This is a genomic window from Desulfobacterales bacterium, from assembly GCA_034003325.1.
In the GTDB taxonomy this organism is placed as follows: domain Bacteria; phylum Desulfobacterota; class Desulfobacteria; order Desulfobacterales; family JAFDDL01; genus JAVEYW01.
The window spans coordinates 1-57,671 of sequence record JAVEYW010000010.1 but is presented as its reverse complement, the minus strand read 5'-3'; the positions used below and the strand labels follow the sequence as shown (position 1 = coordinate 57,671).

General features: G+C 51.2%; 45 protein-coding genes and 1 pseudogene. 23 read left to right on the top strand and 23 right to left on the bottom strand.

Annotated elements, in window-relative coordinates; translation table 11 throughout:
- The first annotated feature begins 95 nt into the window (after positions 1–95).
- The 3 genes from RBT11_11955 (at position 96) to RBT11_11945 (ending at position 2,920) form a co-directional block, all read left to right on the top strand.
- Positions 96–434: a P-II family nitrogen regulator gene (locus RBT11_11955; protein ID MDX9787487.1), complete on the top strand. Its 339-nt coding sequence runs from the start codon at positions 96–98 to the stop codon at positions 432–434.
- A gap of 66 nt (positions 435–500) precedes the next feature.
- Entirely contained in the window at positions 501–1,898 is a 1,398-nt protein-coding gene (locus RBT11_11950) for an ammonium transporter (protein MDX9787486.1), read from the top strand.
- Between the two features lie 257 nt (positions 1,899–2,155).
- Positions 2,156–2,920: a hypothetical protein gene (locus RBT11_11945; protein ID MDX9787485.1), complete on the top strand. Its 765-nt coding sequence runs from the start codon at positions 2,156–2,158 to the stop codon at positions 2,918–2,920.
- Between the two features lie 185 nt (positions 2,921–3,105).
- On the opposite strand, the gene RBT11_11940 is transcribed toward RBT11_11945, so the two are convergent.
- Positions 3,106–3,885 (bottom strand): ankyrin repeat domain-containing protein, encoded by a 780-nt coding sequence (locus tag RBT11_11940; protein ID MDX9787484.1) that lies wholly within the window; start codon positions 3,883–3,885, stop codon positions 3,106–3,108.
- Positions 3,886–4,183: 298 nt separating this feature from the next.
- Between RBT11_11940 and RBT11_11935 the strand changes: the two genes are divergently transcribed.
- Positions 4,184–5,665 carry a hypothetical protein gene (locus RBT11_11935; GenBank protein ID MDX9787483.1) on the top strand — a complete coding sequence of 494 codons (1,482 nt, stop codon included), beginning with the start codon at positions 4,184–4,186 and terminating at the stop codon, positions 5,663–5,665.
- A 328-nt stretch (positions 5,666–5,993) separates the two neighbouring features.
- Here the strand turns inward: RBT11_11935 and RBT11_11930 are convergent, their stop codons facing one another.
- The gene (locus RBT11_11930; protein ID MDX9787482.1) at positions 5,994–6,458 is read right to left on the bottom strand and encodes a macro domain-containing protein; all 465 of its coding nucleotides are present in this window, start codon (positions 6,456–6,458) and stop codon (positions 5,994–5,996) included.
- Between the two features lie 687 nt (positions 6,459–7,145).
- Here RBT11_11930 and RBT11_11925 point away from each other — a divergent pair.
- Positions 7,146–7,375: pseudogene (locus tag RBT11_11925) on the top strand (hypothetical protein).
- Positions 7,376–7,756: 381 nt separating this feature from the next.
- Here the strand turns inward: RBT11_11925 and RBT11_11920 are convergent.
- The 7 genes from RBT11_11920 to RBT11_11890 are packed head-to-tail and all read right to left on the bottom strand — an operon-like array spanning position 7,757 to position 13,757.
- Complete coding sequence (locus RBT11_11920; GenBank protein ID MDX9787481.1) at positions 7,757–8,371, bottom strand: DUF2878 domain-containing protein; 615 nt, start codon at positions 8,369–8,371, stop codon at positions 7,757–7,759.
- Between the two features lie 10 nt (positions 8,372–8,381).
- Positions 8,382–9,680: a cyclopropane-fatty-acyl-phospholipid synthase family protein gene (locus RBT11_11915; protein MDX9787480.1), complete on the bottom strand. Its 1,299-nt coding sequence runs from the start codon at positions 9,678–9,680 to the stop codon at positions 8,382–8,384.
- Between the two features lie 57 nt (positions 9,681–9,737).
- Positions 9,738–10,484 carry a DUF1365 domain-containing protein gene (locus tag RBT11_11910; protein MDX9787479.1) on the bottom strand — a complete coding sequence of 249 codons (747 nt, stop codon included), beginning with the start codon at positions 10,482–10,484 and terminating at the stop codon, positions 9,738–9,740.
- A gap of 1 nt (position 10,485) precedes the next feature.
- Positions 10,486–11,730 (bottom strand): FAD-dependent oxidoreductase, encoded by a 1,245-nt coding sequence (locus RBT11_11905; GenBank protein MDX9787478.1) that lies wholly within the window; start codon positions 11,728–11,730, stop codon positions 10,486–10,488.
- A 13-nt stretch (positions 11,731–11,743) separates the two neighbouring features.
- Positions 11,744–12,157 (bottom strand): DUF2177 family protein, encoded by a 414-nt coding sequence (locus tag RBT11_11900; protein MDX9787477.1) that lies wholly within the window; start codon positions 12,155–12,157, stop codon positions 11,744–11,746.
- 3 nt (positions 12,158–12,160) lie between these two features.
- The gene (locus RBT11_11895) at positions 12,161–12,940 is read right to left on the bottom strand and encodes a DUF1295 domain-containing protein (protein MDX9787476.1); all 780 of its coding nucleotides are present in this window, start codon (positions 12,938–12,940) and stop codon (positions 12,161–12,163) included.
- A gap of 22 nt (positions 12,941–12,962) precedes the next feature.
- Positions 12,963–13,757 carry a chalcone isomerase family protein gene (locus tag RBT11_11890; protein ID MDX9787475.1) on the bottom strand — a complete coding sequence of 265 codons (795 nt, stop codon included), beginning with the start codon at positions 13,755–13,757 and terminating at the stop codon, positions 12,963–12,965.
- 92 nt (positions 13,758–13,849) lie between these two features.
- Here RBT11_11890 and RBT11_11885 point away from each other — a divergent pair, with 92 nt between their 5' ends.
- Complete coding sequence (locus RBT11_11885; protein ID MDX9787474.1) at positions 13,850–14,011, top strand: hypothetical protein; 162 nt, start codon at positions 13,850–13,852, stop codon at positions 14,009–14,011.
- Positions 14,012–14,334: 323 nt separating this feature from the next.
- Positions 14,335–14,562, top strand: a complete 228-nt coding sequence (locus tag RBT11_11880; GenBank protein MDX9787473.1) for a hypothetical protein — start codon at positions 14,335–14,337, stop codon at positions 14,560–14,562.
- Positions 14,563–14,800: 238 nt separating this feature from the next.
- On the opposite strand, the gene RBT11_11875 is transcribed toward RBT11_11880, so the two are convergent.
- From RBT11_11875 to RBT11_11865, 3 genes are all read right to left on the bottom strand, one after another.
- Complete coding sequence (locus RBT11_11875; protein MDX9787472.1) at positions 14,801–16,762, bottom strand: FAD-dependent oxidoreductase; 1,962 nt, start codon at positions 16,760–16,762, stop codon at positions 14,801–14,803.
- A 104-nt stretch (positions 16,763–16,866) separates the two neighbouring features.
- On the bottom strand, positions 16,867–17,121 hold the full coding sequence (locus RBT11_11870) for a hypothetical protein (protein ID MDX9787471.1): 255 nt from the start codon (positions 17,119–17,121) through the stop codon (positions 16,867–16,869).
- A gap of 738 nt (positions 17,122–17,859) precedes the next feature.
- Positions 17,860–18,207 carry a hypothetical protein gene (locus RBT11_11865; protein MDX9787470.1) on the bottom strand — a complete coding sequence of 116 codons (348 nt, stop codon included), beginning with the start codon at positions 18,205–18,207 and terminating at the stop codon, positions 17,860–17,862.
- 437 nt (positions 18,208–18,644) lie between these two features.
- On the opposite strand from RBT11_11865, the gene RBT11_11860 reads away from it, so the two are divergent.
- The 12 genes from RBT11_11860 (at position 18,645) to RBT11_11805 (ending at position 33,354) form a co-directional block, all read left to right on the top strand.
- Positions 18,645–19,067 (top strand): NADH-quinone oxidoreductase subunit A, encoded by a 423-nt coding sequence (locus tag RBT11_11860; protein MDX9787469.1) that lies wholly within the window; start codon positions 18,645–18,647, stop codon positions 19,065–19,067.
- Positions 19,052–21,430 carry an NADH-quinone oxidoreductase subunit B/C/D gene (locus tag RBT11_11855; protein MDX9787468.1) on the top strand — a complete coding sequence of 793 codons (2,379 nt, stop codon included), beginning with the start codon at positions 19,052–19,054 and terminating at the stop codon, positions 21,428–21,430. The genes RBT11_11860 and RBT11_11855 overlap by 16 nt, the downstream gene beginning before the upstream one ends.
- Positions 21,431–21,438: 8 nt before the next feature.
- A complete protein-coding gene (nuoE, locus tag RBT11_11850) occupies positions 21,439–21,945 on the top strand; it encodes an NADH-quinone oxidoreductase subunit NuoE (protein MDX9787467.1) in 507 nt (168 codons plus the stop codon).
- On the top strand, positions 21,945–23,222 hold the full coding sequence (locus tag RBT11_11845; GenBank protein ID MDX9787466.1) for an NADH-ubiquinone oxidoreductase-F iron-sulfur binding region domain-containing protein: 1,278 nt from the start codon (positions 21,945–21,947) through the stop codon (positions 23,220–23,222). The genes nuoE and RBT11_11845 overlap by 1 nt, the downstream gene beginning before the upstream one ends.
- A gap of 58 nt (positions 23,223–23,280) precedes the next feature.
- The gene (nuoG, locus tag RBT11_11840; GenBank protein ID MDX9787465.1) at positions 23,281–25,764 is read left to right on the top strand and encodes an NADH-quinone oxidoreductase subunit NuoG; all 2,484 of its coding nucleotides are present in this window, start codon (positions 23,281–23,283) and stop codon (positions 25,762–25,764) included.
- Between the two features lie 144 nt (positions 25,765–25,908).
- Positions 25,909–26,904: an NADH-quinone oxidoreductase subunit NuoH gene (gene nuoH / locus RBT11_11835; protein MDX9787464.1), complete on the top strand. Its 996-nt coding sequence runs from the start codon at positions 25,909–25,911 to the stop codon at positions 26,902–26,904.
- A gap of 12 nt (positions 26,905–26,916) precedes the next feature.
- Positions 26,917–27,453, top strand: coding sequence for an NADH-quinone oxidoreductase subunit NuoI (nuoI, locus tag RBT11_11830; GenBank protein MDX9787463.1), 537 nt, complete (start codon positions 26,917–26,919; stop codon positions 27,451–27,453).
- A gap of 159 nt (positions 27,454–27,612) precedes the next feature.
- Positions 27,613–28,143 carry an NADH-quinone oxidoreductase subunit J gene (locus tag RBT11_11825; GenBank protein MDX9787462.1) on the top strand — a complete coding sequence of 177 codons (531 nt, stop codon included), beginning with the start codon at positions 27,613–27,615 and terminating at the stop codon, positions 28,141–28,143.
- A complete protein-coding gene (gene nuoK, locus RBT11_11820; protein ID MDX9787461.1) occupies positions 28,140–28,442 on the top strand; it encodes an NADH-quinone oxidoreductase subunit NuoK in 303 nt (100 codons plus the stop codon). The genes RBT11_11825 and nuoK overlap by 4 nt, the downstream gene beginning before the upstream one ends.
- A gap of 117 nt (positions 28,443–28,559) precedes the next feature.
- Positions 28,560–30,443, top strand: coding sequence for an NADH-quinone oxidoreductase subunit L (locus tag RBT11_11815; GenBank protein MDX9787460.1), 1,884 nt, complete (start codon positions 28,560–28,562; stop codon positions 30,441–30,443).
- 14 nt (positions 30,444–30,457) lie between these two features.
- Entirely contained in the window at positions 30,458–31,930 is a 1,473-nt protein-coding gene (locus RBT11_11810) for an NADH-quinone oxidoreductase subunit M (protein MDX9787459.1), read from the top strand.
- Positions 31,927–33,354, top strand: coding sequence for an NADH-quinone oxidoreductase subunit N (locus tag RBT11_11805; GenBank protein MDX9787458.1), 1,428 nt, complete (start codon positions 31,927–31,929; stop codon positions 33,352–33,354). The genes RBT11_11810 and RBT11_11805 overlap by 4 nt, the downstream gene beginning before the upstream one ends.
- A gap of 19 nt (positions 33,355–33,373) precedes the next feature.
- Here RBT11_11805 and RBT11_11800 read toward each other — a convergent pair whose 3' ends face one another.
- From RBT11_11800 to RBT11_11750, 11 genes are all read right to left on the bottom strand, one after another.
- On the bottom strand, positions 33,374–34,234 hold the full coding sequence (locus RBT11_11800) for a YitT family protein (GenBank protein MDX9787457.1): 861 nt from the start codon (positions 34,232–34,234) through the stop codon (positions 33,374–33,376).
- A gap of 20 nt (positions 34,235–34,254) precedes the next feature.
- Positions 34,255–35,439, bottom strand: a complete 1,185-nt coding sequence (locus RBT11_11795) for a response regulator (protein MDX9787456.1) — start codon at positions 35,437–35,439, stop codon at positions 34,255–34,257.
- Between the two features lie 3 nt (positions 35,440–35,442).
- Positions 35,443–36,291, bottom strand: a complete 849-nt coding sequence (locus tag RBT11_11790; GenBank protein MDX9787455.1) for an ATP-binding protein — start codon at positions 36,289–36,291, stop codon at positions 35,443–35,445.
- A 2-nt stretch (positions 36,292–36,293) separates the two neighbouring features.
- A complete protein-coding gene (locus tag RBT11_11785) occupies positions 36,294–37,448 on the bottom strand; it encodes a MinD/ParA family protein (GenBank protein MDX9787454.1) in 1,155 nt (384 codons plus the stop codon).
- Positions 37,449–37,464: 16 nt separating this feature from the next.
- Positions 37,465–38,736: a hypothetical protein gene (locus RBT11_11780; GenBank protein ID MDX9787453.1), complete on the bottom strand. Its 1,272-nt coding sequence runs from the start codon at positions 38,734–38,736 to the stop codon at positions 37,465–37,467.
- 161 nt (positions 38,737–38,897) lie between these two features.
- Positions 38,898–39,992, bottom strand: a complete 1,095-nt coding sequence (locus RBT11_11775) for a response regulator (protein MDX9787452.1) — start codon at positions 39,990–39,992, stop codon at positions 38,898–38,900.
- Between the two features lie 102 nt (positions 39,993–40,094).
- Positions 40,095–46,571: an SDR family oxidoreductase gene (locus tag RBT11_11770; protein ID MDX9787451.1), complete on the bottom strand. Its 6,477-nt coding sequence runs from the start codon at positions 46,569–46,571 to the stop codon at positions 40,095–40,097.
- Between the two features lie 10 nt (positions 46,572–46,581).
- Positions 46,582–48,246, bottom strand: a complete 1,665-nt coding sequence (locus RBT11_11765) for a PfaD family polyunsaturated fatty acid/polyketide biosynthesis protein (protein ID MDX9787450.1) — start codon at positions 48,244–48,246, stop codon at positions 46,582–46,584.
- A gap of 561 nt (positions 48,247–48,807) precedes the next feature.
- A complete protein-coding gene (gene xerD, locus RBT11_11760) occupies positions 48,808–49,704 on the bottom strand; it encodes a site-specific tyrosine recombinase XerD (GenBank protein ID MDX9787449.1) in 897 nt (298 codons plus the stop codon).
- Between the two features lie 55 nt (positions 49,705–49,759).
- Positions 49,760–50,875: an aminopeptidase P family protein gene (locus RBT11_11755; GenBank protein ID MDX9787448.1), complete on the bottom strand. Its 1,116-nt coding sequence runs from the start codon at positions 50,873–50,875 to the stop codon at positions 49,760–49,762.
- 305 nt (positions 50,876–51,180) lie between these two features.
- On the bottom strand, positions 51,181–51,546 hold the full coding sequence (locus RBT11_11750) for a hypothetical protein (GenBank protein ID MDX9787447.1): 366 nt from the start codon (positions 51,544–51,546) through the stop codon (positions 51,181–51,183).
- Here RBT11_11750 and RBT11_11745 point away from each other — a divergent pair.
- From RBT11_11745 to RBT11_11730, 4 genes are all read left to right on the top strand, one after another.
- Positions 51,533–52,747, top strand: a complete 1,215-nt coding sequence (locus RBT11_11745; GenBank protein MDX9787446.1) for a TolC family protein — start codon at positions 51,533–51,535, stop codon at positions 52,745–52,747. The genes RBT11_11750 and RBT11_11745 overlap by 14 nt on opposite strands.
- Complete coding sequence (locus RBT11_11740) at positions 52,747–54,858, top strand: type I secretion system permease/ATPase (protein ID MDX9787445.1); 2,112 nt, start codon at positions 52,747–52,749, stop codon at positions 54,856–54,858. Before RBT11_11745 ends, RBT11_11740 begins: the two co-directional genes overlap by 1 nt.
- A 262-nt stretch (positions 54,859–55,120) precedes the next feature.
- Positions 55,121–56,437, top strand: coding sequence for an HlyD family type I secretion periplasmic adaptor subunit (locus RBT11_11735; GenBank protein ID MDX9787444.1), 1,317 nt, complete (start codon positions 55,121–55,123; stop codon positions 56,435–56,437).
- 476 nt (positions 56,438–56,913) lie between these two features.
- Complete coding sequence (locus tag RBT11_11730; GenBank protein ID MDX9787443.1) at positions 56,914–57,504, top strand: hypothetical protein; 591 nt, start codon at positions 56,914–56,916, stop codon at positions 57,502–57,504.
- The last annotated feature ends 167 nt before the right edge of the window (positions 57,505–57,671 follow it).

Genomic DNA, 57,671 nt, shown 5'->3' with positions numbered 1-57,671 from the left:
TAAATATTATTAGATCTCCTGGCACACTGCTTGCTTATATTCAGTGTAACTTTGTCAAGAGGAGCGAACGATATCAACCCAAGGAGATTGTTTCAATGAAAAAAATCGAGGCCATCATCAAACCCTTTCAACTGGATAATGTCAAAGATGCCTTGAATGGGCTGGGCATCAAGGGAATGACAGTTACCGAAGTCAGAGGCTATGGGCGACAGCGCGGTCATACCGAAATTTATCGAGGCGCTGAATATCAAACGGAATTTATACCGAAAATCAAAATCGAAATCGTGGTGGAAGCCATTATGTCCGATAAAGTGGTGGAAGAAATCAGGGCCAGCGCCAATACCGGAAAGGTCGGAGACGGTAAAATTTTTGTGCTTCCGGTTGAATCGGCGACGCGAATAAGAACCGGTGAAAAGGGCAAAGATGCCATTTAATAATATGATCAAAAATTACATTTTTGTTTCATGGATTCCAAATTAAATATATGGGAGACACGCATTATGAAAAAAGCACTTCTTTTATCAGGGATTCTTGTGGCGGGTGTTTCGACGGCCCTGGCGGCGGATGCTGATCCGACGGTATTCAGCAACAAGGACGCCATCGATTTGATTCAGACCCATGCCAATTATCTGTGGACGCTGGTGGCCGCTGCCTTGGTGTTTTTCATGCAGGCGGGCTTTGCGCTTGTGGAGGCCGGATTTACCCGCGCCAAAAGCGCTATTAACATCATGATGAAAAACCTCATGGATTTTTCCATGGGCTCCATTGTCTACTGGGCGGTTGGTTTTGGCCTCATGTTCGGCGCCTCGCAGACGGGCTGGTTCGGCACCTCGGGATTTTTCTTAAGTGATTTTACGCCGGGCGGCGATCCGTGGGTATTGGCCTTCTGGATGTTTCAGGTTGTATTTGCTGCGACAGCCGCCACCATTGTGTCGGGCGCCATGGCCGAGCGAACCAAATTTTCGGGCTACCTTATCTATAGCGTGGTTATCAGTGGCTTGATTTACCCGATATTCGGCAGTTGGGCCTGGGGAGGCCTGTTCCACGGCAAAGGGTGGCTGGAAGGTTTTGGATTTATCGATTTTGCGGGCTCAACCGTTGTGCACTCGATCGGCGGATGGTCAGCTCTTGCCGGTGCCATCGTGCTGGGACCGCGACTTGGCAAATACGGAAAAGACGGCAAGGCAAGACCCATTCTGGGGCATAATATTCCTCTGGCGGCTCTGGGCGTCTTCATTCTTTGGCTGGGCTGGTTCGGTTTCAATCCCGGCTCCACCACAACGGCGGATAAAAGCATTGCCATGATCTTTGTCAACACGAACCTGGCCGCTGCGGCGGGCTGTTGTATCGCCATGTTTACGTCCTGGATTCGATTCGGCAAACCCGAAGTGGGCATGAGTCTAAACGGCGCGCTGGCCGGACTGGTCGGAATTACAGCCGGATGCGCCAACGTCACGCCGGGTAGCTCGATCATCATCGGTTGTGTGGCGGGTGTACTGGTAGTCTTCTCCGTGCTCTTCTTTGAAAAGATGCGGGTGGATGATCCGGTCGGCGCGGTGTCGGTTCATGGGGTGTGCGGCGCATGGGGAACGCTGGCGGCCGGGCTTTTCAACATCGAAGGCGCCACCCTGTCAATCGTCGGTGTGCAGTTACTGGGAATAGCGACTTGTTTTTTGTGGACCTTTCCGACAGCCTTCGCCTTGTTTAAAATCATCGACAAGACCATCGGTCTGCGTGTTTCCCCGGAAGAAGAACTCGAAGGCCTCGATCATGCGGAACACGGTGGGATTGCTTATCCGGACTTCGGTGTCTCGACACACGGCACGTCAGCCCCGCCGGTATCCGGATCTGCTGCCGGCAAGATGAGCATGGCCGCGAAACTGGCCGAACAGGCATAGACGGTGGTTTGATCCTTTGTCGGAAACATGCGCGAAATAGCATGCATCATTGGATAAGGTCGTTTGGCAGCCCAGCCGCCGAGCAGCCCATCTTTCGGCTTTGCCGGGATAGGCGACTGAAAGATGGCATAACAAACAATTGGTTAATGAGAAAGGAGAAGAGAACGTTTGTGTTACGATCATAAAAGTAAATAACCCAAATTAAAAAATGTATTTGTAACAAAGGAAGCAAATCAATTCAAAAGGAGAACTTGATAATGAAATTCGGAAAGGTTTATCTGGGACTGATCGTTATGATGGTTGGCATGGTGTCATGTTTTTCGGCTGCGGTTGCATCGGATGAAAAACCAACCTGTGATATGTCGCTTACCGTTTATTCTCAGTATATATGGCGCGGGTATGCCCTCAGCAAGGACAGCATCGTTCTTTTTCCTCAAACAACGGTTTCCTATAAAGGCTTTGGTTTTGATATGTGGGCCGATCTGGATACCGATTATTACGGGAATACGATCGACAACGGCAGCGAATTAAATGAAACCGACTTGACCCTGTTCTACGGCAACAGTATCGGCATACTCAGTTATTCGCTGGGGTGGATTTATTATGATTTTGACGGCGGCGAAGATCAGGAAGTGTATGCCACGTTCGGGGTTGATGTGCCCCTTTCGCCGGCCATCAGCATTTATCGGGGCATTGAACACTCGGCGGACACATGGTATTTCAAATTCGCCTTGTCTCACAGCTTCGAGCTCAAAAACAGCTGGTCCATCGATGTCGGCGGATGGGTTGGATATTATGATATTCAGGACGGCGCGTTGGACGGCGGAGATTACAGTGAATTTCATGATGCCACCCTTTGGGCGGGACTGAATATCCCCATAACCGACTGGTGCACCGTGACGCCGTCGATCAATTATTCTTTCCCATTGTCCGGTGAATCCGAGGATCTTATTGAAGCGGTCAGCTTTGGCAACGACTCCAATTTTTTCTATGGGGGGGTTAAGCTGGCCATATCGTTTTAACGATAGACGGCAGACGGTTGCGGCGGTCGCCATTGCCTGCCGATGAAGATATTTTTCAACATTCAACCCTGTTTCGACTCATTTTCCGCATAATGAACAAAGGCTCTTCACGGCCTGATCGTGAAGAGCCTTTCATCATTGCGGCCTTGAAGCGTCTTTCCAGCTGATAACAATGCCGTTGTTTTTTATGGAAGACTATACCCTTTTTGAGCACCAATTGATTTGAGATATTCCAGCAAGTTAAAATGGCTGAATTTTTCAGCGACATCATAGGCGGTTTGTCCGTCTGAATTTTTGACATTCACAGATGCGCCCAGTGAAACCAAATATTGGATTCCCTCTGTATAGCCGCTGTAGGCATACCAAATGATTGGCGTATTGCCCCGCTTGCTTTTGAAGTTGATATCAGCGCCTGCTTCAACCAATATTTTTGACAGCTCGATTTCCTTATTGAAAATGGGAGTCATATTTTCCGGGTCAACGGCATTTACATCAGCGCTTTTTTTAATCAACATCTCCGCCATGGCCTTGTTCTGGGTAATATGCAGCGGCGTTTGACCAGTATCGTCTCTTGCATTGACATTCACCCCTTTTTCGAGTTGCTGCAGGACCGTATCCACATCATTTTCATATACGGCTGAAAACATTTTATCGACTTCGCGGTCTGAAGCGGCAATTTTTTGAGGACGTTCGAATTTATCCTGTTTTGGTTTAGTCATCTCGGGGCTTTTAAAATCTGCTGTAAACGCTTTAGACCCGCATATGGAAAGGCTGACGGCGATCATTAGCGCCAGTTTCAAAATGCCCCATTTAGTAGGCCCTTTATCAGAAACACGCACGAAAAAGCGTGCATAACTGGAGCAGGTCGTTGGCAGCCCAGCAGCCGAGCTGTCCAGCCGCCCAGCGTCCGGCTTTGCCTGTTTAGGCCAATATCCACGTTGGATTAACATTTTTTTCCTCAGCATACTCAATGTCTTCCTCCGGTTGAAATAAAACCCGCCAACACCCTTGATCAATTTTGTCAATTTGCATTTCAGACGCATAAGGATATTCTTGTTTTTATTTTTTACGGCTTTTTGATTGGGTGCGAAGAAAATACTCTACATTATTCATATAAAAAAATATAATAACAATTTTGTCGTGGTTGTGCAAATTCGGAAATATGATTCGGAAATATGATTTTAACGTTTATAATTTTTTAATTTTACTTTAAGAATTCCTTTGTAGTGAACGGAGGAAATTGGATAAGAATCAGGGGGGCGAATGATCAAATGTTTGTGCCGGCACATTGTGGTTATCATCATTTTTTTGTTTTCCATGTCATTCTTCGCTTTTGACGCCAATGCGGTTGATTATCAGATTCTTTTCAGGCCGGATGCCAGCGGCGTTGTCGGTTGTTATGAATTTGCCGTAGCGGAAGTCGGCGGCCCATTGCTCACAAGCGTAAATGTCCTTTCCAGCGAAGGCATGCGGCAGAACTGGGGGATTGATATCGTTGGCGGAAGGGGTCCATGGGAAAATGGGGTCTGGAAAAACAGGCAATTTGCATTGGCCAGGGTCAATCAGCTTTCTCCTCTGGGCGATGACTGGTACGGCTGCAAGACCGGTACGCCGCTGATCCAACAACCGCCATTCAGCATCGGATGGCCTAGTACGCCGATACAATATCCCGTGCAGGACTTGTGGCAGATTTTGTTCAAACCCAACGGCATGGGACCCAACTGCTTTGAATTCAACCTGGCAGTGGTCGGTGGCGACAGGGTGGCGTCACCCGGAATATTAACCCCATTGGCAAGGCGGGAAAACTGGGGAATCGATGACAGCGGGGGACGTGGGGTAGGCCCAGAGGGAACCTGGTTTATTTTCAGCGCCGCCTCCTCACGGATGAACGATCTGAGCAGCTATGGTCGCGATGCTTATGGCTGCAGGGGCGTTGCCCAAATGCAGCCGCCCGCATTCAGCGTCGGATGGCCCCCTCCCCCCGACCAGGAAAACCCAAAGGCATTATGGCAGATTCTCCGGAAACCCAACGGCATGGGCCCCAACTGTTTTGAATTTTACTTAACGAATGTTGGCGGAAACCGGGTTTCCTCACCGGGCGTTCTGACGCCGTTGGCGATTCGGGAAGGATGGCAAATTGACAACGCCGGCGGCGCCGGATCAGGCCCGGCTGGAACCTGGATTAATCGCTCCGCGGCATCATCGCAGATGAATAAACTCAGTACCTATGGCGGGGACCTGTATGGCTGCCGACGTCAGACGACGCCACCGCCACCACCACCGCCACCGCCGCCTCCGTTACAGCCGACGGATCTGACAGGCGGGCTGGATCCTCATGCCAGGCAAGCCCTGATCTCTGTCAACAGGTCTTTTCAGGTGACCTTCGAGAGTTCAAACGCCGAAGTGAGGATTGATACGGATGGTTTGGCGGTTTTGCGCTCTCCGATTCGGTGCACCATCACCGCTACCGACAACCGTCCTTCGGGGGATCAGGCCTGGTTCCGGTACACCTACACGGTGATATTAACACCCAACGGACGATCACGAGGCATCGTTAAGGCATTTCGGCAGGTGGACTATGTCTTTGAATCCTTGAACCGGAAGGGACAGAAAACCAGACGCAACCATGTGGGCAAACCTATTCCCGTGCAAGGCCCCCTGCGGCTGGAGGGTAGAATCTGGCGACTGAGCATTCCCAACGGGAACGGTTCATCGATCGGCTCGGTTCCATATCTGCTGGAATAAAAGGGGAAGACGTCCATATAGGCCTCAAAACCTTCAATGAGGCTCGTTTCCCGGGCTTCCGGCCGGCGGAACCGGTTAGCCGTTTGCCCACATGATGACCAGGATGACTATCACGCAACTAATTGATATAAAAAGGATGGGTTTAAGCCAATACAGAAAGGCCACTTTTTTTAGGCATCGATCACACCAGGCGCCCGTGTATGGAACGGCTCCGGGGAAATGCTGCGTATGGCCGGGTTTCCCGCATCGCTCACAGATACCACAGTAACCATATGGTATCTTATGCTTTTCGAGAAATTCAGCGGAAAGGGATCCGCAATAGCAAGCTCTATTTTTTGAATTCGACAAGTGACACCTGTATGCTGGAAGTTAACCTTTCAAATGCACGCAGCATCGTGGTTCTCGAGATATCTTTTCCCCTGTTACCGGAACCGGCGCCGATCAAAGGGAATGCAATGGACTGGAATCGGTGTTCTTCAGCCAATTTCATCGCGGAGACAACCGAATGGGTGATGGATCTTTCTGTGGCAATCCAAAGCAGATTAATGCCGGCCACATGAATAATCGCTTTAAATTTAAGGTTTCCGGAACTCGTCAGGCGGGCTTCTCCGAGTGGTATGGGGCCAAATTTGGCAAGCTCGGTGAAAGGTGCGGTCCCCCCATGCCTTTTGATGGCTCCGGACACCCCCTGCGGCAATAACAGCCACCAGGGAATCATATTTCGATTCCACGGGTTCACGATAACCTCAACGTTTTGCTTTAACAGGTCACCGTAACTGTAAGTTATGTTCATGGCAGGTCGCGATGCTACTATAAGAGTCGGTTTTTTGTCTCTGCCTTTTCTCTTTCTACCTTCCTGAAAGGCCGTATGTTTATGGGTGCAGTTACGTTGGCAGAAACAGGGACAGACGGGGCAGATGCAACTCACCGGATGACCGAATCATTTAAGCCGCTTGCAAAAGATCAAATTCAGCATGAATTCGAGAGAATGGGACAAAAAGCCTTCCTGCATTGTTCTTCTCCATCAACCCCCTCTCGGATAGTAAGGCAATATCCCGCAAAACAGCGCTCGGATCGCGCTTTATAACCCTTGCCAGCGCCCTGATGTCGGAAGGCCCCGCTTTCTGAATCGCCGCAAGAATTCCCCGTCAAAACCGATCATACGCTTGCCTTCTTAAAGGTAGACAAGGTGGCATTTGAAGGAATAATCGGAAAATGCTATCTGACTAGGAACTTTCCAAACCACCATCCGCACCATTGCGCCATCACCAAAATCCTGTTCAAATCGATAAATCAGATCGGCCTTCATGTCGATATTAATATCAACATGAACTGATAGCGTCAACACCTAGTCTCATTTCCTATCCACAGGCCCCTTCTATCCCAATCTTAACACAGAGGGAAACTGCAATTCATGAAAGAGCTAAGTACCTGTTGGTTTCTGCCATCCGGCCCCCAGGGTACCGAACAGCCGAATTCCAAAAACCCCCTTTGGCCCATGTTTTTCAGGCCGTCCTGTTGCTTTGTAGAGGAGGCGACAGCGCTGACCGCGCGGTATGATCTGGCGCGTTTCGGCATGGAGATGCTGCGGCTTTCTCCCCGGTAGGCGGATCGATTGATCAGATTTTGCCGGTGGATGTTTATATTCCCGGATGCCCGCCCCGGCCCGAGGCGGTGTTGCAAGGGCTCATCAAACTTCAGGAAAAAATCGTATTCGAGGAAAAAACCGGCCCGCGCCTTTTTTCATCTTCAGGGTGGCTTCCAGGGAAGCACGGGGCTGATTCTGAGTGAAGCAAGGCCGTTTTATTAGAGTTTTTTTGGAATAGGCCTGCAATGCCGGTAATGATTACGGCAGCCGTCCCATGAATATCCGTCTACTGATTTTTACTGTTATCGACCACGACCAAGGGTGCCACTCTCGGATTTTTATCAAATTAGCATATTTTCGAGTGGGTTCCGGTGTTGGAAAACAGATTTTCTTTACCTTGCGTTCTGCGGCAATGGCCACCAGGCTGGCATGTGGCTGTATCTCGTCAAAGGTAGATAATGCCGCAAGTTTTTGACTAGTTATGAGAGACAGGATTTTGTGCTTCAACCATTTATAATTATGTACCAATTCCTCAAGTAGTTTTTTACCCCGCCCCTCTGGGGGCTGACAAGCAAACATGCTGTGTTTTTGAGCGTAGAAACCACCCCAACCGATCGCAGGCGATTGGAAACCCATAGGAGAAGCGGAAACATCGCAGCCCATGAGCATGCAAGGACCAATAGACCAAAGGGTTGTTGTTGACCAAATGATATAGCACCGAGCCGCATGCCGCTCCAATAGGCAAGTGGTCCTCCCAAGGCCCCGAATAACAGCGCCAAAAAGTATCGTCCGTGAAGCCAGCTGAGGCTGCTGTTAATAAGGGGTGCCATATTGATCCACAAGGCAAGAAGCCACAGCGGGCAAAAGGGATCCGGTAGTATAAAGCGGGCAGGCATGAAAATTCCCAGCAGAGTGTGAAGCGTATCGACCCCAAAGCCTATCATGCCGCACACGGCGGCCAGGAGGGCTTCTTCTTTTCTTCTTTTGCTTAAAAATAAATAAGCTGGCAACCAAGCGCCAAGTGTCGCCGGGCCCAGCCAGCCGTAGCCCTTGCCTGCGCCCCAGACACACGCAACCCAAATCGTTTGAAAGGCAATAAAGTCGACAACCTTGCGCATATCCTATTCCTTATATGGACGGGATTGGCGGTAATATCGGATCGCGCCGGCAAAAGGGCTTTACAAACAACATTTGAACATCCCCAAGATAGCGTTCCTGAAAACCACCTTCACAGTAACAAAGGTAGTATTCCCACATGCGAATAAATGATTCGGAAAAGCCCAACTCCCGAACCTTGGTAAGGTTTTCTCGAAAGCGTTCCCGCCATAGTCGCAATGTGGTTGCATAGTGAGGTGAAATGTCTTCGAGGTGAAAAAGCCGAAGATTCGTACTTCGTGTCATCGCGTTACTGATGGCCGTGATCGACGGAATAAAACTGCCAGGGAAAATATAGCGCTTAATGAAATCAACGGTTCTCAATTGAAGATCATAGGACTGATCCGGTAAGGTAATGGCTTGAAGTAGCATCATACCGTTTTCTGTCAACCGGTCACTGCAACATTTAAAAAATGTGTCAAGATATGGGTGGCCGACGGCTTCGATCATTTCGATCGAAACCAATTTATCGTATCGACCCGTCAAATCCCGGTAATCTTTTTTGAGGATCATCACTTTATCGGATAGCCCTGCATCGTGAATTCGCCGGCAGGCAAAGGCAAATTGCTTTTCCGAAATAGTAGTGGTGGTCACCCGGCATCCATATCGGCTTGCAGCATGTAGGGCAAAGCCGCCCCACCCGGTGCCGATTTCAAGGACATGGTCTTTGGGGCCGATGGCCAGTTTTTTGCAAATGCGATCAAATTTCTCAATAGATGCCTCCTTCAACCGGGATGACCTAGTTATAAATATGCCGGAAGAATAGGCCATGGTGTCGTCAAGAAAAAGCGCGTAGAAGTCATTACCGAGATCATAGTGTTCAGCAATATTCCTGCGGCTGCCGTGCCTGCTGTTGCGGCGAGCTTTCGCGAACTTTTTGTAAAGCGGTGCTTGTAGTCGCGCCCAGCCCAGTTCAATATTATCTATGACATCCTTGTTTTTGGCCACAATGCGAAATAATGCCGTCAGGTCATCACAGCTCCAATAGCCGGCCATATAGGCTTTACCTGAACCGATGCTGCCGCCGAAGGCGATGGCCGTATAAAACCTCGGATCATGAACCGTCACAACGGCGCGCACCTTTGCATTCGCATCTGTACGACCAAAGACATGCTGGCTCTGGCCGTCTTTTACGATCAGTTTCCCGTGTACCACACGGTTCAAAAGAGAAAACAGAACCCGCCTCGCAAACCTTTGGATCAGACCGGGCCTGCGAATTGCTACTGCTTTAGATTTTGAGGCGGTTTGCGTAAAAGAACCTGAAGAATTCATTCTTTAATTGCCTCCCTATAGCTGCAACCAAGAACCGCCTGCTCTGAGGCGGGTTAATTACTCAGGATGCGGATAATAGACGGCCCCTTTAAGCCGTAACTGCAAGGCTTGCCAATAGATCGCTGAAATAACCTTTACGGTCATAAGCGGATACCGAAGCAACGTCAACGTGAGCTCACGGTTTGTTATCTTTTGCCGCGTTAGATTAAGTACGGCTTCAAATACCGGCTCACCGTTTACCTTATCCATCATATGAACATACAATGCCTCCCCGGGCCGGTCAAACTCCCAGTCATAGGTAATGTCCATGGGCATAAAGGGCGAAATATGAAACGCTTTTGCAAAATGAAACCGCTGATGCGCTTGGTTTCCAAGGTTATTTGTCCGGTCCAACACGTAGCAATGCACTTCGCCCCAGGGCGTATTGTGAATTTCAGCAATAATGGTATCAACGACCGTGTCGTCGGGACTAAAACAATAATAAAAGGTCACCGGATTAAAACAATGGCCGAAATAGCGCAGATGGGTTAGCATTCGAACGGGACCTGTGGGGTTTCGGCCGGTTTTTTCTGCCACCAATTCCCGCACTGCCTGATCCAAAAAAATGCGAGGATCGCCGAAATGATCGGTCCTACAAAGCCAGGCGATGTTCGGTCGCCCGATCGACCAGAACGGATTGCCTTCAAAAACAGTATCGAGTTCGGCCAAATCCATGTAAACCATGAAGAGGTTGTAGCGAAACCCATGAAGTACAGGTTTGGTGCGGCGGTGGCGAACCTGTCCAAAATAAAGGGCGCTTTTCATATCAGAGTCCCTTTCCAAAAGACCTGCACACCTGAAGCGCGCTCTTGACCCCGTCTTCGTGGAACCCAAAGCCCCAATACGCGCCGCAATAATGGGTACGATTGACGCCGCTAATTTCATGGTGACGTGCCTGGGCGACAGGCGCCTGGGTGCTGTAGATCGGATGATGGTAAATGTAGCGGCCGATTTCCTTTTTTTGCGCTATGGTGCTCGCGCAATTGAGGGTCACTAAAAACTCCTCTTTGGCTTCAAGTCCTTGAAGAATGTTCATGTCATAGGTGACGGCAGCCCTTCCCGAGCCTTTTGAAGGAATCAAATAGTTCCAACTGGCCCATATGAAACGACGTTCTGGCATGATGGCGGTTTCGGTATGAAGCTGAACCAGGTTTTCCTGATACGGTATGGCGCTTAAAATTTCCTTTTCGGTGGGAGACGCATCCGATAACATTGCCAGTGCCTGGTCGCTGTGAACAGCCAGAATGACCTGGTCATATGTCTCGGTTTCACCGTTGCCTGATATGACCGCTACATGATCCGGTAATCGCCGAATCTCGCGCACCGGGCATTGGGTGCGGACGCGTTCCTTAAAGGAGGCGGCAAGCTTATCCACATATCTTTCAGATCCGCCGGTGATCACGCGCCATTGCAGTGGATTTTTAAGGTTGATGAAACCATGATTTTGAAAAAATTGAACAAAGGTACCCAGTGGGAAATCGCCAAACGCATCCGGATCAGCGGACCAAAGGGAGGATCCGATAGGCACCACGAATTGGTCGATAAAGCGATCGCTGTAGCCATGGGATCGTAGATAGGGTCGAATGCCCATTTCCTGATCTGTCTTTTGTAAAATGGTGCTAAACGCCCTGCGAAAGCGGAAGATCTCCCATAACAGTCGGTAAAAGGAAGGTGACAAAAGATTTTTCCGCTGGGCAAAGAGGGTGTTAAGGTTTTTAACATTGTATTCCAAGCCGGTCTTTTCACACTTGATGCTGAACGTCATAACCGTGGGTTGGGATGCCACACCAAGTTTTTTCAGCAATTTGCAAAAGTTCGGATAGGTAACCTCGTTAAAGACAATGAAACCGGTGTCAACGGCGTGGGTTGTGCCGTTTTGATTGACATCAATCGTGTGGGTGTGGCCGCCGATGTAATCGTTGGCTTCAAATACGATGATGTCGTGATCGTCTTTTAAAAGATAGGCGGACACCAATCCGGATATCCCGGCACCGATGATGGCTATTCGCATATAAGGCCTCCGATTATCTCAGCCACAGGTCGAATCGTGCGGTTGCATAGCTCACAATCGCGCACAGGGTGCCGCCCCAACAGATGTCCACCAGGGACATCTTCAGCGGCCAATCCCGGATCAACGCGTAATTGGTCATGTCGTAAACCGCATAGAGCGTCAGCCCAAAAAGAAATCCCCATCCCAGCGCCGAAAATAGGTAGGTTGGGTTAATGCGCGGTAGTACAAATAGTAAAATGCCGAAGGGAATGAAAATATAGACCGCCATTGCCGGCAGCAGCAAGGGTTTGAACCCTTGGCTGCCACCACGGGCCAAATCGCCTAATTGGGTAATGTAAAAACGATTCATTAATACACCTAGCCAAAGACAGTCAATCAAAACGGTTAACGTCACCGCGAAACAAAACAGTTTTAAAAAATGGATCATTGTTTAAACTCCTTTTTTAGGCGGCATTGGAAAAAATCGGCTGGTTCGCATCGCGTAACGGCCATACTCCGGATTGCCCTGATATGTCTTTTCCAGCATGGGGATGCCGGACACAAACAAGATTAGATAGGTGATCATAAGCGGGCCGATGATGGTCATCCAGCCGCCCGGCGTTTCTAACGAAATACAATAGATGCCCCACCAGAGTAAAACTTCACCGAAATAATTGGGGTGTCGGGAGTATTTCCATAAACCGGACTGAATGATCTGTCCTCTATTTTCAGGATGTTTCTTGAACGATCGTAATTGATAATCACCGATGGCCTCAAAAAGAAACCCGGTCAGCCAAAGCACCATACCGATCACGTCGATCATTCCAAAAGGGGTAACCGGCGCCATCATGGTCCAGGTGACGGGAAAGGCAATGATCAATACCAGAAGGCCCTGCAGCAGAAAAACCTGGCAATAGGCAAAGAGAAGCGCATGCTTCCCCCATGCTTTTCGCCAATTTTGATATCGAACATCTTCCCCCTTTCTTCGATGACGCATCCCGATATGGATGGCCAACCGAATCCCCCAAACGGAAACAAGCAGAACCATCAGCCAACCTCGCAAGGAGATAGCCGCATCCTTATACAAAACGACAACAGCCGTCGTTAGAATAAAGCCCAAACCCCAGGCCATGTCCGCCACGTCGTTACGCTTTCGAAGGACGGCCAGTCCGAACCACATGGAGGCAGCCACCGCCATGACGATGGTTTGAATAAATAGGAGGTTAAGCATATCTTCTTAGCCTGATTCCCGTTCAATTTGTTTTTGTGTCAGGCGCGGCTGTCTCAGGATCGAGCAGCCCCTCTTTTAACTCTTCACTGACTGGGTTTGGTCCCAGCCAAATGGCAAAATAGGCAGCGGCAAATTCGAACCCGGGCACCCAACCGAGGGACTCTCCTTCCAGGCCTAATTCAGTTCCCTTCCCGGGGATATAGGTGATCGTATATCGCTGTTTTTCTTTAACATCCCTATATAGTTGATTAAACGCCGCCAATTTCGGTTCCAGGCGGTCCGTTTCAGCTTGTCCCACGTTTTGCGCCATAAGCGGCGCGCCGGTGGATCGGAAATCTTCGGCCGCCATATCCCTATAAAAATAGTATTCAAGCCGCTTTGGCACATCGGTCAAGGCATCTTTAACCGCCACGCCTTCGGGGAGATAAAGCCCCACCAAATAGCCTTTAAATATGAATTTTTGTAGGATTCCAACACCCCGCAAACCCAATTTATAACCTTCTACTTGGATGGTGTCGGCGAAATGAATACCACGACTTTGTGCAGCGCTGGCGGCACCAGAAAACCCAAGTTGCGCGGTGCTAAGAATGAGGACTATAGCGATCTTTCTAACGGATAACGTCATGCTCACGACTCCACGAATCGTTGATTCGGATACACCTGTAAGCGGTGTGTGAATGAAATTCACAAACAATGACGATTGCGTCGAACGCGTTATGGATATGTCTAACATGAAAGGTCTTTTTTTTAAATAAAAGTTTTTGGTATAGAGAATAAAAAAATACGCCGCATTGTTTGATGATTTGACATTTGACAATCGGCTTTTCTCTCACTAGTCTTATTCAGTCACCTCATGGCACCCGTTGCAGACCCTGAAAATCCGAATTGGGACGAATTGAATCGAATAGTATGCATTCAGTGACGCAAGACAGGTTGCTTTCGCCTTGGGAGCCCAATGTATTCAGTCTGGTGATCTATGGCGCCATCGTGATCGGCATCATTGCGGCCTTGCTGTTCATCGCGTCCAAAATTGGTGAAAAAAGAAACAGGGGGGACAAATTACTCCCCTGATATGGTTGAACATCTGTCAATAGAAAAAACCTATCCATATCCCAAAATAATGGGTGTGACGATTTGCATCGAGCATTTGGATAGAGGCGGGGTTTGCAATAACGACGGTTGAGCACTCTGATATTCGCGGGTTGGGTACCGCCTGACTATGCTTCGTCGTGGAGCTCTGCCTCGGTCTACGAGCTGGAGTTTGGGCCGTAAGGCTTATTCCGATAGGGGCGACGTTTGCGGGGCATCGCAAATAGCGCGATGCGGTCGATGAAATTCCAACCATTATACCCGGCGAAATGTCATCAAAAAAATTCAGAAGGAATTGGGCGCGGTTGATCCTAAAGGTGTATGAGGTCGATCCCTTGGTGTGCCCCAAATGCCAGGGCGCCATGAAAATCCTATCTATAGTCGATCAGGCGGAAATCATACAAAAAATTTTATGGCATCTGCATCTATGGGACACGCGAAATCATGCGCCGCCGCCTGAAAGCCCATCCTATATCCCCAAATTAACCTATGACGATTCGGACTCCCAATGCGCTTATTACTATTGGAACTAAGCATTTTTCGAAATAGTTTAAAAAACTTAAGGAGCGGCTACGACCAAAAACAGCCCTGCCATAACCAATTCCTGTAATATCCAATCAACAACGCCCTAATTCTTCTTTAATTTATTCGCTCTTTTTTATCAGGTCTAATCGGGCTGAAGCCCACCCCAACATGTTGGGGTGGGCTTCAGCCCGATTAGCTATTGCAATTGTCTATATTTTTCTTTACAAAAAGCGAGTTCTTATTTCTTTAAATATCAAAGCGGCTATAATAATTTGCATCGTCAATAGCCTCTGTAATTGATCGTGGCTCCACACAATCTCCTATTTCATATACGTTTTCAATAATTTTGCGAATTTCCTGTTTAAAAGGATTATGCGCTTTCCTATGCGTCGCCAAAATTACATAATCCGCTAAAATCTTTTTCTCTCCTTCGGTAGTTTCTACCCATACCTCGTTGTCATCTATACTTTTAACAACAGTTTCTGTCATTATTTGAACACGTTCTTCTTCTATGTATTTTTGAAGACACAATTTCCGAATTGGATCCTTGCTTAGGTATGACGTCGCCATTATTTCCTTGCCTTTTTCAACCAGCACAACTTGACATTTATTTCTTGCAAGCGATACGGAAATCTCAGAGCCTTCGTTCCCGCCGACTATGACAATGTGTTTTCCCTGCGGAATTTCAACTGTACCGCGTATATAGTCTTCATAATTAAGCACATTTTTTCTTTCTATTCCTGCTATGTTAGGCGGATCTCCGGTTACTGATCCAGTCGCCACAATGACTACATCAGGCTTAACATCACGAATTGTGCCCATAGTAACCTCGAATCCTGTGATAGTAGGAATTTTCAGTCGGGCCATCTCGTTTATAAGATACTCAGAAGCGTGGTTTAAGTGCTTTGTGCGAAGCCTTGGAATTTTTGAGGCCACTTCCCTGACCAATCCACCGAGCCGTTCCGTTTTTTCAAACAAAATTACTTGATGTCCTCTAAGGTGAAGCACTCTCGCGGCTTCCATTCCGGCTACTCCGCCGCCTATAATCATCACTCTTTTCGAACGCTCTGCTTTAGTTAGCCGGTATTTTGCTTCTCTATTGTACGCGGCATTGACAGTACATCTTGACTCGACGTTCATCATCGAGTGTGTCGTAAGACACCAATTGCATGCAATGCACTTTCGAATTTCATCATCTCTATTCTCCAAAACTTTTTTTGGGAATTCCGGATCTGCCGTAATGGGGCGCCCAACCGCTACAATATCTGCATTTTCACTTTTAATAATGGAACGTGCAAGTTGTGCGTTCATTATTTTGGCTACGCCAATAACGGGAAGACTAGTTCGTTCTTTAACCGCTTTGGCATATCGAATAAGACAAGCCATTGGAGAATAAATTGGCGGAACTGCTCCCACTAGTGCTTCTATCGTCATAACGCCGCCTGCCGAAACATGAAAAGCTGATACTCCCGCCTTTTCCCACAGTGGAATCCATTTTTCTAGCGAATCCTTTTCACTAAATCCCTCTGGCCCTGAAAATTCATATAGGCTTATTCTCCAAATTATGGGAAAATCCTCACCCGCTTGTTTTTTAATCTCTTTAATTACTTCCAGGCCAAACTTTTCTTTTTGCTGTCCCCAAATATCCGATCTTTTATTAAAAATAGATGAAAGAAACTGCTGGATCAATCCACCATGGCCTGCATGGATGTCAACACCGTCAAATCCGGCCTCGCGTGCTCGCGCAACTGCCTTTCCATAGGCAGCAATAATCTCCCATATTTCAGCGTCATCCGGTTCCCTGCAAATAAACGTTGGATCAAGAAAACACGGTCTCTTCGTCGGCGCTACTGGCATTAACCCCCTCAACACCTTGAGCGGGCTGGGTATGGCACCCGAATGGAAAATCTGTATAAATGCCTTTGCGCCCCCTCTTTTAATCGCATAAGCGAGTAAATGTAAACCGGAAAGCTTGGAATCATCAGTAATACTATTTTGTCTTCTAAAGCCCTGCCCCTCAGGTCGAATATTCGATGCTCCCACAGTTACGGCAGAGGCACCGCCTCGTGCTTCAATCTCATATGCTTCACATACCTTTTCATTGACCCAACCATCATCATCATTAATGCCTTTCATCATAGGAGCAACAATGATACGGTTTTTAAGCTCTAAATTGCCAATGGTTATAGGGTCAGATATATTTGCCATATTTCTTTCCTTCCTTTTTCATTTCTTGATAGTCAAAAGTTTTTGAGGACATCAAGCGGCCTATTTCAGCTGTTTAGACTGAGGTGGCTATCGCTTGCTCTTAATTATGCGATAAATCGCAGTGTGCTTGAATCTGCGTTAAAATGATAGAATTCATGCTGAATGACTACGCTCACCATTTCCTTCGATGGCACCATCAAAGAATATGTGCACATCCACAAGTTGTGCCGATGTTTAATGGCTTCAGCATGCTCGATAGCCAATAATTGCTGAAAGTCAGTGGCAATCATGGCGATATCGACAAATGCTTCTATCGCATTAAGGTCTTCGGCAATCTTGCGTTTGGAATCGTTCGGCATATTTTTAGACCCTTTACCGGAAACATACACGCAAAAGCGTGTATGTTTCCGGTAAAGGGTCTATATCAAGTCTCCAAGAAGGCTAATATTGAAAATAAATAATTTATCAGATCGTTGTGAATGTGTTTTTTGACGGTTGGTATAAATTAAATATTTAATTAAATCTTTTATTAAAAAAATAATTGTTTATTTTAAAATTGTCAAACACTTTTTTTGATAGACTCATAAAAAGTCGTTTAAATTAACCTTCTGAGTCATTTGCAAAACTATTCGAACCGATCTCTAAAAAACGGCCGAATCCGGAATTTTTTGCAAAAACTGCCTATTGGTCGCACAAAAGCTTATTGGCGAGCGCGCAACCGCCTCAGAACAATGATTTTTGACAACGCCTATCCGTCGCCAAGCAATTTAGCATGGTTGTGTCCCCTTAATTTTACGCGCATATATCCCTTTTGGGGCATCGCGCCCATTTTTTTCAAATTTTTGAAGTATCCGTTTTCTGCCTTTATCGCATTGCGACTTCTTTCATGACCTGTGGCTGTCAAATTGACGCTTTTCTCAACCGCCTATGATTACAATAAATATCCGTGCAAGAAATTTTTTGCATTCACATCTCCATGGCAAAACGATGGGGCCACGAGAAATGATGGACAGATAGGTGAAGGAACAAAAAGGAGGGGTAATCGGTTTAAATTTTTCGCAATCGGCCCAAGAAAATCGAGCCGAAGGATGATTGAATCATTTAAGCCGCTTGCAAAAGATCAAATTCAGCATGAATTCGAGAGAATGGGACAAAAAGCTTTCCTGCATTGTCCTTCTCCACCAACCCCCTCTCGGATAGTAAGGCAATATCCCGCAAGACATTACCCTTGCCAGCGCCCTGATGCCGGAAGGCCCCGCTTTCTGAAGCGCCGCAAGAAAGCCCCACCTTGCCGGAGTGAGTAGCCGAAATAGTGCGGCGGGCGACTCAAAGCTCATGACTTCGCCGGCATAATCACCATGCCGCAACGTTTCAGCGAATTGCTGCCCGGCCCTTTCCAACGCACCAAGCGAATCCGTCTCGATCCGGATTGTCTGTATTCGCATGATAAGCTCCTCTGCTTTACGGCAAGAATAAAGTTTTTGATGAGGGTGGCGACGTCTATAAAAATGTATGCTGATTGTTTATCTCCATCGTGACGATGATCACCCTCGCTGCTCTCATTTCCTATCTCCGTCTATCCCAATCTTAACACAGAGGGACACTGCAATTTATGAAAGAGCCAAGTACCTGTTGGTTCCTGCCATCCAGCCCCCAGGGCACTGAACAGCCGAATTCCAAAAACACCCCATATCAACGAGTCAATGATTTCTCGAATCATCGTATTTCCAATAAACGAATTCTCGAACACTATCCCCCCGCTAACTATTTGGTTATTTGACATTTGACAATCGGCTTTTCTCTCACTAATCTTATTCAGTCACTTCATGACACCCGTTGCAGACCCTGAAAACCCGAATTGAGACGAATTGAATCGGATCGTATGCATTCAGTGACGCAAGACATGTTGCTTTCGCCTTGGGAGCCCAATGTTTTCAGCCTGGTGATCTATGGCGCTATCGTGATCGGCATCATTGCGGCCTTACTGTTCATCGCGTCCAGGATTGGTGAAAATAAGAAACAGGGGGACAAATTACTCCCCTATGAAAGCGGTGTTATTCCCACGGGCACGGCCCGCCTGCGTTACCCGGTTCCCTTTTACCTGGTGGCCATCTTTTTCCTCCTATTCGATGTGGAGGGGGCCTATATATTTTCATGGGCCATCGCCTGGGAAACTCTCGGCTGGGAGGGATGGTTTCAGATTTCTTTTTTTATCGCGGTGTTGATTGCCGGGTTGGCGTATGTTTGGAAAAAAGGAGGGCTTGATTGGGGCGTCTCGTATCGGACCTCATGCCGGAAAAAATAAGCCGGCCGCTGCTTGACGGCGCGGATACGCTGATCAATTGGGCGCGAAAGCACAGCCTTTGGCCCATGTTTTTCGGGCTGTCCTGTTGCTTTGTGGAGGAGGCGACAGCGCTGACCGCGCGTTATGATCTGGCGCGTTTCGGCGCGGAGGTGCTGCGGCCTTCTCCCCGGCAGGCGGATTTGCTGATCATTTCCGGCACCGTATTTAAAAAGGTCGCCCCGGTGGTGCTGCGCTTATATGAGCAGATGGCCGAGCCCAAATGGGTGATATCCATGGGTTCCTGCGCCAATAGCGGCGGCATGTACGATGCCTACAGCGTGGTTCAGGGCATTGATCAGATTCTACCTGTGGATGTTTATATTCCCGGATGCCCGCCCCGGCCCGAGGCGGTGTTGCAAGGGCTCATCAAACTTCAGGAAAAAATCGCATTCGAGGAAAAACCGGCCCGCTCCGTATTTCATCTTCAGGGCGGCTCCCAGGGAAGCACGGGGCCGATTCTGGTGGATCAGCAGACCAAGTCCCGGGACCCTCGCGGACCGGGAATGGCGGGGACGGCGATTCGGGGCACTTCCGCGGTGCCGCCGGTGTTTCAGGAGAGCCGATCGGATCTCATGTGGAAGCCGCCCGCGGCGCGCGTCAAATTAACGGAAGCGGACAGGCAACTGGAAAAGCGGTTGACGGATCGATTTGGGGATGGGCTGCGACTGCTTTCAGAGACATCGGATTTTCCCACTTATATCGTGCATGTGGATCGAATTGCTGATGTGCTCGAATTCTTAAAGACGCGGGCGCAACCGCGGTTTCAGCGTCTCGAAGATTTGACCGCCGTGGATGAGTCGGCCCGGCGGCGCCCCAATGAGCATCCCGATTACACGGTGGTTTATCAGTTGCTGTCTTTTGATTTACCCTGCCGGCTGCGGCTGAAGGTGCCGCTGAGCAGATGGCGTCTCGAAGTGCCCAGCGCAACCGGTATCTGGCCCTCGGCCGCGTGGTATGAGCGGGAAGTATTCGATCTGTTTGGCATTCAATTCAGCGGGCATGCAAACCTTCGGCGTCTCATTCTGCCCCCCGGGTGGAAAGGGCATCCTCTCAGAAAGGACTATCCCGGACGCGCCACTGAATTGCCGCCCTATACGCTCAGCCATGCCAGGCGCTTTCAGCCGCTGGACGCGAGTGAATTTGTCAAGCACCGGGACGGTGAGCACCCGCTGGTGCTGAACATCGGGCCGCACCATGTGAGCACCCATGGCCTGATGCGCTATATCGCGACCCTGAACGGCGAGGAGATCACCGGGCTTGAAATGGATATCGGCTATCATCATCGGGCCGTGGAAAAAATCGCGGAACGACAGAACTGGCACCAGTTTATTCCATACACGGACCGGGTGGATTATCTTGCCGGCGCCGCCAACAACCTGCCCTATGTTTTGGCCGTGGAGAAACTGGCCGGCATTAAAGTGCCCGAGCGGGCGCAGGTGATTCGGGTGATGCTCAGTGAATTATTCCGGCTTAGCAATCATCTGGTCTGGTTTGCCACCTATGCCCATGATGTGGGGGCGATGACGCCTAATTTTTATTGCTTTCGCGAGCGGGAGATGATTCTCGATATTGTTGAGCTGATCACCGGCGGTAGGCTGCATCCCTCGTGGTTTCGAATCGGCGGGGTGGCGGCGGATCTGCCGGAAGGCTGGAAAGAGGCCGTGACGGCGTTCGTTAAGATCTTCCCGGATCGGCTCAGGGAATATGAACGCCTGATTCGGCATAACCCGATCTTTAAGGCCAGAACCATAGGCGTTGGCCGAATTTCCCTGGCAAATGCCATGGATTGGGGTATAAGCGGACCCAATTTGCGGGCCTGCGGACTGGAATGGGATTTGCGGAAAAAATTTCCTTATTCCGGATATGAAAATTATGACTTCGAAGTGCCGACCGCTTCGGACGGGGATTGCTATGCCCGCTATCTTGTGCGGGTAGAGGAAATGCGGCAAAGCCTGAACATTATCTCCCAGGCGGTGGCGGGCATGCCCTCGGGCCGTTATGTCACAGATGATTATCGGTATGCGATTCCGGCGCGAAAGGACATGCTTCTAAATATCGAAAGCCTGATTCATCATTTTGTTAATGTTTCCAGCGGGCCGGCCATTCCCAGGGGGGAAGCCTATGCCTCGTGCGAGATTCCCAGGGGCGAGCAGGGCTATTATATCGTCAGTGACGCGTTGGGGTATCCGTACCGGCTGCACATTCGGTCTCCGGGTTATGCCAATGTGCAGGCCATGCCGCTGATGGCCGTGGGGGAAACGGTGGCGGATCTGATCGCCATTATCGGCTCTCTCGACTATATTTTACCGGATATCGACAGGTAACGGACTGCATGCTTCCCGATAACACACGACAGAGGCTCAAAGAAAAAATTGATAAGGTGTTGCACCCCCGGGAACTGGCCGTGGATGTGATGTACGAACTGCAAGCATATTACGGCTGGCTCACGGACGAGGCCGTCGGAGAAGCGGCCGAACTTCTGGGCATGAGTCCTCTGGAAGTCGAGGAACTGGCGACCTTTTATACCTTTACCTATCGGGAACCGGTCGGTAAGTATGTAATTCATCTTTGCGATTCCCTTATTTGCCGGATGGACGGGTTTGAATCCCTTCGGGCGCATTTAAGCCGCAAGCTCGGCATTGCCATGGGGGAAACGACGCCGGATGGCCTTTTCACCTTATTGCCGGTGTGTTGCATTGGGTACTGCGACCGGTCGCCCGCGATGCTGATCAACCGGAAGGTCTATGGCCATCTGACACCTGAAAAAGTAGACGAGATTATTGAAACGCTGAGCGCCGAAGCCCGGCCGGAAAAATCAAAACAGGATCAAAACGCGTAATGGCAGCAGACTATCCCAGGGTCCTCTTTCAGAATCGAAAGCCCGACCGTATCGCCACGCTCGCGGAATACCGCGAAAGCGGCGGGTATCGGGCGCTGGCCGACGTGCTGGAAAATAGTTCCCCCAAGGATGTGATTCAAACGCTCCTGAACGCCTCGCTGCTCGGGCGGGGCGGGGCGGCCTTTCCCGCGGGCGCCAAACTGATGACCGTTGCGGAAGATGCGCCTTTTCCGCGCTACATTGTCTGCAACGCCGATGAGATGGAGCCGGGCACCTTTAAGGACCGGGTGCTCATTCACGCGGATCCGCATATGATCATCGAAGGCATGATTCTATCCGGTTATGCGGCAAAAGCGGCATACGGCATTTTCTTTATTCGGCCTGAATATGAAAGCGCGGCGAGAATTCTTGAAAGGGAAATCGAGATCGCCCATGCAGCCGGTTTTTTGGGTGAGCGGATACTCGGCAGTGATTATTCGCTCTCCATCGTGGTGCACCGAAGCGCGGGCCGATACATCTGCGGCGAGGTGACCGCGCAGTTGAACGCGCTGATGGGCAAGCGGCCCAACCCCAAACAACCGCCGCCCTATGCGACGGATAAGGGCCTTTGGGGCCAACCCACGGTTCTTCAGAATGTGGAAACCCTGGCCTGCATTCCCCATATTCTTCGAAACGGCGTGGATTGGTTTAAATCCCTGGCCTTGACGCCGGGCGCGGCCGGTACGAAACTCTTCTGCGTGAGCGGCCGGGTCAAACGGCCCGGATGTTACGAGCTTCCTCTGGGGGTTCGGTTGAGCGAAATCATCGAAACCCATGCCGGCGGTATGCTCGAGGGCTCCGAATTCAAGGCATGCCTGCCGGGAGGCGCGTCCACGGGCTTTTTAACCCGGGAACAGTATGACATCGAGATGGATTTTGATTCCCTTAAAAAAGTTGGCAACCGGCTGGGAACCGGTGCGATTATGGTCATGGACCAAAAGACCTGCCTGGTGGGCGCAACCTTGAACCTGATCGAATTTTTCAGCCGTGAGTCCTGCGGGTGGTGCACGCCCTGTCGTGAAGGGCTGCCCTATATTCGGGACCTTCTCTTTCGGATCGAGCATGGCGATGGGGATGCGGCCTTTATTCCCATGCTGACGCAAATGAGCGGCCATCTCTGGCGTGCCTATTGCGCGTTTGCGCCCGGCGCAGCCTCACCGTTGGAGAGTTTGTTGAAACATTTTGGTGATGAAGTGGAAGAACATATCCATCAACGCAAGTGCCCCTTTGGCGCTTGATCCGCGTGCGGCCGGGTTTCACCGATGCCGCGGCTGATAGACAACTGAGTGCCCTTTTATGCCCAGAATCGTTATAGACAATCGGGAAATTGATGTCGCTCCGGGAACCAAAGTGATTCACGCGGCTGAACAGCTTGGCATCATGATACCCCGGTTCTGCTATCACCCGGCCCTCGGCTCGGTCGGGGCGTGTAGAATATGCGCCGTGAATTTTCTCGACGGACCGGTGAAAGGAATTCAGATGAGCTGCATGGTGAATGCGGCCGACGGGATGGTGGTTTCCACTGCGGATGCGCAAGCCATGGACTTTCGAAAACAGGTGGTGGAATGGCTCATGATGAATCATCCCCACGATTGCCCGGTCTGCGATGAAGGCGGCCACTGTCTGCTGCAGGAGATGACGATTTCCGGCGGTCACGGCCGGCGAAGATATTCGGGCCTGAAACGCACCTATATGGATCAATTCCTGGGGCCCTTGATTCAGCAGGAGATGAACCGTTGCATTCATTGCTACCGGTGCGCACGTTTTTATCAGGAGATAACGGGGTATCGGGATTTCGGTGTCTTGCGAATCGGGTCGCGCACGAGCTATGGCCGTTTTTCGGAAGGTGCGCTCGAAAGCCCGTTTTCAGGGAATCTGGCGGATATTTGCCCGACCGGCGTGTTTACGGATAAACCCGCCCGATATAAGGGCCGGCGATGGGATTTTGAACGCAGTCCTTCGGTTTGCATTCACTGTTCACTTGGGTGCCACACCGTCGTCAGCGCCCGGTACCGGGAAATCGTCCGGCAGGAGGCCGGAATCAACCCCACGGTAAACGGTCATTTTATCTGCGATCGGGGCCGGTACGGCTTTTATTACGCCAACCTTGAATCCAGACCTCGAAAGGCCCTGATCGAAGGCCGGCCGGAAAGCCGGCACGAGGCCCTTCAATACATTTTCGATAAACTGAAAGCCATTGAAACCGGTTTCGGAACACAAGCGGTTGCCGGACTCGGTGCTTCCCGCAGCAGCCTGGAAACGCAAGCCATGCTGCTGAAAATCTGCCGTGCGAACCAGTGGCGGGAACCGGCCTATTTTATCGACGCGGCCCTGGGCGCAACGGTAAAAGCTGCGCAATCGGGCTTAAGCTTACAAACTGCTGTTTCTCTGGGGCAGGTGGTGAATGCGGATGTCATTTTAGTGGTCGGCGCCGACCCGGTGAACGAGGCGCCCATGCTGGCCCTGGAATTGAACAAGGCTCACAGAAAAGGGGCGAATATTGTTGTGATGGACCCGCGTCCGGTTGAATTGCCTTTTGAATTTAACCAGGTGCCGGTAGCCCCGCAGCAGCTTGCGCGCTATTTGGGCCGGCTGATGACCGATACCGTCACCCGGGAGGCGGCCCGGACCGTCGGCGTCGCCGCGTTGAGCCGATATGATGCGCTATGTGCCGATTCGGAACCGTTGCCGGCCTTTTGGGAAGAGATGAAAACCGTGGCCCGGGCCCTTTGCGAAAGCAAGCACCCGTTGATAATTTGTGGAACGGCCGTTGTTCCCCCGACCCTACCAGCGCTTTCAGCCGATTTTGCCATGGGGCTGAAAGTGATGGAAAAGGCCTCGGGATTATTCTATCTTCTGCCCGGTCCCAATGCGTACGGCGCCGGTCTTTTGTCGATGAGCCCCAACGCTTTTGAGCAGATTATAGCCGATATCGAGGCGGATCGGGTCCGCGCCCTGATTGTGGTGGAAAGTGATCTCTTCCGGTTCGTGTCGGATAAGGCCCGGCTTTCCCGCGCCCTGGACCGGCTGTCGTTGTTGGTGGTGTTGGATTATATTCACTCCGACCTATTGAAAAAAGCGCATGTGGTGTTACCCGTCGAAACAATATACGAAGCGGGGGGTGTTTTTATCAATCAGGAAGCGCGTGCGCAGATGATTGCGCCGGTGTTTAAAGGCGGCGTGCCGATCCTGCAGACCGGCGGCGGCGCTCATCCACCGAGGGATTACGGGGTAAATGCGGCCGAAGGGGACGGTTTTCCGGCCTGGCTGACCCTTGCCTGCCTGGCGGACAAAACGCTGTCGCCGGATCGATCGGCCGTGCGGAAAGAACTCTGGCAGTGGATGCGAAACACGGTGCCGGAATTAAATAATTTGCCGCAAATGAATTCCTTTCCGCCGGACGGCGTTCGGTTGCTTGCAACGGTTCGCGCTTTCGATCGGAATTCATTTGACGAAACGATGAGCACCCGTGCCTGTTTAGAACCTTCCACCGGCTTAATGCTGATATCGGTGGACCGAACCTTCGGCACCGAGGTGCTTTCTCGGCTTTCACCCTGCCTGCACGCCTTGGAAAAGCCGGCCGCCCTTTTGATGAATGCACGGGATGCCGAACGGCTGAAACTGGCCGACGGGGACCGGATTACCCTTGAACTGAAAAGCGGTTCCGTGGAAGTAATGCTTTGCACCTCGAATCACATGGCAGACGGTGTATGTTTTATTTCCGGTGCGGAGGCTTTGGTATGGGAATGCAGCGGCACTAGCAACGCCGTGGAAGGGTGATCAGATGGAGGCCGTGTCACTGTTTGAGCCTTAAAGGCGAGTTTGACACGGCTGGAATCTGATTATCCTTCCACGGCGGTGCGGCCTACGAAGAGATATGCGAAACCTTCAACTTTCAGTTTCGCTGAATTAGATGGTGGTAGAATGATGTGGCATTGGGCGATCGGGTTTATTTTTTTGCTGATCAAATTGGGCATCGTGCTGGCAGCGCTGCTCCTGGCGGCGGCTTACCTGGTGTGGGTGGAGCGAAAATTGCTGGCAAGATTTCAGGTTCGCCTCGGGCCCAACCGGGCGGGCAAATTCGGATTGCTTCAGCCGATTGCCGATTCCATCAAAATGCTCACCAAGGAGGATATTGTCCCGGAATTGGCGGACAAGACGCTCTTTTTGCTCGCCCCAGGGTTCGTGGCGGTCACGGCGTTGTTGATGTTTGCCGTGGTTCCCATCGGACCGGACATTCTCGTCGGCGGGCAAAAGGTATCCCTTGTCGTCACCGATATCAATGTCGGGTTGTTATACGTATTTGCCTTATCCTCTCTGGGTGTGTACGGGGTTGCGATCGGCGGATGGGCCGCCAATTCCAAATACAGTCTGCTGGGCGGCATTCGGGGCGCGGCCCAGATGATCAGCTATGAGCTTTCCCTCGGGCTTTCGCTCGTGCCTGTAGTGATGATGGCCCGATCGTTTAGCCTGGTGGATATCGTGAACGCGCAGACAGATTACCCGTTTATCCTATTTCAGCCGCTTTCCTTTATCATTTTCCTGATCAGCGCCATGGCGGAGAGCAAGCGAATCCCCTTTGATTTGCCGGAGGCGGAAAATGAATTGGGGGCTGGATTCCATACGGAATACAGCGGCATGCGCTTTGGCCTCTTTTTCCTCGGGGAATATGTGCATATTCAGGTGCTGGGCGCCCTGATGGCTGTTTTTTTTCTTGGCGGCTGGCGGGGGCCATTGCTGCCGCCGCCGGTATGGTTGATGGTGAAAGTATTTCTGGTTGCATTTGTGATGATATGGATGCGCGGAACCCTGCCGCGGCTTCGCTACGATCAGTTGATGGCGCTGGGATGGAAGGTCTTGATTCCCGCGGCGCTGGTGAACATCGTGGCGACCGGGGCCGTCATGCAATATTTTAAATGAAAATGAGAAATGATGAGTTCGGCGATTGACGCATTAAAAGCACTGGCGGCCGGATTTGCAACGACCTTCGTGCACCTGTTCCGAAAACCCATTACGGAACAATATCCGGAGGTCAAGCGGCCGTTGCCGGCCCGAACCCGGGCGCGAATCATTTTAACCCGTGATCCGGACGGCCGGGAGCGTTGCGTTGCTTGTTATCTGTGCTCGGGGGTGTGCCCGGTGAGCTGCATTTCGATGCAGTCCGCGGAGCAGGAGGACGGCAGGCGCTACGCCGAATGGTTTCGCATCAATTTTGCCCGCTGCATATACTGTGGGCTTTGCGAGGAGGCGTGCCCCACCGCTGCCATTCAGTTGACCCCCTTTTTTGAAACCTGCGAGCGAAATATTCTATCCCTCGTGGCTGAAAAGGAAGATCTGTTGGTGAATCACTGCGGAAAGGATACCGAGTACAACTTTTATCGCTATGCCGGCGTGGTGACGCGGGAAGGGGGCAAGGGCAGCCATGAGAGGGAGGATAAGCCGGTGAACCCGAGGAGCAATATGCCGTGAAAGGCTGGGAGGCTGGGAAGCTGGGGAGGCTGGGAGGCTGGGAGGCTGGGAAGCTGGGGAAGCTGGGAGGCTGGGCAGCTAACGACCTGAAAGCGATCAAAGCGCGGTTAAGCAGCCAAGCATTCTTTTAACCCTTAATTCTCGACACGCAACGTTAAAATGACGCTTTATTCGATTATATTTTATATTCTCGGCCTTGAAATTCTCGTTACGACGGTTCTGGCCGTGAGCCGACACGACATGGTGCATGCCGTTATTTATCTGATCATGTCTTTTTTCGGCAGCGCCCTGTTGTTTTTTTTGCTCGGTGCGCCTTTTTTGGGGGCGCTTGAAGTTATTATTTATGCCGGGGCCATCATGATCCTGTTTCTGTTTATCGTCATGATGCTGAACATGAAAAAAACGGGGAAACCCGATTTTCCGTCGACGCAATGGGTGCCTGCGGCCGCGTTGAGCCTTTGTGTGCTGATGCTGATCGGACTGTTGGCGTTTATCGACCCGAGTAATCATGTGCCGCTGGAAAGCGCGATGGCGAGCCCGAAAGCATTTGGTGAATTTCTTTTCCGGCAACATTGGCTGTCCATTGAAATTATCTCGCTGCTGCTCCTGGTGGCGCTGATCGGTGCCTTGGCCTTGGGAAGACAAGCGCCGGGTGAGCCGCGGAAAGAAGAAAGCGAGACCCCATCATGATCGTACCGTTAAGCCATGTGATGGCATTGGCCGGCGTTCTCTTTCTCATCGGCATGTTCACGGTGACGGCCAGACGCAATCTGATCATGATGCTTCTAGGGGTGGAAATCATGCTCAACGCGGGCGCCATTATGTTTGTGGGCGCGGCCCTGCGCTGGGGGCAACTGGAAGGCCAGGCCTTTGTGATTTTTATTCTGGCCGTTGCCGCGGCTGAAGTGTCCGTGGGGCTGGCGATGATCGTCCGGGTGCACCGCCGGTGCGGTTCGATTGACCCGGGAGAACTTAATTTGCTGAAATGATTTTGATCCGGAGATGCTAATAGCTAATAGCTGGTAGCTGATAGCTAAATGCTGATAGCTGATAGCTGACAGCCAAGAGCCGGAAGTCGACAATCGACCGGCGTGGATAGAGACCCTATGATCGATTTAATTGCTATTTCCCCGGACCTGATGGCGGCTGTTTCGGCGACGTTGACGCCGTTTGCCGCCTTTTTCCTGATTATCATTTTTTTTCGGGCACGCCCTAAGGTTTCAGCTGCCTTGTCCATCGGCGCTATCGGGGTCGCGTTTATCAGTGCGGTTTTCCTATTGATTCGGCACTGGGAGATAACCGGGCCGATCGTTATGACCGGGCGCTGGATGGGCACAAAAGGGTTTACGCTGCCGTTCGGCTTTTTTCTGGATCCGGTGAGCCTGTTGATGCTGACCGTGGTGACGGCGATCTGCCTGCTGGTTCAGATATACTCGCTAGGCTATATGGCGGGAGATTCCGGTTTTTCGCGATATTATGCCGAGATGTCGTTATTTGCCTGGGCCATGACCAGCCTGACAGTGTCTCCCACCTTATTGCAGCTCTACATTTTTTGGGAGCTGGTGGGGCTTTCCTCTTATCTGTTGATCGGCTTCTGGTTTGAAAAATTCAGCGCAACGCAGGCCGGGAAAAAAGCCTTTGTCATGACGCGGGCCGGGGATGTAGCTTTTTTTCTCGGAATCCTGCTGGTGTTCTATGGCCTCGGCTCGCTTAATTTTACGGATATCAATGCCCCTGAATCGGCCGCCCGCATGCCGCCGCTGCTTCTGACCGTGTCCGCCTTACTGATATTCTGCGGCATTATCGGCAAAAGTGCGCAATTTCCCTTGATGACTTGGCTGCCGGACGCCATGGAGGGCCCGACGCCTGTCAGCGCCCTGTTGCATTCGGCCACGATGGTGGCAGCCGGAGTGTTTTTAATGGCGCGCCTGTTTCCCTATTTCAGCCAATCCGAAACGGTCATGACGATCTGCATGAGCGTCGGATGCATTAGCATGCTTTTGGCCGCTACCATGGCCATGGTGAGCCGTGATATCAAACAGGTGTGGGCTTACTCCACTATCAGCCAACTGGGGTTGATGATAATGGGACTTGCTGCGGGTGATCGCTTTAGCGGCTTGTTTCATCTGACCACCCATGCCGGGTTTAAGGCATTGCTCTTTCTTTGTTCCGGCGTGTTTATTCATGCCTTTGGCACCAATGATGCGCAAACGCTCGGGAAAAAGCATTGCCGCCGAATGAAGCTGCCCATGATCTGCCTGGTGATCGGTGTCATGGCCCTGTCCGGGTTGCCACCGTTTTCCGGCTTTTTTTCCAAGGAGTCCATCATGACGGCCTTGGCCGGATTGAATAATCCCATCTGGCTGGCAGCCGCGCTGGTGGGCGTGTTTTTGACGGCTTATTACGCCTTTCGCCTTGTCTTTCTGATGCTATTGCCGGATAAACCGGAGGAAACAGCCAATGAGGCGCCCCACTTGCATGGGGTTGCGGGCGTGATGGCTCTGCCGTTGATTATTCTGGCGGGGGTCACCGTGGGGATGGGCTTTTTTGATACGGATTTGGCGGGTTTTTTAAGGGGCGCGGTGACGCCCTCGGATTACCCCTTCTCCCATTCGCCCTGGCTTCCCATTACGGCCATGGGACTGGCCGTAATGGGGGGATTGCTTTCCTGGGTTGAATTCGGTCGAAGCGGGGCAGCGCGCAAAGGGTTTGTGGCGCGGGTGCCGGCGCTACTGAATTTATTTCAAAACCGGTGGTATCTGGATCACTTGTATCGATTCCTTGTGGATCGAGTAATCGACCGGGGTATTTCACGGTTCTGCGCGCAAAACGATCAGCGGGTGATCGACGGTGTCATTGACGGGTTTGCCGAAGAAACGGTGTCGGCCGGGCGGCGGGTGTCGATGCTGCATGCGGGCATGATTCAGCATCGGATAGTGGTCACATTTGCCATTGTGGTGTTTTTGGCCTTGTACTTCTTTTTGTCGTGAGGATAGCCTGTTTCATGGTGCTTACTGAATTTCCCTATCTTTCCACCATTCTGTTAACCTGCGTGGCCGGGTTTACCCTGATTCTGTTGACCCCGGGGGCCCATGCCCGGCGAATCAAATGGATCAGCGCCGCGTTTTCAGGCACTACCCTGCTGCTTGCGCTCTGTCTCTTTTTTGCCTATGACACGCAACGCGGCGGGCTGCAATTTGTGGAGAAATTGCCCTGGGTGCCTTTGCTCGGCATCACCTATTATCATGCGGCGGACGGTTTTAGCCTGCCGAACCTGCTGCTGACGGGCATCGTGTTTTTCACGGGCGTGCTCACCATGTGGGAGCTAAAGGAGCGGGTGAAGGAATTTTTTGCCCTTTATTTTGCCTTGGTGACCGGCGTGTTCGGCCTGTTCATGAGCATGGATCTTTTTTTCATTTTCGTCTGGTACGATGTGTCCCTGTTTCCGATGTATCTTTTGATCGTTATCTGGGGAGGCACCCGTAAAGAATACGGCGCCATGAAGCTGACCCTTTATCTTCTGGCGGGAAGCGCCCTGATTCTGCCGGCCATTGTCTACCTGTATGTCCATTCCGGCTTAAACACCTTTTCGGTGACCGAGCTGATGAAGCCGGGCGTCTTTACCCCCGAGCAGCAACGGTTTGCTTTTATCTTTCTTTATATCGGATTCGGTATTCTGGCAGGCCTGTGGCCGTTTCACACCTGGTCGCCGGTTGGCCATGTGGCGGCCCCGCACGGCGTGAGCATGCTGCATGCGGGTGTACTGATGAAAATCGGCGCGTTCGGTGTGCTGCGGGTGGCCATTTTTATCTGCCCGCACGGATGGCAGTACTGGTCTTCGCTCATGGCGTTTCTGGCGGCATTTGGTATTATATACGGCGCATTGGCCGGTCTTCGACAGACCGATCTGAAATACGTTATCGGCTACTCCAGTGTTTCGCACATGGGCATTGTCGGCCTGGGACTGTCCACCGTATCGGTGGACGGGTTAAACGGCGCGGTGTTTCAGATGTTCGCCCACGGGGTGATGACGGCGCTGCTGTTTTCCTCGGTGGGGTACATCTACGACCGGACTCACACCAAGCAGATGGACGAGTTGGGGGGCCTAAGCCGGGTGATGCCCGTGGCATCCGCTTATTTTATTGTCGCGGCCCTGGCGGGCATGGGGGTCCCCTGCCTTGCCAGTTTTTGGGGAGAGCTGATCGTGTTTATCGCGGCGTTTCGGGTATATCCCGTGCGCGGCGCGCTATCTGTCCTGGCCCTCGTGGTCAGCGCCCTTTTCATGCTTCGGGTGGTGCAACGCACGTTTTATGGTGAAAAGAGGGAGAAATATGCGCATCTCGCGGATGTTTCCTTTACCCTGGGAATTCCCAGAATGCTTCTGGTTACGGTGTTGATCATCTTCGGGCTATGTCCCTTTTTACTTCTCGATGTCATCGAGACGGCGTCCGTCCCATTGATACAGGGGTTGCCATGACACACTGGATGCGGTTTGCGCCCGAGTTGATCTGCTTTTTTTCTGTTGCCGTGTTTCTCGTCCTGGCGATGGCCAGGCAGCCCGAACCGGTTCGGAATCATCGCGCCTCACTTTTTCTTTCCGGACTCGGCGTCCTGGTCTGCCTGGCGGCCATGAAGGTGAATGGCGATCTTTTTGCCGGAGTTTACCGGGTGGATTTTTTTTCGCAGGTATTTAAGCTGCTGTTATCCATCGGGCTTTTTTGTGTTCTTTGTCTTTGCTCGGAGCTGAACGGAATCTCACGGCGCTATCAGGCCGAGGTTTTTCTTCTGCTCTTCGCCTGTACCCTGGCCATGATGCTGCTGGTCAGCGGGGTGCATTTGTTGAGCATCTACGTTGCGCTCGAATTATCCAGCTATTGCCTCTATATTCTGGTATCCCTTCGAAAAGATGCGGCCATGGGCCTTGAGGCCGGACTTAAATACTTTCTGGTGGGCATTTCGGCTTCGGCGGTGATGCTTTTCGGAATTTCCGTCCTGTACGGTACGACCGGCGCATTGCACCTGAATGAGCTTATGCGCATACTGCCCCATGCGTTGGAACGACCGGTCGTGATGGTGGGCCTTTTTCTGACCTTGAGCGGGTTTTTCTTCAAACTGGCCTTATGTCCGTTTCACATCTGGGCCCCGGATGCTTACCAGGGCGGCGCAAACCAGGTCGCCGCCTATATCGCCACCGTCTCGAAGGTGGCGGCCGCCGCGGTATTGATGCGGGTGGTTGGAACCGGTGCGCTCGGCAGCGGTCATTTGGTTTATGGATTGGCCTTTCTATCGATTGCGACCATGACCATCGGAAACCTGGCGGCTATTGGTCAAACGGATCTGAAACGATTGCTGGCCTATTCGAGTATCGCCCACGCCGGGTATATTTTGATCGGCATACTAAGTGTCGGGGCGGCCGGGCCAGTGGGCGTCGTATTTTACGCGGCAGCCCTGCTGCTGATGAAACTATCGGTCTTTTTCGTCGTGATCAAAGTGGCCTGTACCGGCGAGAATCCCGGCATCGCGGATTTGGCCGGCCTGCACCGGCGTGCGCCGATCCTTGCGCTGCTCCTCCTGGTGACCCTTTTCAGCCTGGCCGGCATTCCGCCGTTTATCGGCTTTACAGCCAAGCTGTTGATTTTTACGGGCGCCATGAAAGCCGGTCATTTCGGCCTGGTTCTGGTCGCCATGCTCAATGTGGTGGTATCGCTATATTACTACCTGCTCGTCCTTAAAGCCGCCTATTTTCTGCCGTACGACGAAGCAGCCCCCCGAATCCCCCTATCCGTTGCTGCCCGTGGATTTGCCCTTTGCGCCATGTTGCTCATGGTGACCGGCGGCATTTATCCGGGCGGGCTGGTCGCTGTTGCGGATGCGGCGATAAAGGCCTTGATGCAGCCCTGATCTGCCCAAACGCCTATTTCTAATAAACCTTGGGGCTTGAAAATCTTTTGCCGAGCACGTTGAATGTGTTTTCCATGATAACAAATGCATCCGGATCAGTTGTAAAAACGATCTCTTCCACCCTTTTGAGCTCATGGTTGTTGACCACGGTCAGAAGAATTTTTTTGGGCTGTCCCGAGTAAGCGCCGCTGCCGTCCAGAAAGGTGGCGCCATGTCGTATTTTTTCAAGCACCTGGTCGGCAATTTGTTGCGAGTAGTCCGAAATGATCAACACCATTTTTCGCTGGTTGAACATGCTGAGCACGTAATCCAACGTCTGGGCCGTGATGAAGGTCTGGGCCAGAGAATAGAGCATGATATCCAAATCCAGTACGGTTAGACTAAAGGTGAAAATGATAATGTTAAAAAAGAAAAAAAACGCGCCCATGCGCAGATTGAATTTTTGATTGAGGATTACCGCGAGGATATCCGCGCCGCCGGCCGATCCCAGGGAGTGAAGTATAATCCCGGCTCCGGTTCCCATGATGGCGCCGCCGGCCAGTGCCGACAGGATTGGGTCTTTAATGCCGATCTCGATTGAAATCAGGTCGATGGCGGCTGCGGAAATGAGCATGCCGAAGGTGCTGTAATAGAAAAAGCGTTTGCTGACATATATCCATCCCAGCAGAAACAGCGGAATATTCACGATGAAATACCAAAAACCCGGCGAAAAAATATCGGTTGCATAATAGACCAGCAGGCAAACGCCTGAAATTCCGCCGGTGATGAACCCGTGAGGGACAGCGATGGCCTTCAGGCCCAGACTGAAAATAACGGCTCCGACGGTGATTAAGAATAAATTCCATGGGATATTGTATCGGTATCCTTTGGTTGATATCATAAAATGTTTATCTCCACTTTTTATATGGGTACGAGTTCGGCGCATCCAATACGGGAAAGATACACGAGATCAAGGAATTCAGCGGCAAGCGCGGCATTGGCCGCCTTTTCCGGGCAATGGTCCAGATAATCAGCTATATGAACAGCCGTAAGCGCGGAAAACGCAGTTTCATTTGCTGCGTCCGGTGCGTGGTGAAAGGAAATGGCGTGGGTAATCGGAGACGGAATGCCCCAAAGCCCCATCAGGTATGCGCCGATCTTAGCATGCGTGACGCCGAAGACTGCTTGTTCCAGATGCAAAAATTCGATGAAAGTGGACGGTTTTTGCGCTGCGATCGCTTTCATTTGTTGCGGGAAATTTGCCAGCATTACCAGTTTTCCGCAATCGTGAAGAAGCCCTGCCATGAAGGCCTGGTCCGCAACTTCACGGGATTGGTTTTTATTTTCCGCTAGTTTTTTCGCCAGCTGCCCGGTATTGAGGCTGTGCTGCCATAACCCCTTGACCAGAGAAGCAAAGGCTTTCGGCACGTCAAACTGAGTGAATATCTGAAGGGAAAGCACGAGGGATTTGACGATATCAAGCCCCAGCAGCAAAGCAGCCTGCTCCGGGCTTGTAATGCGATGGCGCAATCCGAAAAAGGCGGAGTTGACCAACTGAAGTATTTTGGATGACATGGCGATATCGCTGGTAATGATTTGCCCGACCTTTTTGATGGAAGGAGAGGGGGCTTTGAGTTCAGCCAGAATCTCCCCATAGAGTGCGGGAAGACTCGGCAACGCGTCGATTCGACACACAATGGCGCGAAGCGCGTCATCTTCGAGTTCATGGCGAAGCGATATGGTCTGCTCGATTTTTTCTTTCAGATGATCCGCCCGACAGGGCTTGGCGATAAACTGATGGGCGATTTGGACCGATTTCATGACGAGGGACTGATCGACTTCTCCTGAAAAGATGACGCGTATGACATGAGGATATCTTTCTTTTACCTCCCGAAGAAGCTCAATGCCCGTCATGCCGGCCATTCGAAAATCGGTGAGAATAACGTCCGCCGGCTGGTTTTCCAGAAAGGCCAAGGCTTCTGCGCCGCCCCGGGCAAAGGCCATGTCCCATAGATGCCGGTACGCATGAAGGGATCGCTTTAAGCCCATCAGCAGGTTGGGTTCATCATCCACAAAAAGAATGCTGCGTTTTTCCGGGAGGTTCATCGGTTATGTTTCCCGGTCGGAGAGCGGAAGGCGTATAATAAAGGTGGTGCCTGATGGTGACTGGGTTTCGAAGCGGATTGACCCCCCGTGGTTGGCGATAACCGAGGCGCTGATAGCCAAGCCTTGCCCGGTGCCTTTGCCCACCGGTTTGGTGGTAAAGAAGGGATCGAAAATTTTGGGTTGAATACTTTCCGGAATGCCGGAACCCGTATCGCTGATACGAATTTCCACCCATTCGGTTTGCCGACGGGTTTGAATGACGATTTTGCCAATCCTTCCGGGGGCGTCCGCGATGGTATCGTCGATGGCATCCGTGGCATTCACGATCAGGTTTAAGATGACCTGGTTGATTTCACCGGGCTGACAAGGCACTCTTGGAAGAGAGTCGTCTAAATCCGTTTCCACTTCGGCGACGCGTTTCCAGATATTGCGCGTCACCATCACCGTGTCGTAAATTGATTTGTTGATGTCCACCGCTTTTTTTTCCATTAATCCGGGATGGGAAAAATCGCGCATGGCGTTGACGATCTGCGTAATGCGGGTCATGCCGTCCAATGATTGGCGAATGGCTTCCGGAATCTGATCGAGAAGATAGTCTACTTCGGCGTTTTCCAGCACTGCCTGAAGGTCTTGAAGGGTTTTTGCCGTCACAGAGCCGGCTTTTACCGCCTGATAAAGCAGGGCATAGTGCGTTAACACCTTTTGAAACCCGTCAAATGCATCCTGTAAAAAAAAGATGTTATCGCTGACATACTGTGCCGGTGTGTTGATTTCATGGGCAATGCCCGCAGCCAGCTGGCCCAGGACAGCCATGTTTGAATTGGGGCTGGTGTTTGTGTCCGAGGTTACCAATGTTAGCTTTCTCCTTTGGCTCTATTTTGTTTCCGCGCCACATAGGCTTCAAAATCAAGGGCAATCACCGGCGGCAGCTGGCTTTCGGCCGGTCCTCCGGGCGGGGTGTCATCGGCGGCCTGACGATCTGTCGGTTTGCCCAGAAACTGCCGAAATTCACCCAGTTCTCGGGAAATATCCGTTGTGGCCGTTACCAGCCGATTGAGAGAAAACAATATCTGTTGCGATATGGCGGATACTTCCAAGGGGATAATGCCGGGGGACTCATTGTTGACTGCCGCTTTTTCCGCCGGCGGCGGCGCCAAGGGCGCTTCGGACGGCTTGGCGGGTTTTTGGTGAGGCATTCGCAGCGGGCCTTGGGCGATTTGCGAATATTTATGCCAGAAGGTATTTAATCCCTCGTCCGCGGCAGCGGCGTTGGGACGGTCATCCAGCAGGTTTTGAGCCAATCGGCCGATAGCGCCGGCCGCGCGTCCGTTCGGATACAGGGTGACAAAGGGTCTTTGTCTGGCAACGGCTTCGGCCACCCCTTCATCTAACGGCAAGCTGCCGATATAGAGAATATCCAGCGGAAGGTATTTTCGGACGGTCTCTCTGAATTTTTCAAAAATAGTTTGCGCAAATCGTTCATGTTTTGCCTGGTTGATGACGACCTTTACCGGATTGCGATACCCGTTTAAGGAAAGCACTTTTAGAAGCGAGTATCCGTCCGTTAACGAGGTGGGCTCCGGAATGATCACCAACAGAACTTCCTCTGCCGCCATGCAAAAGGAAAGGACTTCACGCGAGATGCCGGCGGATGTGTCGAAAATCAGAATATCGTACCCCTCAAGACAGGAAAAGGAAGCAATCAGGCGGCTCAGAGGGTCGCCTTGAAGGCCCGTGAGCTTTTCAACCCCGGTTCCGCCCGGAATGATGGCGATTCCGCTCGAATCTTGAATAATAATATCAGACAAGTGTTTTTCGCCGTTGATGACATCTTCCAGGTCGAATTCCGGTCGTATTCCCAGAAGAATATTGATGTTGGCCAGTCCCAAGTCCGCGTCAAAAACACAGGGGCGATGCCCCTCTCTGGCTAGTTGCACCGCCAGGTTGACGCTGATATTGGTTTTACCGACACCGCCCTTTCCGCTTGTAACGGTTATGATCCTCGCCATGATGTGTTCCTTAAATCTATGTGACTGGTGAGGCCAACACCTCTGTTCGGCCGTTATGGACCTCAAAACGAAAAAGAATTTCCTTGCATCGGTATCTTTCACATAGGTGTTGATGATTTTCCGAGATAAAGGAATAAAACAACGGCTCTTCATTTTCAAACGGCTTTAACCCGGCGGTTTCCTGGTAATACCGGTACTCTTCGTACAGTTTTTTCATCAGCTCTTTTTGGGTGGCCGGATGTTTGAGCTGCAACGTCTGATCCGGAGTTGCCGCGCCGGATTGGGGCGGCTGCCGGGAGTCGCCGGTGTATAACATTTCACCATAAAGAAGCGCATAGAGCTGACCGAATTTTTCATCGGTAATCAGAACGCAATTCATCTGAAGTTCGGGATAAAGCGATTTTAACCCGTGCATGCTCCATATGTTGGCCGGATTGGACACGGCCAGCGTAAGGTTGTTCCCGCTTTGAAACAAGGGAAGGATGCGATTTTCCAGGGCATATCCCTGTCCGACAAACTCTCGCAACGCCATTTTCTGCTTTTCGTAATATACATACCCGTCCAGTTTTTGAAACGGCGTATTGTACTGAATTGAAAGGGTAAAATAGAGTTGTTCAACAGCAACGTAGCGTCTTTTAAGCAGTATTTTACCGAGGGACAGATTGCTTGCGGATTGCTCGGAAAGCGCTTCTTTGAGCTGTGTTTCCGTCAGCAGCTCCTGCAATAAAAGAATTTGCCCCAATTTCAAATCCTGGCTGAATTTGCGAAACACATGGTTCAGTTCCGAAAGGGTGACCAGATTGCGGTCATAGAGAATTTCACAAACCGATTTTTGATGGGATTTCAGTTTGAGCGCACGCTCCAAGTCCAGTTCGCTGATAAGACCGAGGCTGATGGCAAGCTTTGCAAAGTCGATGCTTTCCAAGGTGCGCTGCAGCAGCACTTTGCGATCGTTTTCGGTCAGATAGCCCTTGTGGACCAGCATAACGCTTAACGGATTGGCGGCGTCGCCGTTGCGTTGGCACTCATTCAACTGTTCACGGGAAAACAATCCTTTTTCAAGGCCGATGGCGGCGATTTTCTCTTGCGTCTTTTTATCTCTCAGCAGTCGCTTGAACTCATCCTGTGGCAAATTAGCGATGTCGCTGATGAGCAACCCGATCGGTTTTTGAGCGCGGACAAGGTTTTGCTGCCGGGTTTCCTTTGCGGATGCCATGTCCTCCGGTGTGACAAAACCTTCCTTTAGCAGCTTGTTTTCCAACTCCGAATATGCTTTTCCGCCGTCCATCTTCAGAAACCTCCCCGCCTGTTTTTTGCGACGCCAATTCAGAGCCCTTATCGAAAAATACATGCAAAAACATGCATGTTTTTATTTGTAGGATGAGGTTGCTACCCCCTTAAGCCTTATAGCTTCCCAGCCTCCCAGCTTCCCAGCTTTTCCAGGTTAGGCTATTCCTTTAGGTCTTCCTCATCCTTTATTCTGGCAGCTTCCATCAATATGTGCATTAACGGCCGATGAATTCCAACTTCTTTTTTCCGGCCGATGTTTTCAATTTCAATGACGGCATTTTTCCAATTGATAATCTCGCAGGCAGCGGCCTCATTGGTCAGCTTCTCAGTCTCTGCGCCGATCAGTCTGCCTTTTTGAAAAAACAGCAACCCCAACTTTTCGCCCGATCGTACTTGCAATGTGCATGTTTTTTCCTCCATTTCAAGCATTTGAAGGAAGGATGCCGTGCCGATGCCGTCAATTTGACCTCTTGGCGCCGAATGCAGTGCGTCTTTTATGGTGTTGATAACGGCAGTGGTGTCAATCGGTTTTTCAAAGCATCCGGCCGCGCCGACCGCTTTAATTTCCTGATGCATCTCAGCGGCGGATTGCCAGGTCATGAGGAACCCCTCTACTTCAGAAAAATTTTCATGAACCGCCGCCAACAAATCGATTCCATTCATTTCCGGCATATCCTTATCCGCAAGGATGATATCGATTTTCAAAAGATTTAAAATGGTCAGGGCGACCTGGCCGTTTTCGGCCGTCAGCACCTCAAACTGACCGGTTGCGTGCAGGGCCGCAGACAATACGGAGAGCACTTCGGGATCATTATCGACGACCAGAACTTTTTTTCGAAAGCGTTGGTCCGGAATATTTTGATTCGATTTTAACAGTTGATTGTTTTTATGATACTGCTCAAGCCCGGCCTGAATGGCTTTTTCAAGTACATGAATTTTGCAGGGTTTGGTCAGAAAGCGAAAGATATACCCTTTGTTTAGGGCGTTAATGGAGGCATCCAGATTGGCATGGCCAGTCAGCATGATGAAAACGCTTTGGGGCGCCGCCTGCCTTGCTTGTTCGAGAAATTCGAACCCGTCCATGCCGGGCATGACGAGATCCGAGATGATGACCGCATAGGGCCCCTTGTCGGATATAACGTTAAGGCCTTCCGGACCGCTGCCCGCGATATCGACCTGGAATGTTTTGCGAAGGCGGCGCTGGTTCGCCTGAAGCAGGTTCATATCATCGTCGACAAACAATACTTTGCTCATGTATCGTCTCCAGGTGCGGGTATAATGGATACCATCGTCGAAAGGACATGATTGAAACAGTAAGGCGTTGAGCGGTATTCATACCATGGGTGAACGGTTTACTCAACTGGCTATTTTGTCGGGTTTAAAAGACTTATACAGGGAGGTGTCCGCAATTGCCTCATACCCGCCGAGTGTGGCAACCACAGTGTGGTCGGCGTCAACAAAGGTGATGTCGCCGATCATTTTATGCCGGGATCGGCTTGTCACCTCCAATACCGCAGTCACGCCGTCTTTTGGAAACTCCCGGCAAAACTGCCTGTAGGATGCGGTATAGCTGGGCAGCGACACTGCGCCGAGATATTCGTAACACCAGACGCAGGCCATTTGAAACGCGCTATCCAGCGCCAGCGGATCACTGATCCAACGGGTGCGCAGGGGATTTACCATCCACTTTTCAGGCTTGGGCGCAGCAGCGATTTTGGCGGCCATGCCCTGTTCGGAAAGGCCGATGATCTGTTGCAAGCCTTGCAGGGCCACGCCATGAAAAAGGATGGTCTCATAGACTTCCTGAACGGATTTTTCATAAGGCGCAAAACAGGAGATAAATGTAGGCGCGATCATCGGTGCTTCGCAGACTTTCGAAGATAGCACCGCTTTGGCGCGAGAGTGAATCACATCTTTTCCGTCTTTGACGCCGTTTCGAATCTCCACATTCACCTCATAGACATCGCCTTTTTTCCGCGCTTTGCCCGCCATGAGGCGAATCGTTTTGGTGTCGTGTTCCAGTCGAATGCCTTTTAGCAGGCGTAAATCGTCCAGCCCGTGCAAGTAAAGCCCGGGATTGCCGTGCATGGCGCCGTGGCCGATCCATTCCGCGATGAGCGCAAAAGGAACCACCGGGATGCCGTCCAACTGGTGGGACTGCAGCACGGGCAAACGTTGGACATCGATTTCCCGCTTAAAGAGCAAGGATAAATCAGCGGGTGCTGAATGCGTCGAGGGCAACCGGATTGTTTTTCCCCGATGATCCTCGGTGACCGTGCTATGGCCTTCAAGTGCGGCGCCCAACACGATTTGTGCGGGGGCCGTTCCGGGCCGTGTCATCTCTCTTACCAGGCAGCGCGCGCCGGCTGCCATGGGGATAAGGTCTATGCCGCGTTTGGTGAACTCGCGCTTTAACGCGTCGGTTACCATGCCGCCGTCCCAGGGCCCCCAGTTAATGGAGATCGTGCGGCAGGACGGTCGCTGAAAGGCCTCGATCTCAGCCATCTTGTTGAGCATTTCGTTGGCCATGGCATAGTCCGCCTGGCCCCGGTTGCCGAAACGGGCGGCGACGGATGAGAAAAAGACGACATATCTTAGCGGGTCCGCTTTCGTGCAGACGAGCAGGTTCTGCGCCCCCCGAATTTTGGTGTCAAACACGCGCGAGATCTGCTCAGGTGTTTTATCCACGATCAGCCGGTCTTCCAATACACCGGCGCCGTGAAGAATGCCGGTGACGGGGCCGTGAATCGCGCGCACTTTTTCAAGAACGGTGGTCACTTCGGCCTCATGACGGACATCCAACTGAAAATAGTGGACTTGAGCGCCCGTGGCGTTGATTCTGTCGATGTTCTGCGAGATTTCGCGGTTGGCCGCATACCGGGAATAGATCGCTTCTACGGCTCGGGGTGACGGCGTTTGTTGATTGAATTCGTGGGAGATGACGGCTTTTTTGATTTCGGCGGCGGTTGTTAATCCGGATAGCCAAGCCGGCTCCAAAAAGGGCGGCTCGGATCGTCCCAGCAGCACCAGCGTCGGTGTTGCGGTTTGGGCCAACGCAAAGGCCGATGCGGCGGTGACCCCGCGGCCGCCGCCCGTTATCACGAAGACATCGGATGACGTGATGACCCCTTCATTCCCATCGCCCGGTGCATCGGGCGCGGATGAAAGGCAGAGCGAGATGATTCCGCTCGGGGTCAGGCCGGTTTCCGTCTGATGCCGGCGGGATTCATTCATTAGCTCGGTTGCAATATGGATGGCCAGTTCCCGGGTTTCAGCCCAGTCCGGAGAGACATCGATGGCGCGGCAGATCACTTTTTCCCACTCGATAGCGGCGGTTTTAACGAGCCCGGCCAATGCGCCCATCGCGGGTTTGGTCATGCCGTTTCCACCAAAGCCAAAGGCGCCGTCCATGAACGTGATGGCTGCAAACAGAGCGGATCGCGTTTCAGCCGCGGCTGTCAGGGTGGATGCGGCACAGCGCGTTAGAAAAAACCACGATTTCAGTGTTTCGATATCCAGCGGATCCATGCCGTTATCAGAAAGGCGCCCGGCATCCGGAATCATTACAAGGCCGCATGCATCGGCGGGAAATGCCTCTGTTTTAAGTATCTCTTGAACGGCATCGGCGGAAAGGGCTTGGGCCGATTGCCCCAAATCGCAAAACGCGGCTGCAAGCGCATCTGAAAGCCCTGATGCGTCGGCCGTAATGTACAGGGTGCCGTTTGAATCGATGGGGCGAACCGATACCGGTTGAAAGGAACATTTTTCCAAACGGACAACAGATCTTGCCACAGTCGTTGTTCCGTCATCGGACGTGTTTCCCGGCGTTACTGGGTCTTTGTCGACGGTGGCGGATGGGGCGGTTTTAGGGGAGGTATCGACTTGACCGGGCGCGGAAAGATGGTGAACGATTTGCGCAAGCGTTTTTAGTCGTCCCATGGTTTCGGGCTGAACCCGGGGCAAGCCGGGTATGGTTTCCGCAAGAGAAGATAAAATCTCCACACGCTTGATGGAATCGATTCCCAAATCCGCTTCAATATCCATTTCAAGTTCCAGCATCTCTCGGGGATAACCGGTGAGCCGGCTGACCACCTGCATGAGGGCTTCCTCAAGATCGCTGGTGGGGATACCCGGTGGTGTCGCTTTATTTTCAGGTGGCGCGGCCGGTTTCGAATCTTTCTTCTTTGTCTTTCCGTGAGTTTGGGATAGATGATCGACGATTTGGCCCAGCGTTTTCAGCCGTCCCATTATTTCGGGTTGAACCGGTGGAAGTCCGGGCAGGGATTCCGCCAGCGTGGAAAGGATTTCCACGCGCTTGATGGAATCGATACCGAGATCCGATTCGATGTCCATATCCAGATTCAGCATGTCTTCCGGATATCCTGTAAGTTTACTGACAATGGCCAGCAGATGGCCTGCGATATCGTTTTTCTCGGCGGTTTCTTCAGGGGCGGCTTGCACGGCAACCGTTTGCAGCGCAGCCGGTATAACAGCCTTGGTATTCGGCTTTGATTCCAAAGGGGTTTCTGGTATGGGCATCGGTCTGCTTGCCGGAACGGGAATAGCGGTGGAAACGGTTTGATCGGTTTTGGGCGCTTTTTCAGTTGGCGTGGTTCGGGGGCGGGGAATGCCATGGCCCTGAATAAAACCGGTCATTTGCCGGGCGCTATCCATCATTTCCTTTAACGCCCTGCCGGCTTCGGCTTGCGTATCGAGGAATTTTTGATGGGTTTCGGCGGTTTTCATCTGAAGGGCTTGCATGGATTTTAGCCCTTGTTCCGCCACGCGAAGCGCGTTTTCGATGGTAGAAGCAGGAGGATAGCCCGTATTCGGCGAGAGCAGGGGATGTTGACCCGTGGACGTTGATTGCGTTGGGGATATGTGCATGTCGTTTGTTTTGATTTCCATGGTGTCCGGTATCGGTTCGCGCACCGGCAACACCGGCCTGGAGAGCGCAGGTGTGCCGGACGCGGATAATTTGGGGGTTTCGGGTTTGCTTGACCGGATGTTCGCACCGGTCAGCGTTACATTCATTTTGGGCCTTGCGGGTCTGGTGACAGGATCTTCCCACTGGTTGAGAGCGATCGAATACCCGAGCGCGCCGAGGCGACACAGCACGGTTGCCAGATCCATGACCCCGTTGCGCTTGCCGGAGGAGCTGTCCAGGGAAATAATGTTTACAGCGGCTTCCTTCAGAATGGATTTACAAAGGCCGGCCAGCACGGACTTGGGGCCCACTTCAAGAATCGTTCGGACCCCGTCTTTTTGCATGTTCTGAATATTTTTTATGAATTCAACCGGTTTGACAAGTTGATCGCTCAAGCGTTGCCGGGCGATGGCGGAATCTTTCGGATAGGGTCGCCCATCCGTATTGGCATATACCCGCACCTTGGTCGGGGTGAAGGTGATTCCGGCCAGCGCCGATTCAAAGGGCTTGCAGGCCGATGCCATCAACGGGCTGTGAAAAGCGGCCGAAACCGGCAACCGTTTGGTCTTATAGCGCCAGTCGCGGCATTTGGTTTCAGCCAGGGTGACAGCCGCCGCGGGCCCGGACAATACGCCCTGTTCCGGGCTGTTTCGGTTGGCTATCACCACATCGACCTGGGCTTCTTCCAACCGATTGGCGAGCTCGTTCAAGGGGCCCAATACCGCCATCATGGTGCCGGCATCGTGGTCTTTGCCGTTACTGGCGGCAGCCATGCATTGACCTCGGCGAATGGAGAGAGTGTGCAGTGACGGCTCATCGCACCAGCCGGCCGCGCAAAGGGCCGTAAGTTCTCCGAAGCTGTGGCCGCCCGCGACATCCGGTTGAACGTTAAATCGTTGCAGCACGCGCCACATGGCCAGGCTGACCGCGCCGATGGCCGGTTGCGCATTATCCGTTGAGCGCAGACGGGAATCGAATTCAAGCGCTTTTTCCTCGGAAGCGGTATCGAATGGAAAAATAATGTCACTCAGTCGATTCCCCTGCGGGTTGGATTGTTGAAAAAGGTTGTCCGCGGACGCCAGGACAGCCAGGGCTTCCGGAAAGGTGCAGATTAGATCGTTGCCCATGCCGGTATACTGGCTTCCCTGACCCGGAAACAGAACGGCCATTTTTCCCGTAACAGGTCCGCAACCATAGAAAATATTCGGCAATTGCCAGGAATGGTCCGGTGGATTGCCGTTCAGCGCATTAATGGCCGCGGTGAACAAATTCGACAGTTTTTCAGCATCGAAGCGGGGCATTTCAATTGCCATCAATAACCGAAACGGTGCCTCAGCGGAAAACCGCTTTCTGGACTCATAGGCCTCAACCGCCAAATCAATGGACGTCCAGCCGGCTTTGGCGCTTTTGGTGAGTTCGGTGAGTTGCGATGTCAGAAGATCGTGCGCGGGCGCGCAAAACGATAGAATTTCAACCGTTCCGTCCCAGGACACGGCCTGTTTTTGCGGTTGGTATTCTTCGAGTACGACATGAAAATTACTCCCCCCGAATCCGAAACTGCTGACGCCAGCACGCCGGGGAGAATCGGAGGTTGTCACCCACGGTCGCGATTGTTGGTTCAGGTAAAACGGGCTTTCTTCCATGCCGAGCCTGGGATCGGCCGTTTCTGCCTTCAGAGTGGGGGGCAGTACTTTATGATACAGCGCCAATGCCGTTTTGATCAGAGCGGCAGACCCTGCCGCCGCCTTGGAATGGCCGATCTGGGATTTCACGGACCCTATGGCGCACCGGCGTCCGTTGGGCGTTGATTTGCCAAAAACATTTTTAAGGGTTTGAAATTCCACCTGATCACCGACGCGTGTGCCGGTGCCGTGCGCCTCGATCAATTCGACGGTGTTCGGGGAAATATCGGCCAGCGCATAGGCTGTGCGAAGGGCTTTTTCCTGGCCTTCGGATCTCGGCGCATAAATGCTCTGGGATCTGCCGTCACTGGATGAGCCGAGGGCCCGTATGAGGGCATAAATCCGATCGCCGTCCCGCTCCGCATCGGGCAGCCGTTTTAAGACCAGCATGCCGAGTCCTTCCCCGAGCAGCGTGCCGTCGGCATCTTTTGAAAAGGGACGGATATCTTCCGTGGGGCTTAAGATAAATGTGCTGGAAAAGCACATGTGCATGAAAATATCGTTTAACAGATCCACCCCGCCGGCAATCACCATATCCGAGCGGCTGGTGGTGAGTTCCAGCAAAGACAGGTGAAGGGCGCTCATGGAGCTGGCGCACGCCGCATCCACGACGCAATTGGTGCCGCCCAAATCCAGCCGGTTACAGATTCTGCCGGCCACCACGTTGCCCAAAAGTCCCGGAAAGGAGTTTTCCTGCCACGGTACGTAAGCCGCTGCGATATCCCGGGTGATTTGCTCAATTTTATCGGCGGGGATATCGGCCGCTTGCAAGGCCCGTCGCCAGTGCGGGTGTCCCAGGCGCGCGCCCAGCGGAATAGCCAGTTCCTGCGTGCCGGTGGCGCCCAGTATGACACTTGTTCGATCGCGGTCAAAGGGTTTGCCGTCAAGGTATCCCGCATCGTTGAGGGCCGCTTTGGCTGTCAGCAGGCTGAGCAGTTGAGAGGTGTCCGTGGCCTCCAGGTTGGCTGGCGGAATACCAAATTCAGTTGGATCAAAGCTGACCGGGGGTAAAAATCCGCCCCGTCGGCAATACACATGATCCGGCCGCTTGGGGTCTTTATCGTAATAGTCCGCTACGGACCAATGGGTTGCAGGGACGATCTCGATGCCGTCTTGCCCGTGATAGATAAGACGCCAGAAGTCCTTGAGCGCGGATGATTTGGCAAACATGCACCCCATGCCGATGATGGCGATGGGAATTTGCGGGTATTTAATATCGGTCATTTGAATTCAATCAGTCCCTTAGCTCGGTTAACAGGCCATTCAGGGTTTCAAGGGGCAGGGGTGTAAAGTTCGTTTCTTCGGGCTGCAAGTGAATCCCCTGGTTGCTTAGCCAGTTTAACCGGGTGATCATGGCGGCGCCGACAAGCAGATTCTTGGCGACGGTCACCACATTTCGATTTTCGGGTCTCTCCAGAAATGATCCCTTGGTCCATTCATTAAACGCGCCGATGGCCGGTCCGCACCAGATCTGATAATCCATTTGCCGCGCTGAATTCCCCGATGTCGCCCATCGGCAGGATTGCCCCAGGTAAGAGCGAAACACCAGGGCCATTTTATGTTTGGGATCTTGTTCAGCCAATGGAATCTGGCCGGGATCACGTTTCAGGAAAAAGGCGCGGGTCTGCTCCCATTCCGCCTCGATGGATTTGTGAAAACAGGTTTTTTCCAGCATGGCCCGCTGCGAAGCGGGAATATGGTCAAGACTTTCACAGGCATTGTAAATTTCGTAAAGCTTGGCTGCTCGCAAGGGGAACATCGTTCCCCGTTTGAGGACCTGCACCTTGACCCCCATCTCAAACATGTCCGCCGAGGGCGTCATGGCGACATCCGCCTGGCCGGCTTCGGCCAGCAGATGGCGCACCGTGTCCGATGTGCCGGATTCCACACAAGCCTGGTTTACGGTGCCCGTCAGCACATAGGCCGCGCCCATGGCAAAAGCAGCGGCCGTGGAATGAGGCGTGGCTATTCCGCCGGCAAGACCGACGCACAAGGGCCGTGAATACCCATACCGTGCCTGAAGTTCGTTTCGAAGCGCCAGCATGGTCGGCAGCAAGGCGATGGCAGCACGGTTATCCGTATGCCCGCCCGAGTCGGCTTCAGCCGTCAGATCATGCGCCACCGGAATAAACTGAGATAGGTCCGCCTCCTCGCGAGTAATCAACTTTTCACTTAAAAGCTGATCAACCAATTTGCCCGGCGGCGGTGAAAAAAATTTACGGGCTACCTCGACGCGGGATACCTTGGCCACCACTTTGTTGGGGCAGATAATCCGCCCCTGCGGGTCGCGGTGAATTCCCCTGAGCCGGTAATGCACCAGGGGCAGGGTCAGGTCCATATAAGCCGCGGCACTGACGCGCCGAACCCCTTTTCGCAAATAAAGGGCCACCGTCGCTTTTTCAAGTTCAGGGTCAAAAGGACTGTGAATAAGATTAAACCCATAGGGGTGCCCGTTCAGTTGCGCTTGCACGTCAACCACCGCGGCTTCGATTTCATCAATCGTCAATCCGCCGGCGCCGAAAAAGCCGATCATGCCGGCTTTTCCCATGGCGGCTACCATGTTGACGGAGGTGATGGCGTTTGCCATGGCGCCGGCCACATAAGGATATTTGAGCTGATGTTCGGATTTGAAAATGGCATCGCCAAAGTTTTCAGGCCACAGGGCAGGGGCATATCCCAGCAGGGGGAAGCCTGATGCATCCTGCATCTTGCCGATCACGGCACACCCCTGTTGAAACACCGCCGGTTTTCCCTTGACATCCACCAGGAACATCGGATGAGTAATCCGAAGCGCCGCGTCATGAATCGTTGTCTCCCCGCAGGGGGCGTCACCGTTTTCTTTATCGGCGCTCTTCCACCACCCCAAAAGGGTTGGTTGGGCGCCATGGAATTGAACCATCTGTTATTCCAGCTTATTGATAATTTTTTCCGGGCTAGGCGCGATGCAGCTGCTTCCCCCGGTTGCGGGCCATGGAGGGGGTGCCCGAACTGAAAAAGGCGCCGGCATTCATGGCCCAATAGTGTCATGCATGCGTCATAATGCAAGAAATTTAACGAGTTAAGCCATAAAAATAATCAAAAACGGTGGGCGTGTCAAGCAGGAAGCTCCGCGGATTTGCGGGAAAAACACTATAGGGGCAAGAATTGAACGATTAGCAAAATAATTGTGTCATAAGTCCAAGCTGAATAAATTATTTTATAACATGAATTCGAAATTATAACCGATTTTAACCGACATGCTTTGCGTCATGCGAGGTGATCCCGGATCGGAATTAATTCTTTTAGGGAATCAGAAAATGCCAATTTACCTAACGATGACGATTGCCCGCAACCCCGTAGGGGCGAACCAGTGTGTTCGCCCTTCGTAATCAGGGCGAACACACAGGTTCGCCCCTACAATGCCGACGATAATTCGAAAATGCGCATTGCATAAACGGTTTATCAAAAAATTCGGTGTCCCTTAGCCTCTGGGATGGAATTTCTCGTGCATCTTTTTCAGGTGCTCCCTGGCCACATGCGTATAGATCTGTGTGGTGGAAATATCCACATGCCCGAGCATCATTTGGACGGCCCTCAAATCCGCGCCGCCCTCCAGCAGATGGCTGGCAAAGGAATGCCGTAAACTATGAGGGGTGATTTTCTTTTTAATTCCGATGGCTAAGGCATATTGCCGCAAAAGCTTCCAAAATCCTTGCCGGGTCATGGGTTTTCCCGCTCTGGCAATAAACAGAAAATGACTTTGGTGCTGCTTCAACAACTCCGGCCTTACCGTACTCAGATAAAGTTCGATAATTTTCTGCGCGGGAATGCCGATCGGCACGACTCGCTCCTTGCTGCCTTTTCCGAATACGCGAATAAATCCGGCTTCAAGGTGGATGTCGGTCAATTTCATGTTGACGAGCTCGGACACCCGCAATCCGGCTGCGTAAAGGATCTCCAGCATGGCAGCATTTCTGACCCCTTTGGATTGGGTCATATCGGGCGCGCGAAGGAGCGATTCGATTTCCTCAAAAGAAAGAACATCCGGCAATTTAAGACCGATTTTAGGCAGCTCCACCAGACGGGCCGGATTATGATCTATCACCTTTTCCTGCACCAGAAACCGGTAAAAACTGCGAATCGCCACCAAATGGCGGGCGCGGCTTCTGGCGCTCAGTCCCTCACTGCGCAGGCGGATCAGGTGCTTTAAGATCATCGCGGTGTCCGCCGCATGAATGTCCGCGATGCCGGATTGCGTTAAAAAGTCAAGATATCTTTTGATGTCAATGGCATAGGATTCAAGGGTGTTTGTGGAAAGGCCCTTTTCGATTTGAAGGTAACTAAAAAACAGATCCGACAATTCGTTGAGACAGGGCATGGAGATCAATTCCGAGGTTAATTCTTGTTTTCCACGGATACACGCGAACCTTGATTTAAAGCAAAATCATATTGGCCGGATCCGTTTGATTTAAAATCTCGACGCTGTCGTTCGTTACGACAGCCATATTTTCAAGTCGAACGCCGCCCCAATCAGCCAGATAAATACCGGGTTCGATCGTAAACACCATACCCGGTTCCAATGGCGTGTCCCGTAGCGGGCTTAAGCGAGGCGCTTCATGAATGGCCAATCCGACGCCATGGCCGAGACCGTGCCCGAATTTTCCCTTGAAGCCCTTTTTTTCAATATGGGATCTGGCGATTTCATCCACGGCTTTGGAGCTGACACCGGGCCGGACCGCATCAGTGGCAAAGCGCTGGGCATCCAGAACCGTTTGGTAGACCTTTTTATAGGTGTCATCCGGTGGCCCGATATAGGCCATGCGGGAAATATCCGAGCAATAGCCGCCTACCCGCACGCCCCAGTCGAAAAGAATCGGCTCGCCGGCATTGATTTTCCGCTCATCCGGAATCGCATGAGGAAGCGCGCTTTTGGGGCCGGAAGCAACAATGATCGGAAATGACAAGCCATCCGCACCTGCTTCCCGAAGTCGCTTTTCCATCTCCCGGGCAATCGCCTTTTCACTCATGCCGGGACGCAGGGTCGGCACGAAATCTGAAAACACGGTTTCCGCGATGTTTAGGGCCTCTCGAATAGCGATAATTTCTTCCGGAGATTTTCGAATCCGGAAAGTCTCGACCAGCTCCACCTCGGGCATCAGCTCAATTTGCAGGTTGCCTGCCTGAAGTTGCGTTTTAATGTGGTCGTATTGCATGACGGTCATGCGAACGCTTTCAAATCCGAGTGCTTGGGTCGACAAGGATGCTAAAATAGCGGGCAGTTCCTTGGCCAGCCCCCCCTTGTATTCGATAATTTCATATAAAGGGGCTTCTTGCGTTGCCTGCAAGGTATATCTTGAATCCGTGGCAAGGATCGCCCGATTCTCAGTGATCAGAAGAACCCCGGATGATTCGTCGAATTGCGTGTCTTCTCCGGTAAAGCCACTCAGATAAAACCGGTTTTCACCCACTAGAACCAGAAAGGTGTCGAATGGCTTTTGGGCAAGGGTTTGTCGGAATTGGGTTAATCTGAATTCAAAGATGGAATTCACTTGGGCTCCTTATCTTGTCGAGGGGACACTGAGACAGCATACGGCCTATTTATCTCGAAAGGGTGCTTGAGTCAATCACCGGTCCGGTTTCGGCAGCAACGATAAGTGATCGGTTCAATGAATTTTACCAAGCAGGGGCGCGCTGCGTCCTATGGGGATGGGCGCCTGACCCCGGAGGCCATCCCCATGATATCTTCGGAGGAAAAAAGAATTGATGCTTTCAAAAAATCTGTGTTCAAAAAATCTGTTGACATTTTGATCGTCGTCAAACATAAATTGCCGAACCGTTTTCCTCAAACGGTGTTTTAGGTCATTCCAGGATAGTCGGGTTGCGTTGTTACGGTAAGGCTGGTGGGTTGTTGTTTTGAAGTTGATATAGGGCTGACATTTGGAACGGTCTTCATCCATTCGAGAGCCCCCCTTAAATAAATTTCGATCGAGTGTTCCTTTTGTTGCAAACCATGTTTCGTTGAAGGATGCATCGGGGAAAGCGCTGCCTTCGTCAGGAGGCGCTTCGGGCTTGATGCCATGAGCCCAGCATCGTGTTCCGAAAAAATGGCTGAAATGAAGATGGCACCTAAGGTTGCGGTTCTATTGTTGTTGGTATTCTTTCCATTCAATACTTGGGCGGGAGAAAGGATCACCCTTGACCAGGTAATGGATAAGGTCATTGAAAATTCCTTTGATGTAGCGATTGCCGAAAAGGACATTCAAATAAGCGAGGCGGGAAAGAGAGAAACGCTATCTCTTTACTATCCCGCAATCAAAGGAAAATGGAATTCGGAATATATAAGGGACTTAACCGGCAGCGACGGCGATCTTACATCCGTCGGCAATTCGGTATTCGGTGAACCCACCAGTTACCGAAACTCCTATACCCTCAATGCCGAGTGGCTGTTATATGATTTCGGCGCAAGGGCAAACAAGCTGGCCTTTGCGGAAAAGGATATCGCGGCAAGAAGCGTCGCCCGAATCCAGTCCATTCGGGATATAAAGCTAAAAGCCCTGCAGCTTTATACGGAGTTACTTCATATTTCCCGTGAACTGGCGGCAAAAAAAACACTTCTGGGGTTTCAAAAGGAACTGTTCTTCGCATCCGAGAGACTTCAACAGGCCGGCATGCTTTTTAAGGTCGATATGGTGGATGATATGCTCAACACCATAAAAACCGTCAACACCATCGACGAGTTGCAAGGAAAACTCCAAAAAACGCTGCATGAACTCTCCCTCTTTACGAGAGAACCCTATCAAGGCGAGAATATTGAAATAGGAGATTTTACGGAAATCAATACGGGACGAGAGCCATTTTCGGAAGAAAAGGTGCCCGAATCTCGCATCTACGAACTTGAGATTGAAAAAAAGCAAAATGAACTGGCCATATTGAAGAAAAGCTGGCTCCCGAGGTTCGATTTTTATTCGGGATATATTTGGTATGGAAAGGATACGGGTTCTTACGTGCACTCTATCGAGAATATTCAGGATCAAAATTATATAATCGGCATTTCCGCATCCTTTTCTTTTTTCAGCGGGTTTAAAACGAGGGCCCGAATTGAAAAGGTAAATTTTGAAATAGAGAAACTTAAACTAGAAAAAGACAAAAATCTCTATGAGTTAACGAAAAGGTACCGAACTACCGATCAGAGCGTTACAACGCTTGCCGAAGAGATAACTTCCCGGAAAGAGATGATTCACAAAACAACGGAAAAGCTGAGCATGGCGGAACGGTTGATGGTGGAAAAGGTGACAGGCCAAAAGGAATTTTTAAATCAAAAAATAGAACTCGCAAATGAACAATTGGCACTTCAACAGGCAGAAATAAATATCAATTCCGCAAGAATTCGACTCATGCTTCTATCAACGGGAACCCATTAATGGAAACGGCCCTTGTCTGCCTGGAACTGATCGCCAGAGTCCATCAGATAAATCTGGATTTACGGACCCTGAAAAGAGATGCAGGGATTCCCGGCGCTGACCTGAGTAAAGAGGAGCTTCTGCGGGCCGCAAAAGTACTCGGGTTTAAGGCCCGGTTGAAATCTTTTCCGCTTGAAAAACTGCTCCCAAAATACCCCACGCCGTTTATTGCCATTTTGAAGGATGAAAGCTTCGCCGTCTTTCTGAAGGCCAATGAAGCAGAGAAAACCGCACTTGTCTTTCTCCCGAGGGAAAAATCGGCAAAGCAACTGAGCTATAATGATTTTGGGCAGCTTTGGGACAATGAAAGCATAGTCTTAAAGCACAGCCTCATTTCTTCGGAAGGCACTTTCGGGTTTAAGTGGTTTTTCAACGAGATTCTGCATTACAAGCAGATTATCGGTCAGGTTTTGTTAGGGTCCTTCATCGTTCAGCTCTTCGGATTTGTGACGCCCCTTTTTACGCAGGTCATTCTTGATAAGGTGATCGTTCATCGCAGCATGACCACGCTCGATGTCCTTGCCGTCGCCTTTCTGGCCGTAATGGTCTTTGAGCTTTTTCTAAATCTTGCCAGAAACTATGTCTTTGTCCATACGGCCAAAAAAATCGACGCCAAGCTCGGCGCGAAATTATTCAAGCACCTCCTTTCGCTCCCCTACATCTATTTTGAGATGAGACAGGTGGGAAATATTGTTGCAAGGGTGCGGGAGCTGGACAATATCCGGGAATTTATCACCAACCGATGCGTTTCCGTCGTTGTGGATCTTTTTTTCTCCCTGGCCTTCGTGATGGTGATGTTTATCTACTCCGTAAAGCTGAGCCTTGTCTTTCTGGCCTTTGTGCTCCTGGTGGGGATTTTATATCTATCGGTGACACCGGAGCTTCGAAAGCGGCTTCAGCATAAATTCATCATGGCGGCCCAATCCAACTCCTATCTCGTCGAATCCGTCACCGGGATGCATACGGTAAAGTCGCTCGCGCTCGAAGGGGCCATGCAGCGAAAATGGGAGGACAATCTCGGCAAATACGTCCATTCCGGTTTTAAGCTCGCCAACATGGCCAACATCTCCGGCGCTATTTCCGGATTATTTCAGCGGCTCATGACGATTGTGGTCTTGTATCTCGGGGTAAAGCTCGTCATCGACAATCAACTGACGATCGGTCAGCTCATTGCCTTTCAGATGTTTTCCGGGCTGTTCACCGGGCCCTTCATGCGGCTTTTAAGCCTTTGGAACGAGTTTCAGCAGGCACTGTTATCCGTCGAGCGGATTGGCGACATATTGAACAATCCGCTCGAATCCAAAAAGGGCCATGACATTACGCTGGCGAAAATAAAGGGGGACCTTCGGTTTGAGAATATCTCGTTCAAGTACAACCAGAATTCCAAAGATGCCCTTTCCGGAATGAGTTTCAATATAAAGGCGGGAACCAGCGTCGGACTTGTCGGGAGAAGCGGTAGTGGCAAAAGCACCGTGACGAAACTGATCGAGCGCCTCTATATTCCCAGTGAGGGCGCCATTTACGTCGATGATATCGATCTGCGGCATATGAGCCCCTCCTGGCTCCGGTATCATATGGGGGTGGTGCTGCAGGAGGATTTTTTATTCAGCGGCACGATAAGGGAAAACATTGCGCTTCCCCGATCCGATGCCCCGATGGAAGCGATTATTGAAGTGGCTAAAATTGCCGGCGCTCATCAGTTCATCTCCGAAATGCCGATGGGCTACGACACCCTTGTCGGGGAAAGAGGCTCCACGCTCTCCGGCGGGCAAAAACAGCGCATTGCAATCGCCCGGGCGCTGATTACCAATCCCCGGATTTTTATTCTGGACGAGGCCACCTCCTCGCTCGATTACGAATCCGAGCGGCTGATTCAGAAAAATCTTTCCAAAATCATCAAGGGCCGCACCACCTTTATCGTGGCGCACCGGCTCTCGACGGTTAAAAACTGCGATATCATTATCGCCCTTGATAACGGAAAGATCGTTGAAAGTGGGACTCATGAGGCGTTGATGCGGAAGAAGGGGTATTATTGGCAGCTTTGTATGATGCAGGAGGGGGAGGGGCTGTAAGGGCAGTATTCAGGATTCAGGAGCCAGTATCCAGGAGCCGGAATGTGGTATCCAGAATAGGATAGTTGCGCACCCGAAGTATAGAATCTGGAGCCTAACTCAAAGGTACCCGATTCCGACGTCAGGACCACATCCACCTGAATCCAGTGCCCGGAATCTGATTGTCGATTCCCAAAATCCAGTTTTTTGCTCCGGACTTCTGAATACCACATTCCGGCTCCTGGATACTGGCTCCTGGATACCGTTTCCGAAGGAAACGCTCATGTTCAAACTATTCGAAAAAGACGACAGCCACGAATTCCTCCCCATCATGGCGGAAATAGAAGAGGAACCCCAAAACCCGCTGGGAAGCGTGATTTTCTGGATTATCGTGGGCGCCATGGCCTTTTTTGTGATCTGGATGTGTGTGGGGAAAGTGGATGTGGTCATTACCGCGCGGGGAACCGTCATACCGGAAGGAGATGTCAAAATTATCCAGCCGCTTGAAACCGGCGTTGTCAGTGCGATTCTTTGCAAAGAAGGGGATTTTGTCAAAGAAAAGCAGGTACTAATTGAGATAGACCCGTCCATTACCGAGCCGGAGCTGAAATCGAAGAAAAAAAGCCTTCAGTACCTCCAGCTCGAAAAATCAAGAATCAATTCGCTTCTGGGGAGCAAGCCGTTTCATCCGGAAGACAAGGGACAGGATTCGGAAACCTTGAACATCCAGCGGCAATTGTATGATGCCGCCTCCGGTAGCCTTCAAAAACAGCTTGAAGCCAAAAAGGCGGAGCTGGATCGGGTTGGTGAAGACATTAACGCTGCCCGAAAAGACAAAAAATACAATGAGGATATGCTGGTTATCTCCTTGGAAAAGGAGGCGCGGTTAAAAAATGTTTTGGATATCATTCCCAAGAATGAATATGAAAAAACGCTCAATGATATTTTAACCTTCAAAAATAATATCGAACAGCTTGATCATAAATTGGCCCAGGCAGAATACCAGGCGGTTAGGGTCAAAAGTGAGGCGGCCACCATTGAAAAGGAGTTTAAAACAACCAGTCTGAAAGAGTATTCGGAAAGGCAAAAGCAAAGCACCGAAATTCAGGCGGAAATTGACAAGAACGCCTTTCGTAACGAAAAGCAAAGGATTCTTTCCCCCGTGGAGGGCCATATCAGCAATCTGTTTATCCATACAGTTGGAGGCGTGGTAACGCCTGCCCAGAAAATCCTCTCTGTGGTCCCGGTTGCGACCCCGCTAGTTATTAAAGCGGTTCTGCTAAATAAGGATATCGGGTTTGTCGGGGAACAATTGCCCGTCTCCATAAAGATTGACACGTTTGATTTCCAGAAGTACGGCATTCTGAAAGGAAGGGTGAGAAATATATCAAAACACAGCGTTGAAGATGAAAAACTGGGGCACGTGTATGAGGTTTTTATCCAGCCGGAAGAGAACGAGCTGATGGTTGAAGGGGAAAAAATGAAAATCAGTTCAGGCATGACCTTGACTGCGGAAGTTAAGGTGGAAAACCGAAGGATAATCGAGTTTTTTATCTATCCGATCACCAAATATCTGGATGAGGGGCTTAGTGTACGATAATAACCTGATTAATTGATAAAAAACAACGAGATATCCTATTCGAAATAACTCTTTAATAACTGTTGACATTTTTTCCGTCTTGAGTTAGGCGATTACAAGTCATTTTCCTCACACAAGTTTTTTTTATTTGTTTCAGGTCGGTTAGGCTGCGTTGTCGATGTAAAATTGGTCGGTCGTTGGTTTAAAGCTGCTATTGGGCTGAATTTCGAAGGGTGTTAATCCATTCGAGAATCCCTCTCATTAAATAAATTTCGTTCGAGTTTTACCCTTGCTCCAAACCATGTTCCACTTGGGAATGCGCAACAAAAGTTGCTGACCGTGATAGGCGGCAAATAAACAAGCAGTTGGCTTCAAAAGTTGTCTTATCAATGGCCATTGCGGCAGCACAACTTCATATACGCCAATCAAGGCAGTAATGATTGGGTTCTCGGAAGAGGCGGCAAAAGTGGTCCTGCAACAGAAGTTGGGGTAGTGTCATGCACTTTCTCATGATTTTACTTATAATTGTATTTCCAGGCGTGGCATTCGCCGATGTCGGGTTGCCTATGTTGGCAATTGTTTGGCCATTATCTGTGCCAACGATCATTCCTGTTATTGCCATTGAGAGTTGGCTCGTTCGCCGTGAACTAAATGTCGAATGGCATACAGCCATTATCCAAATGACTAAAGCGAACATTTTTTCAACCGCAGTAGGCATTCCCATCGCGTGGATTGCATCAGTTGCTCTTGAATTAATTTTAGCCTACTTGGTCATGAATCTCGCAGACTCGAAATCCTATCCCCCGTATATCGTCGGTGAAGTCGGTGCGGTAATCCTTTCTGCCCCTTGGCTTGGCCCATTCCATAGCGGACGGCACTGGATAATTCCAGTAGCAACAACAGTCCTGTTAGTTCCATTCTTTTTCGCCTCGTTTTGGGTGGAAGCCTGGTACGTTGCCCGCTCGTTACGTTCGGAGGCACCAGAGAAGGTGCGTAAAGCAGTTTGGAACGCAAACTTTCTCAGTTATTCAGCCATACTTGCTGCTTGTGTAATCTGGCTGGCGGTTGGGGTCGCTGCACATGTGTAGGCCATTTTCAGCCAGCAACCTATGACGAGAAGAATAGCTACAATGCCGTTTCCTTAACAATTTGTTTTGTATTCATAGAAAAATCGATGTTGTTTGACCCTGTGTCGCCTTGGAAATTTTCTGTTGGGTCTCACGGATTCTGTCGTCTGAATGAATATGGTTCTTAG

Coding starts and splice junctions, on each gene's coding strand:
- RBT11_11955 (MDX9787487.1), top strand. CDS start 96: ATGAAAAAAATCGAGGCCATCATCAAACCCTTTCAACTGGATAATGTC.
- RBT11_11950 (MDX9787486.1), top strand. CDS start 501: ATGAAAAAAGCACTTCTTTTATCAGGGATTCTTGTGGCGGGTGTTTCG.
- RBT11_11945 (MDX9787485.1), top strand. CDS start 2,156: ATGAAATTCGGAAAGGTTTATCTGGGACTGATCGTTATGATGGTTGGC.
- RBT11_11940 (MDX9787484.1), bottom strand. CDS start 3,885: ATGCTGAGGAAAAAAATGTTAATCCAACGTGGATATTGGCCTAAACAG.
- RBT11_11935 (MDX9787483.1), top strand. CDS start 4,184: ATGATCAAATGTTTGTGCCGGCACATTGTGGTTATCATCATTTTTTTG.
- RBT11_11930 (MDX9787482.1), bottom strand. CDS start 6,458: ATGAACATAACTTACAGTTACGGTGACCTGTTAAAGCAAAACGTTGAG.
- RBT11_11920 (MDX9787481.1), bottom strand. CDS start 8,371: ATGCGCAAGGTTGTCGACTTTATTGCCTTTCAAACGATTTGGGTTGCG.
- RBT11_11915 (MDX9787480.1), bottom strand. CDS start 9,680: ATGAATTCTTCAGGTTCTTTTACGCAAACCGCCTCAAAATCTAAAGCA.
- RBT11_11910 (MDX9787479.1), bottom strand. CDS start 10,484: ATGAAAAGCGCCCTTTATTTTGGACAGGTTCGCCACCGCCGCACCAAA.
- RBT11_11905 (MDX9787478.1), bottom strand. CDS start 11,730: ATGCGAATAGCCATCATCGGTGCCGGGATATCCGGATTGGTGTCCGCC.
- RBT11_11900 (MDX9787477.1), bottom strand. CDS start 12,157: ATGATCCATTTTTTAAAACTGTTTTGTTTCGCGGTGACGTTAACCGTT.
- RBT11_11895 (MDX9787476.1), bottom strand. CDS start 12,940: ATGCTTAACCTCCTATTTATTCAAACCATCGTCATGGCGGTGGCTGCC.
- RBT11_11885 (MDX9787474.1), top strand. CDS start 13,850: ATGCATTCAGTGACGCAAGACAGGTTGCTTTCGCCTTGGGAGCCCAAT.
- RBT11_11875 (MDX9787472.1), bottom strand. CDS start 16,762: ATGGCAAATATATCTGACCCTATAACCATTGGCAATTTAGAGCTTAAA.
- RBT11_11870 (MDX9787471.1), bottom strand. CDS start 17,121: ATGCCGAACGATTCCAAACGCAAGATTGCCGAAGACCTTAATGCGATA.
- RBT11_11865 (MDX9787470.1), bottom strand. CDS start 18,207: ATGCGAATACAGACAATCCGGATCGAGACGGATTCGCTTGGTGCGTTG.
- RBT11_11860 (MDX9787469.1), top strand. CDS start 18,645: ATGCATTCAGTGACGCAAGACATGTTGCTTTCGCCTTGGGAGCCCAAT.
- RBT11_11855 (MDX9787468.1), top strand. CDS start 19,052: ATGCCGGAAAAAATAAGCCGGCCGCTGCTTGACGGCGCGGATACGCTG.
- nuoE (MDX9787467.1), top strand. CDS start 21,439: ATGCTTCCCGATAACACACGACAGAGGCTCAAAGAAAAAATTGATAAG.
- RBT11_11845 (MDX9787466.1), top strand. CDS start 21,945: ATGGCAGCAGACTATCCCAGGGTCCTCTTTCAGAATCGAAAGCCCGAC.
- nuoG (MDX9787465.1), top strand. CDS start 23,281: ATGCCCAGAATCGTTATAGACAATCGGGAAATTGATGTCGCTCCGGGA.
- nuoH (MDX9787464.1), top strand. CDS start 25,909: ATGATGTGGCATTGGGCGATCGGGTTTATTTTTTTGCTGATCAAATTG.
- nuoI (MDX9787463.1), top strand. CDS start 26,917: ATGAGTTCGGCGATTGACGCATTAAAAGCACTGGCGGCCGGATTTGCA.
- RBT11_11825 (MDX9787462.1), top strand. CDS start 27,613: ATGACGCTTTATTCGATTATATTTTATATTCTCGGCCTTGAAATTCTC.
- nuoK (MDX9787461.1), top strand. CDS start 28,140: ATGATCGTACCGTTAAGCCATGTGATGGCATTGGCCGGCGTTCTCTTT.
- RBT11_11815 (MDX9787460.1), top strand. CDS start 28,560: ATGATCGATTTAATTGCTATTTCCCCGGACCTGATGGCGGCTGTTTCG.
- RBT11_11810 (MDX9787459.1), top strand. CDS start 30,458: ATGGTGCTTACTGAATTTCCCTATCTTTCCACCATTCTGTTAACCTGC.
- RBT11_11805 (MDX9787458.1), top strand. CDS start 31,927: ATGACACACTGGATGCGGTTTGCGCCCGAGTTGATCTGCTTTTTTTCT.
- RBT11_11800 (MDX9787457.1), bottom strand. CDS start 34,234: ATGATATCAACCAAAGGATACCGATACAATATCCCATGGAATTTATTC.
- RBT11_11795 (MDX9787456.1), bottom strand. CDS start 35,439: ATGAACCTCCCGGAAAAACGCAGCATTCTTTTTGTGGATGATGAACCC.
- RBT11_11785 (MDX9787454.1), bottom strand. CDS start 37,448: ATGGCGAGGATCATAACCGTTACAAGCGGAAAGGGCGGTGTCGGTAAA.
- RBT11_11780 (MDX9787453.1), bottom strand. CDS start 38,736: ATGGACGGCGGAAAAGCATATTCGGAGTTGGAAAACAAGCTGCTAAAG.
- RBT11_11775 (MDX9787452.1), bottom strand. CDS start 39,992: ATGAGCAAAGTATTGTTTGTCGACGATGATATGAACCTGCTTCAGGCG.
- RBT11_11770 (MDX9787451.1), bottom strand. CDS start 46,571: ATGACCGATATTAAATACCCGCAAATTCCCATCGCCATCATCGGCATG.
- RBT11_11765 (MDX9787450.1), bottom strand. CDS start 48,246: ATGGTTCAATTCCATGGCGCCCAACCAACCCTTTTGGGGTGGTGGAAG.
- xerD (MDX9787449.1), bottom strand. CDS start 49,704: ATGCCCTGTCTCAACGAATTGTCGGATCTGTTTTTTAGTTACCTTCAA.
- RBT11_11745 (MDX9787446.1), top strand. CDS start 51,533: ATGGATAAGGTCATTGAAAATTCCTTTGATGTAGCGATTGCCGAAAAG.
- RBT11_11750 (MDX9787447.1), bottom strand. CDS start 51,546: ATGACCTTATCCATTACCTGGTCAAGGGTGATCCTTTCTCCCGCCCAA.
- RBT11_11740 (MDX9787445.1), top strand. CDS start 52,747: ATGGAAACGGCCCTTGTCTGCCTGGAACTGATCGCCAGAGTCCATCAG.
- RBT11_11735 (MDX9787444.1), top strand. CDS start 55,121: ATGTTCAAACTATTCGAAAAAGACGACAGCCACGAATTCCTCCCCATC.
- RBT11_11730 (MDX9787443.1), top strand. CDS start 56,914: ATGCACTTTCTCATGATTTTACTTATAATTGTATTTCCAGGCGTGGCA.